This is a genomic window from Halomonas sp. DP5N14-9, assembly GCF_019802175.1.
GTDB classification, from domain to species: domain Bacteria; phylum Pseudomonadota; class Gammaproteobacteria; order Pseudomonadales; family Halomonadaceae; genus Halomonas; species Halomonas litopenaei.
The window spans coordinates 115,344-172,410 of sequence record NZ_JAHVHR010000018.1 but is presented as its reverse complement, the minus strand read 5'-3'; the positions used below and the strand labels follow the sequence as shown (position 1 = coordinate 172,410).

The 57,067-nt window shown below is 64.0% G+C and carries 49 protein-coding genes and 1 tRNA gene (2 of these 50 only partly in view); 22 read left to right on the top strand and 28 right to left on the bottom strand.

Features of this window, described 5'->3' with window-relative positions:
* Nucleotides 1–244 precede the first annotated feature (244 nt).
* On the top strand, nt 245–916 hold the full coding sequence (locus tag KUW00_RS11070; RefSeq protein ID WP_222569076.1) for a TetR/AcrR family transcriptional regulator: 672 nt from the start codon (nt 245–247) through the stop codon (nt 914–916).
* Between the two features lie 22 nt (nt 917–938).
* On the opposite strand, the gene KUW00_RS11065 is transcribed toward KUW00_RS11070, so the two are convergent.
* Nucleotides 939–2,366 carry an NCS2 family permease gene (locus KUW00_RS11065; protein WP_249742876.1) on the bottom strand — a complete coding sequence of 476 codons (1,428 nt, stop codon included), beginning with the start codon at nt 2,364–2,366 and terminating at the stop codon, nt 939–941.
* 294 nt (nt 2,367–2,660) lie between these two features.
* Between KUW00_RS11065 and hrpB the strand changes: the two genes are divergently transcribed.
* From hrpB to KUW00_RS11050, 3 genes are all read left to right on the top strand, one after another.
* Nucleotides 2,661–5,240 carry an ATP-dependent helicase HrpB gene (gene hrpB / locus KUW00_RS11060; protein WP_222569075.1) on the top strand — a complete coding sequence of 860 codons (2,580 nt, stop codon included), beginning with the start codon at nt 2,661–2,663 and terminating at the stop codon, nt 5,238–5,240.
* A 110-nt stretch (nt 5,241–5,350) separates the two neighbouring features.
* Entirely contained in the window at nt 5,351–6,283 is a 933-nt protein-coding gene (locus KUW00_RS11055) for a glutaminase (RefSeq protein WP_222569074.1), read from the top strand.
* A 108-nt stretch (nt 6,284–6,391) separates the two neighbouring features.
* Complete coding sequence (locus tag KUW00_RS11050) at nt 6,392–6,859, top strand: YchJ family protein (protein ID WP_222569073.1); 468 nt, start codon at nt 6,392–6,394, stop codon at nt 6,857–6,859.
* Nucleotides 6,860–7,073: 214 nt separating this feature from the next.
* On the opposite strand, the gene hutU is transcribed toward KUW00_RS11050, so the two are convergent.
* The 3 genes from hutU to hutI form a co-directional block, all read right to left on the bottom strand.
* Nucleotides 7,074–8,765, bottom strand: a complete 1,692-nt coding sequence (gene hutU, locus KUW00_RS11045; RefSeq protein WP_222569072.1) for a urocanate hydratase — start codon at nt 8,763–8,765, stop codon at nt 7,074–7,076.
* A 36-nt stretch (nt 8,766–8,801) separates the two neighbouring features.
* The gene (gene hutG / locus KUW00_RS11040; RefSeq protein ID WP_213228996.1) at nt 8,802–9,785 is read right to left on the bottom strand and encodes a formimidoylglutamase; all 984 of its coding nucleotides are present in this window, start codon (nt 9,783–9,785) and stop codon (nt 8,802–8,804) included.
* A gap of 106 nt (nt 9,786–9,891) precedes the next feature.
* The gene (gene hutI / locus KUW00_RS11035) at nt 9,892–11,103 is read right to left on the bottom strand and encodes an imidazolonepropionase (protein WP_045994313.1); all 1,212 of its coding nucleotides are present in this window, start codon (nt 11,101–11,103) and stop codon (nt 9,892–9,894) included.
* Nucleotides 11,104–11,808: 705 nt separating this feature from the next.
* Here hutI and KUW00_RS11030 point away from each other — a divergent pair.
* Nucleotides 11,809–13,131 carry a YjiH family protein gene (locus tag KUW00_RS11030; RefSeq protein WP_045994312.1) on the top strand — a complete coding sequence of 441 codons (1,323 nt, stop codon included), beginning with the start codon at nt 11,809–11,811 and terminating at the stop codon, nt 13,129–13,131.
* Nucleotides 13,132–13,216: 85 nt separating this feature from the next.
* Here the strand turns inward: KUW00_RS11030 and hutC are convergent, their stop codons facing one another.
* On the bottom strand, nt 13,217–13,924 hold the full coding sequence (gene hutC / locus KUW00_RS11025; protein WP_222516867.1) for a histidine utilization repressor: 708 nt from the start codon (nt 13,922–13,924) through the stop codon (nt 13,217–13,219).
* A gap of 167 nt (nt 13,925–14,091) precedes the next feature.
* Between hutC and KUW00_RS11020 the strand changes: the two genes are divergently transcribed.
* A complete protein-coding gene (locus tag KUW00_RS11020) occupies nt 14,092–14,793 on the top strand; it encodes a DUF938 domain-containing protein (protein ID WP_222569071.1) in 702 nt (233 codons plus the stop codon).
* Nucleotides 14,794–14,829: 36 nt separating this feature from the next.
* On the opposite strand, the gene KUW00_RS11015 is transcribed toward KUW00_RS11020, so the two are convergent.
* The 4 genes from KUW00_RS11015 to KUW00_RS11000 form a co-directional block, all read right to left on the bottom strand.
* Complete coding sequence (locus KUW00_RS11015; protein ID WP_108133750.1) at nt 14,830–15,780, bottom strand: NAD-dependent epimerase/dehydratase family protein; 951 nt, start codon at nt 15,778–15,780, stop codon at nt 14,830–14,832.
* Nucleotides 15,781–15,843: 63 nt separating this feature from the next.
* Complete coding sequence (locus tag KUW00_RS11010; protein WP_045994308.1) at nt 15,844–17,136, bottom strand: TRAP transporter large permease; 1,293 nt, start codon at nt 17,134–17,136, stop codon at nt 15,844–15,846.
* A 6-nt stretch (nt 17,137–17,142) separates the two neighbouring features.
* Nucleotides 17,143–17,655, bottom strand: coding sequence for a TRAP transporter small permease (locus KUW00_RS11005; protein WP_222569070.1), 513 nt, complete (start codon nt 17,653–17,655; stop codon nt 17,143–17,145).
* 141 nt (nt 17,656–17,796) lie between these two features.
* Nucleotides 17,797–18,771: a TRAP transporter substrate-binding protein gene (locus KUW00_RS11000; protein ID WP_222569069.1), complete on the bottom strand. Its 975-nt coding sequence runs from the start codon at nt 18,769–18,771 to the stop codon at nt 17,797–17,799.
* Between the two features lie 167 nt (nt 18,772–18,938).
* On the opposite strand from KUW00_RS11000, the gene KUW00_RS10995 reads away from it, so the two are divergent.
* Entirely contained in the window at nt 18,939–19,979 is a 1,041-nt protein-coding gene (locus tag KUW00_RS10995) for a LacI family DNA-binding transcriptional regulator (RefSeq protein WP_222569068.1), read from the top strand.
* Nucleotides 19,980–20,039: 60 nt separating this feature from the next.
* On the opposite strand, the gene KUW00_RS10990 is transcribed toward KUW00_RS10995, so the two are convergent.
* From KUW00_RS10990 to KUW00_RS10965, 6 genes are all read right to left on the bottom strand, one after another.
* Nucleotides 20,040–20,309: a hypothetical protein gene (locus KUW00_RS10990; protein ID WP_222569102.1), complete on the bottom strand. Its 270-nt coding sequence runs from the start codon at nt 20,307–20,309 to the stop codon at nt 20,040–20,042.
* Between the two features lie 183 nt (nt 20,310–20,492).
* Nucleotides 20,493–21,743 carry a TRAP transporter large permease gene (locus KUW00_RS10985; protein ID WP_231498723.1) on the bottom strand — a complete coding sequence of 417 codons (1,251 nt, stop codon included), beginning with the start codon at nt 21,741–21,743 and terminating at the stop codon, nt 20,493–20,495.
* Nucleotides 21,743–22,243: a TRAP transporter small permease gene (locus KUW00_RS10980; RefSeq protein ID WP_315901127.1), complete on the bottom strand. Its 501-nt coding sequence runs from the start codon at nt 22,241–22,243 to the stop codon at nt 21,743–21,745. Before KUW00_RS10980 ends, KUW00_RS10985 begins: the two co-directional genes overlap by 1 nt.
* Nucleotides 22,244–23,281: a TRAP transporter substrate-binding protein gene (locus KUW00_RS10975; protein WP_108133743.1), complete on the bottom strand. Its 1,038-nt coding sequence runs from the start codon at nt 23,279–23,281 to the stop codon at nt 22,244–22,246.
* Nucleotides 23,282–23,598: 317 nt separating this feature from the next.
* Nucleotides 23,599–23,856 carry a type II toxin-antitoxin system RelB/DinJ family antitoxin gene (locus tag KUW00_RS10970; RefSeq protein WP_045994821.1) on the bottom strand — a complete coding sequence of 86 codons (258 nt, stop codon included), beginning with the start codon at nt 23,854–23,856 and terminating at the stop codon, nt 23,599–23,601.
* Nucleotides 23,857–23,963: 107 nt separating this feature from the next.
* A complete protein-coding gene (locus KUW00_RS10965) occupies nt 23,964–25,583 on the bottom strand; it encodes a glucan biosynthesis protein (RefSeq protein ID WP_222516861.1) in 1,620 nt (539 codons plus the stop codon).
* Nucleotides 25,584–25,851: 268 nt separating this feature from the next.
* Here KUW00_RS10965 and KUW00_RS10960 point away from each other — a divergent pair, with 268 nt between their 5' ends.
* Nucleotides 25,852–26,913 carry an HlyD family secretion protein gene (locus KUW00_RS10960; RefSeq protein ID WP_222516860.1) on the top strand — a complete coding sequence of 354 codons (1,062 nt, stop codon included), beginning with the start codon at nt 25,852–25,854 and terminating at the stop codon, nt 26,911–26,913.
* 58 nt (nt 26,914–26,971) lie between these two features.
* Nucleotides 26,972–28,030 (top strand): DUF2955 domain-containing protein, encoded by a 1,059-nt coding sequence (locus tag KUW00_RS10955; RefSeq protein WP_315901126.1) that lies wholly within the window; start codon nt 26,972–26,974, stop codon nt 28,028–28,030.
* A 210-nt stretch (nt 28,031–28,240) separates the two neighbouring features.
* On the opposite strand, the gene KUW00_RS10950 is transcribed toward KUW00_RS10955, so the two are convergent.
* From KUW00_RS10950 to KUW00_RS10940, 3 genes are all read right to left on the bottom strand, one after another.
* Nucleotides 28,241–29,506, bottom strand: coding sequence for a lactonase family protein (locus KUW00_RS10950; RefSeq protein WP_083970645.1), 1,266 nt, complete (start codon nt 29,504–29,506; stop codon nt 28,241–28,243).
* 450 nt (nt 29,507–29,956) lie between these two features.
* Complete coding sequence (locus tag KUW00_RS10945) at nt 29,957–31,225, bottom strand: Y-family DNA polymerase (RefSeq protein ID WP_108133736.1); 1,269 nt, start codon at nt 31,223–31,225, stop codon at nt 29,957–29,959.
* Nucleotides 31,222–31,671 carry a LexA family protein gene (locus KUW00_RS10940; protein ID WP_045994834.1) on the bottom strand — a complete coding sequence of 150 codons (450 nt, stop codon included), beginning with the start codon at nt 31,669–31,671 and terminating at the stop codon, nt 31,222–31,224. The genes KUW00_RS10945 and KUW00_RS10940 overlap by 4 nt, the downstream gene beginning before the upstream one ends.
* Nucleotides 31,672–32,096: 425 nt before the next feature.
* Between KUW00_RS10940 and KUW00_RS10935 the strand changes: the two genes are divergently transcribed.
* Complete coding sequence (locus KUW00_RS10935; protein ID WP_222569066.1) at nt 32,097–32,987, top strand: AbaSI family restriction endonuclease; 891 nt, start codon at nt 32,097–32,099, stop codon at nt 32,985–32,987.
* A gap of 72 nt (nt 32,988–33,059) precedes the next feature.
* A complete protein-coding gene (locus KUW00_RS10930) occupies nt 33,060–34,157 on the top strand; it encodes an ADP-ribosylglycohydrolase family protein (RefSeq protein ID WP_222569065.1) in 1,098 nt (365 codons plus the stop codon).
* Between the two features lie 268 nt (nt 34,158–34,425).
* On the opposite strand, the gene KUW00_RS10925 is transcribed toward KUW00_RS10930, so the two are convergent.
* From KUW00_RS10925 to KUW00_RS10890, 9 genes are all read right to left on the bottom strand, one after another.
* Nucleotides 34,426–34,725 carry a DUF2442 domain-containing protein gene (locus KUW00_RS10925; RefSeq protein WP_222569064.1) on the bottom strand — a complete coding sequence of 100 codons (300 nt, stop codon included), beginning with the start codon at nt 34,723–34,725 and terminating at the stop codon, nt 34,426–34,428.
* A 178-nt stretch (nt 34,726–34,903) separates the two neighbouring features.
* Nucleotides 34,904–35,899, bottom strand: coding sequence for an ion transporter (locus tag KUW00_RS10920; RefSeq protein ID WP_222569063.1), 996 nt, complete (start codon nt 35,897–35,899; stop codon nt 34,904–34,906).
* A 184-nt stretch (nt 35,900–36,083) separates the two neighbouring features.
* Nucleotides 36,084–38,321: an exodeoxyribonuclease V subunit alpha gene (gene recD, locus KUW00_RS10915; RefSeq protein ID WP_222569062.1), complete on the bottom strand. Its 2,238-nt coding sequence runs from the start codon at nt 38,319–38,321 to the stop codon at nt 36,084–36,086.
* Entirely contained in the window at nt 38,318–42,277 is a 3,960-nt protein-coding gene (recB, locus tag KUW00_RS10910) for an exodeoxyribonuclease V subunit beta (protein WP_222569061.1), read from the bottom strand. The genes recD and recB overlap by 4 nt, the downstream gene beginning before the upstream one ends.
* Nucleotides 42,274–45,996, bottom strand: coding sequence for an exodeoxyribonuclease V subunit gamma (gene recC / locus KUW00_RS10905; RefSeq protein WP_222569060.1), 3,723 nt, complete (start codon nt 45,994–45,996; stop codon nt 42,274–42,276). The genes recB and recC overlap by 4 nt, the downstream gene beginning before the upstream one ends.
* A gap of 272 nt (nt 45,997–46,268) precedes the next feature.
* Nucleotides 46,269–46,403 carry a hypothetical protein gene (locus KUW00_RS22400; protein WP_261392106.1) on the bottom strand — a complete coding sequence of 45 codons (135 nt, stop codon included), beginning with the start codon at nt 46,401–46,403 and terminating at the stop codon, nt 46,269–46,271.
* 210 nt (nt 46,404–46,613) lie between these two features.
* On the bottom strand, nt 46,614–46,835 hold the full coding sequence (locus KUW00_RS10900; RefSeq protein ID WP_124804712.1) for a hypothetical protein: 222 nt from the start codon (nt 46,833–46,835) through the stop codon (nt 46,614–46,616).
* Between the two features lie 220 nt (nt 46,836–47,055).
* The gene (locus KUW00_RS10895) at nt 47,056–47,415 is read right to left on the bottom strand and encodes a hypothetical protein (protein ID WP_108133728.1); all 360 of its coding nucleotides are present in this window, start codon (nt 47,413–47,415) and stop codon (nt 47,056–47,058) included.
* A 580-nt stretch (nt 47,416–47,995) separates the two neighbouring features.
* Nucleotides 47,996–48,072: transfer RNA gene (locus tag KUW00_RS10890), tRNA-Pro, on the bottom strand.
* Nucleotides 48,073–48,277: 205 nt separating this feature from the next.
* Here KUW00_RS10890 and KUW00_RS10885 point away from each other — a divergent pair.
* The 7 genes from KUW00_RS10885 (at nt 48,278) to KUW00_RS10855 (ending at nt 54,210) form a co-directional block, all read left to right on the top strand.
* Nucleotides 48,278–48,631 carry a CidA/LrgA family protein gene (locus KUW00_RS10885; protein WP_045991507.1) on the top strand — a complete coding sequence of 118 codons (354 nt, stop codon included), beginning with the start codon at nt 48,278–48,280 and terminating at the stop codon, nt 48,629–48,631.
* Entirely contained in the window at nt 48,631–49,359 is a 729-nt protein-coding gene (locus tag KUW00_RS10880; protein WP_045991506.1) for an LrgB family protein, read from the top strand. Before KUW00_RS10885 ends, KUW00_RS10880 begins: the two co-directional genes overlap by 1 nt.
* 75 nt (nt 49,360–49,434) lie before the next feature.
* Nucleotides 49,435–49,608: a DUF2970 domain-containing protein gene (locus KUW00_RS10875; RefSeq protein ID WP_083970217.1), complete on the top strand. Its 174-nt coding sequence runs from the start codon at nt 49,435–49,437 to the stop codon at nt 49,606–49,608.
* A gap of 129 nt (nt 49,609–49,737) precedes the next feature.
* A complete protein-coding gene (gene coxB / locus KUW00_RS10870) occupies nt 49,738–50,856 on the top strand; it encodes a cytochrome c oxidase subunit II (protein WP_124804713.1) in 1,119 nt (372 codons plus the stop codon).
* A 211-nt stretch (nt 50,857–51,067) separates the two neighbouring features.
* A complete protein-coding gene (gene ctaD, locus KUW00_RS10865) occupies nt 51,068–52,699 on the top strand; it encodes a cytochrome c oxidase subunit I (RefSeq protein WP_222569059.1) in 1,632 nt (543 codons plus the stop codon).
* Nucleotides 52,700–52,714: 15 nt separating this feature from the next.
* The gene (locus tag KUW00_RS10860) at nt 52,715–53,350 is read left to right on the top strand and encodes a cytochrome c oxidase assembly protein (protein WP_222569058.1); all 636 of its coding nucleotides are present in this window, start codon (nt 52,715–52,717) and stop codon (nt 53,348–53,350) included.
* A complete protein-coding gene (locus KUW00_RS10855) occupies nt 53,347–54,210 on the top strand; it encodes a cytochrome c oxidase subunit 3 (protein ID WP_222569057.1) in 864 nt (287 codons plus the stop codon). Before KUW00_RS10860 ends, KUW00_RS10855 begins: the two co-directional genes overlap by 4 nt.
* Before the next feature lie 21 nt (nt 54,211–54,231).
* Here the strand turns inward: KUW00_RS10855 and KUW00_RS10850 are convergent, their stop codons facing one another.
* Nucleotides 54,232–54,423 carry a DUF2909 family protein gene (locus KUW00_RS10850; protein ID WP_222569056.1) on the bottom strand — a complete coding sequence of 64 codons (192 nt, stop codon included), beginning with the start codon at nt 54,421–54,423 and terminating at the stop codon, nt 54,232–54,234.
* Between KUW00_RS10850 and KUW00_RS10845 the strand changes: the two genes are divergently transcribed.
* On the top strand, nt 54,422–55,177 hold the full coding sequence (locus tag KUW00_RS10845; RefSeq protein ID WP_222569055.1) for an SURF1 family protein: 756 nt from the start codon (nt 54,422–54,424) through the stop codon (nt 55,175–55,177). The genes KUW00_RS10850 and KUW00_RS10845 overlap by 2 nt on opposite strands.
* A gap of 205 nt (nt 55,178–55,382) precedes the next feature.
* Entirely contained in the window at nt 55,383–56,036 is a 654-nt protein-coding gene (locus tag KUW00_RS10840) for a hypothetical protein (protein WP_222569054.1), read from the top strand.
* Nucleotides 56,029–57,067: the 5' portion of a COX15/CtaA family protein gene (locus KUW00_RS10835; RefSeq protein WP_045991501.1), read on the top strand. Its footprint extends 2 nt past the window's final position; the window shows 1,039 of its 1,041 coding nt (coding positions 1–1,039); its start codon is at nt 56,029–56,031; its stop codon straddles the right edge of the window (only 1 of its three bases is visible, at nt 57,067). The genes KUW00_RS10840 and KUW00_RS10835 overlap by 8 nt, the downstream gene beginning before the upstream one ends.
* A protein-coding gene (cyoE, locus tag KUW00_RS10830) for a heme o synthase (protein WP_213229050.1) crosses the window boundary here: on the top strand, nt 57,062–57,067 show its 5' portion. Its footprint extends 912 nt past the window's final position; 6 of the gene's 918 nt are visible here — the first part of the coding sequence; its start codon is at nt 57,062–57,064; its stop codon lies off the right edge, out of view. Before KUW00_RS10835 ends, cyoE begins: the two co-directional genes overlap by 8 nt.

Sequence of the window (57,067 nt, the reverse complement as noted above, 5' to 3'; positions counted from 1 at the left end):
AACTTCATTCTTGACCAATCGGTCAGCTTCTTCAAGTCACGCCGTCGAGTTTTTTTTCGGTGCCCGCCGCGTGTTCCTGTCGGCGACCACGGCAGAGGCCTAAAAAGCTGCCCATCACAGGCGCTGGCGTGCCAGGCTAGCCGCTTAGCCCAATTGCCAGCGCGGTGGGGTTCAGGCACTCTTTTCCTCCTTGCCGACCCACCTGCAACCGGCGGTGGCGGGCGATTCGACGATCGGGATAACCATGGGCTCACAGCTTGATGACACGGCGCTGAAGGCGCCGCTGGAGGCGGAGGCTGGTGCCATTCGCCAGCGTAACGAACGCGACATACTCGACGCCGCCGAGCGAGTGTTTTCGCGTCACGGCTATCGGGGCGCCAGCCTGAAGCTGATTGCCGAGGAAGCCGGGCTGCCCAAGTCCAATGTGCTCTACTACATGGGCAGCAAGAAAGCGCTGTACGTTCGCCTGCTGGAAGGGGTGATGGAGCGCTGGAACATGATGCTCGACGATATCTCGGTGGATGATGATCCCGCCGAGGTGCTCAGTGCCTTTATCCGCTCGAAGATGGAGATGTCTCGCCGCCACCCCGAGGCCTCGCGCCTGTTTGCCGGCGAGATCCTTCAGGGCGCCCCCTTTCTGCAGGACTATCTGCGTGGCGAGTTGCGTGACTGGGTCGAAAGCCGTGCCGAGGTGTTTCGTCAGTGGGCCGAGCGCGGCCTGATGGACCCGGTGGACCCGGTATCACTGATCTTCCTGATCTGGTCGGCGACCCAGCACTATGCAGACTTTCAAAGCCAGGTCGCCGGCATCACCGGCCACGACGACTTCACCGACGAAGATATGCAGCGTGTCACCGATTTTCTGACCCAGGTGGTATTGAAGGGCTGTGGGGTGGTGTCGGCGCCACGGGGCTGAGGCCCGGTGGCGCTTGCTTACGCTATTGCGCCGTCACCAGCATGATCGCGGACAGCACCGCGGACACCCACATGGCGGGTTTGATCTCGGTGAACTTGCCGGTGGCCAGCTTGATCAGCACGAAGCTCATGAAGCCGAAGGCGATGCCCAGGGTGATCGAGTAGGTCAACGGCATCAGGATGATCGCCAGAAAGGCAGGAAAGGCCTCCTCGAAGCGTCCCCAGTCGATCTTGCCCACCGGGGCCATCATGAACAGCCCCACCAGCACCAGCGCCGGCGAGGTGGCGATGCCCGGCACCAGCGACAGCAGCGGCGACAGGAACAGAAACGGCAGGAACAGCAGCGCGATCACCAGCGCGGTCAGGCCGGTGCGCCCGCCCTGGGCGACCCCTGCGCCGGACTCGATAAAGGTCTGGGCGGCGCTGGTGCCCAGCGGAGCGGCGATCATCGAGGCGAAGGCGTCCACCGTCATCGAGCGCTTGAGGTTGCGCGGGTTGCCCTTGGCGTCCTTGAGCCCCGCGGATTCCGACAGCGCCATGAAGCACGACAGCGCATCGAAGAAGTTGGTGAACAGCATCACGAAGATAAAGGGCAGGTAAGCGACCTTGAGAGCCCCCAGCACGTCGACCTGACCCAGCGCCGAGAAGTCTGGCCAGGCGGCCAGTCCCTGCCATGCCACGACCACCTCGTCACCCCACAGACGCCCCATCGGTGCGGCCAGCAGGGTGGTGGTGGCGATGCCGAGGATCAGGGCACCGTTGAAGCCGCGGATGACCAGTACCGCGGTCACGATCAGCCCGATGAAGAAGGTGGCGAGGCTAGCATCCAGGCTGCCCAGGCTGACCAGGGTGGCGGGGCTTGCCACGATGAAACCGGCGTTCTTGAGCCCGATAAAGGTGATGAACAGGCCGATACCGCAGGTGATGGCGTAGCGCAGCGACGGCGGAATGGCGTCGATGATCGCCTCGCGGACGTTAAACATGGCCAGTACGGCGAACATCACACCGGACCAGAACACACACCCGAGTGCGACCTCCCAGGACAGACCTGCGCCCAGTACCAGGGTGTAGGTGAACAGGGCGTTCATGCCCATGCCGGGCGCCACCAGGATGGGGTTGCGCGCGTACAGCGCCATGGCCAGGCTGCTCAGAAAGCTGATGACCACCGTAGCCGACAGCGCCGCCGAGAAGGGAATGCCGGCGTCCGACAATACCGCCGGATTGACCACGATGATGTACATGCCCGCCAGAAAGGTGGCGATCCCGGCCAGCAATTCGGTCTTCAGCGAACTGCCCCGGCGGCTGACGTTGAAGTAGCGATCCAGCCAGGCAAGCCTGCCGACGGCGTCCTGGCTGGTTTGATCCGCAGTGCCGTCGTCGCCGTCAGGGCGACTCGCGCTGGCTGCCGGATGACGGTCGCGCGGTGAAAGCGTGGACGTGGTCTCGCTCATCTCAGGGTCCTCTTGTCGTTGTAGTGGCCGCTGTCGATTGTCTGGGTGATGCCGCGACGGGCGTCGCGCTTAAAAAAACCTGACCTTTCGGTCAGCTTGAAGAGCGTAGACAAAAACGTCACCTACTGGCAACAAAATGTTGTTGCTGGTGTATACAGGTCAGGCCTCGGGCGGGTCGCTGCCGCCGGGCCCTAGGGTGGCGGCGTGCTATCATCGCCGGCGCATTGCTGCCGTGCTTGTGCAGTCCAGTACAGCCCAGTTCAGTCCCGCCCCGCGCCAGGAGCCCCCGAGCCGATGTCTTCACCGCCCAGCCTGCCCATCGACGCCCGACTGCCTCAGCTCACCGCAGCGCTTGAACAGCACAACCGGGCGCTGCTGGTGGCCGAGCCCGGGGCCGGCAAGACCACTCGGGTACCGCTGGCCCTGCTGGACTGTGACTGGTGCGGTGGCGACGATGGTCGCGGGCGTCTGCTGCTGCTGGAGCCTCGTCGGGTGGCGGCGCGTCTGGCGGCGGGCCATATGGCCGAGTTGCTGGGCGAGCGGCCGGGCGAGACGGTGGGATATCGCATGCGTGGCGAGAGCCGGGTCGGCCCGACGACTCGCCTCGAAGTCGTCACCCAGGGCGTGCTGTCGCGCATGCTGCAGCACGACCCCATGCTGGAGGGGGTCACCGGCATCCTCTTCGACGAGTTCCATGAACGCAGTCTGGAGGCCGACCTGGGGCTGGCGCTGGCCCTCGATGTCCAGCAGGGGCTGCGCGAGGACCTGCGCCTGGTGGTGATGTCTGCCACCCTGGACGTGGCCGCCATGCAAGGCGTGCTGGGACAGGACGTGGCGGTGATCGAGTGCCCGGGGCGGCAGTATCCGGTCCAGACGCTGTATCGGCCGCTGTCCCAGCGCGCCTCGGCGGAAGAGCAGCAGGGCCGGGTGGTCATGGAGGCGCTGCAGGCGTCCGATCCTGTGTCCCATGGCGGGGATGACGATGCCAGGGGTGGTGGTGATCCTGTTGGCGACGTGCTGGTGATCCTGCCTGGCGTTGCCGAAATCGAACGTCTCGGGCGCTGGCTGGGCGAGCGGCTGGAGGATATCGCGATACTGCCGCTGCATGGACGCTTGCCGCTCGAGCAGCAGCGCGCTGCCCTTCGTCCTGACCCGAATGGCCGGCGTCGGGTGGTGCTGGCCACCGCCATCGCCGAGTCCAGTGTCACCGTGGATGGCGTGCGCAGCGTGGTCGATGCAGGACTGGAGCGGGTGCCGGTGTTCAGCCCGCGTACCGGGCTTTCGCGTCTCGAGACCCGCCGTGTCAACCGAGCCAGCGCCGATCAGCGGCGTGGGCGGGCAGGGCGCCAGGGGCCTGGACGCTGCTATCGGCTGTGGGCGGAAGAGCAGCCGCTGCCGCCCCACGCCGAGCCGGAGATACACCAGGCAGACCTGTCCGGCCTGGCCTTTGAACTCGCGCGCTGGGGCGTCAAGGACGCGTCCGCGCTTGCCTGGGTGACTTCTCCAGGGACAGCGGCCCTGGACAGCGGGCGTCGGCTGTTGCAGTCCCTCGGGCTGGTCGAGCCTGATGGCGGCTTGAGTTCGCTGGGCCGGGCAGCCGGACGCTGGCCGGTGCATCCCCGGCTCGCCGCCATGCTGGAGCGAGCCAGCCGCGCCGGCGAGGCGTCGCTGGCCCTGGCCTGCGCCCTGTCCGCCTGGCTCGAGGGTCGTCAGGGCGCCTCGCGGGAGCCGGATCTGGAGCGGGTGTTCGTACCGCTGTTGTCGTCGCCGAGGCCAGACCCTGCCTGGCAGCGGGAGGCCCGGCGACTGTGCAAGCGCGCCGGGGTGGCGCTGGACAAGGCCAATGGGGGTGAGTCCCGTGCAAGCGAGCCGGGCGCCTCATTAACCTTGGGCGAGCTTCTGCTCTGCGCCTACCCCGACCGTGTCGCTCAGCACCTTTCGCCCGGACGCTTTCGCCTGCGTGGCGGTGGCCTGGTGACGCTGGCAAGCGATCACCCCCTGGCCCACGCGCCCCTGCTGGTCGCGGTGGACCTGGACGGTCGCCAGCGTGAGGCCCGGCTGTACCGTGGCGTACGGATCGAGGAGGCGGCGCTGCTGGCGCATTTTCCTGAACTTGGCGACTGGACCGAGCGGGTCGCCTGGAACGCATCGGCGGGACGCTTGGAAGGCGAGCGAGTACGCGCCCTCGATGCCGTGGTGCTGGAGCGCAAGCCCCTGGCAGGACCGCCGAGTCGAGAGGCGAGGCATAGGGCGCTGCTCGACGCCCTGGGGCAGCGCGAGGCGCTGCCGCTGGACGAGGCGGCAGAACAGCTCAGAAGACGGGTAGCGCTGTTGCGACGGGCGCATGATCCCCAGTGGCCGGAGCTTGACGACGCCAGCCTGATGGCCGAGCTCGAGGACTGGCTCGGTCCGCATCTGGACGGCCTGTCGCGGCTCGATCAGGTGCTGGCGCTGCCCTGGGAACGGCTGTTGCGCGAACGTCTGCCGTGGCCGTTGGCGGGCAAGCTGGACGAGCTGGCACCGCGACGGCTGGCGCTGCCAAGCGGTGACAGCGCGGCCTTGCGCTATGAGCGTGAGGTCGACGACGGCGACGAGCACGGCACGCGTATCGTGCCGGTGCTGGCCGCCAAATTGCAGGCCCTGTTCGGTTGCGAAGCCACACCCTGTATCGTCGACGGGCGGGTGCCGGTACGCCTGGAATTGCTGTCCCCGGCGCGGCGGCCGCTGGCGACGACCATGGACCTTCGAAGCTTCTGGCACAACGTCTACCCCGAGGTGCGCAAGGAGAACCGCGGCCGCTACCCCAAGCACCCCTGGCCAGAAGATCCGCTTGCCGCCGAGGCGACCATGCGCACCAAGCGGCGCGGGCGCTGAGCGGGACATATCGCCCGGGAGATTGTCCCCGGCCGGGAACCGGCGTTGACAGCCACGAAGGAGGGGGCGACCATCGCCAGCCTTGTCAGGCTCCTGGAAGAATCACGCTCATGGGAAAGACCCTTACGCCGGAACAACTGCAGGCGCTGGTCGAGAGGCTGGATCGCGAGGCTCGTCAGGCTGGCGAGTGGGGCCAGGTGGCAAGCTATATCCCCGAACTTGCCTGTGTTGATCCCCGCCAGTTCGCCATCAGTGTGTGCACCGTGGATGGACATGAGTTTCATGCCGGCGACGCCGCCAAGGCCTTTTCGATCCAGAGCGTGTCGAAGGTCTTCACCCTGGCGCTGGCGCTGGGGCGTCACGGCGATGGCCTGTGGCAGCGGGTCGGGCGCGAGCCATCGGGCCGAGCCTTCAACTCCATCGTCCAGCTGGAGGTGGAAGAGGGCATTCCCCGCAATCCCTTCATCAACGCCGGGGCGATTGTCACCACCGACGCGGTGCTCGGGTGCAATGCGCCGCGCGATACCCTCGGCGAGATTCTGCGCTTTCTGCGCGAGGCCTCCGGCGACGAGGACATCCACATCAACGAGCAGGTGGCGCGCTCCGAGCATGCCACCGGGGATCGCAACTTCTCCCTGGCCTACTTCCTGCGCTCCTGCGGCAACCTGACCAACGACTGTGACCGGGTGCTGGGCACCTACTTCCATCACTGCGCCATCGAGATGTCCACCGCCCAGCTCGCCAGGGCCACACGCTTTCTGTGTGGTGGCTTCGAGGGCCAGCGCATGATCGGGCTCGAGCGGGTGCGGGCGATCAATGCGTTGATGATGACCTGCGGCCACTACGATGGCTCGGGAGACTTCGCCTATCGGGTCGGCTTCCCGGGCAAGAGCGGTGTCGGGGGCGGGATCATGGCGGTGGTGCCCAATGTGGCGTCGATCGCGGTGTGGTCGCCGGGCCTGGATCGCTACGGCAATTCGCTCAAGGGCACCGCCGCCCTGGAGGGGCTGTCCAAGGCCACCGGCTGGTCGGTATTTGCTTGAGGCCGCTACAGGTCGGCAGTCTGTTTAAAGCGTTGCCACCCACGTCGGGCTTTCGTACAGGGCCCGCGCTGTGGCAAAGCGCAAGGTAGATGAGAGGAGAGCCGCACCTTGAACACGACGTCATCCACCCGCTGCCCCTGCGGCAGTGGCCTGGTCCTCGAGCACTGCTGTGGTCTGCTGCACCAGGGCGAGAACGCAGGTTCGCCTGAGGCGCTGATGCGCTCGCGCTTTGCGGCCTTCGCCCTCGGGCTCGAGGACTACCTTCGCCATAGCTGGCACCCGGACAGTTGCCCGGCGCAACTGGGCGGTGACGACGATACCCGCTGGAAGCGTCTCGAGATACTCGATAGCGGTGAAACAGGCGACCAGGGCTGGGTGCAGTTTCGTGCGACCTTTGCCGAGGGTCCGAGAGGGCGGCAGCGCTGGGGCGTGCTGGAAGAGCGCTCGCGCTTTGTGCGCCACCAGGGACGCTGGGTCTATCTGGATGGCGAGGCCAGGGTGTCTCGACTCAAGCCGGGACGCAACGATCCCTGTCCCTGTGGCAGTGCGCGCAAGTTCAAGCAGTGCTGTGCCTGACCCGTCGCCGGCCGCTTCAGGGGCGTCGGCGCACGTTTCAAGTGACATCGAAGTGAACTAGGGTTGTAAACGATAAAGGCCGCCCCGAGGGGCGGCCTTTGTGCAGGCGTCTGCGCTTTATGCATGGCGCTCCCGGGCAGGAGGCGCCCTCAGGGACAAGGCGCCTCGATGCCAGGGTCGGGCGCGCCAGCGGCTGGCCGCGCCCGGGACGGCATCAGTCCTTGAGCATCGGCAGGTCGAGGCCGTTGTCGCGGGCACACTGGCTGGCGATGTCGTAGCCGGCGTCGGCATGGCGCATCACGCCGCTTGCCGGGTCGTTGCGCAGGACGCGGGCCAGGCGGGCATCGGCCTCGTCGGTACCGTCGGCGACGATGACCACACCGGCGTGCTGTGAGAAGCCCATGCCGACACCCCCGCCGTGGTGCAGCGAGACCCAGGTTGCGCCGCCTGCGGTGTTGGCCAGGGCGTTGAGCAGCGGCCAGTCGGACACCGCGTCGCTGCCGTCCAGCATGGACTCGGTCTCGCGGTTGGGGCTGGCCACGGAACCGGAGTCGAGGTGGTCACGGCCGATGACGATGGGCGCCTTGAGTTCGCCGTTCTTGACCATCTCGTTGAAGGCGCGGCCGAGGCGGGCGCGATCCTTCAGACCGACCCAGCAGATACGCGCCGGCAGACCCTGGAAGCTGATGCGCTCCTTGGCCATGTCGAGCCAGTGGTGCAGGTGCTCGTCGTCGGGGATCAGCTCCTTGACCTTGGCGTCGGTCTTGTAGATGTCCTCCGGATCGCCGGACAGCGCCACCCAGCGGAACGGGCCGATGCCCTGGCAGAACAGCGGACGAATGTAGGCCGGGACGAAGCCGGGGAAGTCGAAGGCATTCTCGACGCCTTCTTCCTGGGCCATCTGGCGGATGTTGTTGCCGTAGTCGAAGGTGGGCACGCCCATCTTCTGGAACTCGAGCATGGCGCGCACATGCACCGCCATGGACGCCTTGGCGGCCTTGACCACTGCGTCGGGCTCGCTCGTGGCGCGGGCCACGTACTCGTCCCAGGTCCAGCCAGAGGGCAGGTAGCCGTGCAGCGGATCATGGGCGCTGGTCTGGTCGGTGACCATGTCCGGCTTGACGCCGCGCTTTACCAGTTCCGGCAGGACGTCGGCGGCGTTGGCGCAAAGACCGATGGAGATGGCCTTGCCTTCACTGGTGTAGCGGGCAAGACGCTCGAGCGCGTCGTCCAGGTCGTTGGCCTGCTCGTCCAGATAGCGGGTACGCAGACGGAAGTCGATGCTCGACTGCTGGCACTCGATGTTCAGCGAGCAGGCACCGGCCAGGGTCGCCGCCAGCGGCTGGGCGCCGCCCATGCCGCCGAGGCCGGCGGTCAGTACCCAGCGGCCCTTGAGGTCGCCGTTGAAGTGCTGACGGCCTGCCTCGACGAAGGTCTCGTAGGTGCCCTGGACGATGCCCTGGGAGCCGATGTAGATCCAGGACCCGGCGGTCATCTGGCCGTACATCATCAGTCCTTTCTTGTCGAGCTCGTTGAAGTGCTCCCAGTTGGCCCAGGCCGGCACCAGGTTGGAGTTGGCGATCAGTACCCGCGGCGCGTCCTTGTGGGTCGGGATCACCGCCACCGGCTTGCCGGACTGGATCAGCAGGGTCTGGTCGTCCTCCAGGCGCTTGAGCACCTCGACGATCTTGTCGAAGCATTGCCAGGTGCGGGCAGCGCGACCGATGCCGCCGTACACCACCAGATCCTCGGGACGCTCGGCGACGTCAGGGTGGAGGTTATTCATCAGCATGCGCAGGGCGGCTTCGGTCAGCCAGCTCTTGCACGACAGCTCGGTGCCGGTGGGGGCGGCGATCTTGCGCGAAGGATCGTGACGGTCGTTCAGCGAGGGCGTGATCTGGTTCATGTCGGTACCTGTAGTGAAAGGGAATAAAAGGCTCGGTCAGGCGTTGGACCGGGTCAGTTGATGGACCAGGCGGGCGGCGAGACGCGCCGTGCGTTGGTCGATGTCATACGCCGGGTTGACCTCGGCGATGTCGATCAGGCGGAGCTTGCGCGAGCGACGCAGGAACTCGAGGATCGGCTCGAAGTGGGTCAGGATCACGCCCCGCGAGGCAGGAGCGCTGACGCCAGGGGCATCGCTTGCAGGGAAGACATCCATGTCGATGGTCAGGTAGACGTGATCGCAGTCGGCTACCAGACGCTGCACGTCGCGCTTGATGTACGCGATGCGGCTATCGCGAAACTCGCGATCCTCGACCACCAGCGACTTGAGCCGCTTGGCGGTGTGAAACAGGGCACGGGTGTTGGCCGCCTGGCTGACTCCGAGGCAGGCGTAGCGGAACGGCCAGCGACGCCTGGCGCAGTCGGCGGCGATCTGGGCGAAGGGCGTGCCGGAAGACGTCTGTTCGCTGGGGTCGCGCAGGTCGAAGTGGGCGTCCAGGTTGATGATCGCCACGGTGGGCCTGCGGTGGCCCTTGTCCAGATGCTCGGAGAGGCCGCGCCAGCTGGCGTAGGCGACTTCGTGACCGCCGCCCAGCACCACCGGCTGGTGGCCCTGGTCGAGGATCTCGGTCACCCGCGCGCCCAGCGCCTCCTGGGCATCCTCGAGGCCATTGCCGACGCAGTGCACGTCGCCGGCATCGTAGGCCGGGGCGTCGCGGTGCCAGGCCATGGGGGCGAGGGCACGGCGAATGGCGGCGGGGCCGTCGGCAGCGCCCACCCGCCCCTTGTTGCGAGCGACACCGGCATCACTGGCAAAGCCCGTCACCACGACGCCAGGCTCGGCGCCGGAACGGTAGGCGGCGATGCGCTGGTGCCAGCGCTCGCTGTTGGGCTCGGGGTCGATACGCCCCTGCCAGATACCCATGTCCGCTTCGGTCAGCGGCGCGATGGGAGACGAGGGGGAAGCGAGCTGCTCATCCATGGGTCAATACGCCCTCCAGCAGGCGATGCTTGAGCCGTCCCGGCTGGACGGCATGGTGTCTGGGTCAGCCGCCGGGGTCATGGATGACCAGGGGGAAGATAGCTGCTCATCCATGGGTCAATACGCCCTCCAGCAGGCGATGCTTGAGTCGTCCCGGCTGGACGGCATAGGCCAGTTCGGCCGGGCTATCGATGTTCCAGACGCACAGGTCGGCGGGAGCGCCGACGGCGATACGTCCAAGGTCTGGCTGGCCGATGGCCTGGGCGGCGTGGCGGGTCATGCCGGCCAGTGCCTCCTGGGGCGTCAGGCGCAGCAGGGTGCAGGCCATGTTCAGCATCAGGGTCGGCAGCACGATGGGCGAGGTGCCCGGATTGGCGTCCGAGGCCACCGCCATGGCGACGCCGGCACGACGCATGGCGTCGATCGGTGGGTGCTGCGTTTCACGCAGGGTGTAGAAGGCACCGGGCAGCAGGACGCCGACGGTCCCGGCATCGGCCATCGCCGCGATGCCGTCGTCGTCCAGGTACTCGATATGGTCGGCGGATAACCCTCGGAACTGGGCCACCAGGGCGGCGCCACCGGACAGTGAAAGCTGCTCGGCGTGGGCCTTGACCGGCAGGTCAAGCGCCCTGGCCGCCTCGAACACGCGTCGGGACTGTTCGCTCGAGAAGGCGATGCGCTCGCAGAACACGTCGACCGCATCGACCAGGCCCTCGGCATGGGCCGCCGGCAGGATCTGGTTGCACACCAGCTCGATGTAGCCATCGGCGTCGCCTGCATACTCCGGTGGCAGGGCATGGGCGGCCAGCAGGGTGGTAGTGACGCGAACGGGCAGTTGCTCGCCGAGACGTCGCGCCACCCGCAGCATCTTCAGTTCGTCGGCCAGGGTCAGGCCGTAGCCGGACTTGATTTCGACGCTGGTCACGCCGTCCTCGATCATCGACGTGAGACGCTTTGCAGCGGCGTCGAACAGGGCCGATTCGTCGGCTTCCCGGGTTGCCGTAACGGTGCCCAGGATGCCGCCACCGCGACGTGCGATCTCTTCGTAGGAGGCGCCTTGCAGGCGCAGCTCGAATTCGTCGCTGCGCTGCCCGCCGAAGACCAGGTGGGTATGGCAGTCGATCAGGCCAGGCGTCATGACGCCGCCTTGCCCCATGTCGACGGCGTCGCGATGTTGACTCGGGTCAAGGGTCTGCATGGTGCCCAGGGCGCAGATCCGTCCATCCTCGACCGCTACCCAGTGACGCTCGGGCAGGGTGGTCAGTCCGTCGAAGATCGCCAGATCGCGCCACAGCAGGCGCTTGGATTGCTCGGACATGGGGATGCTCCGTGTCGGGTAATGTATATACAAATAATGCCTTCAAGCCATTTCGTCAAGCCGCCGAGTCGCCAGTGATGCATCGCCCGACCCTTGGGTCGGGCCTGATGGATGGTTGTTGAAACAGCGGCTTGCAGGCGTTTTATGGGCTCGCTTTCAGGTCATGGCGCATCAATAGACCATGGTCGTAGTGCGCGGATAGGCGTGAAATCTCGACGGATTGCTTCGATAAACGTATATACAGGGTCGAGGATTCACCAGGCCTGTCCTCTCTGAAGCATCGCCCCGGGGGAGCGCAGGTCGGCTAGGCCGAGTGCACCCCGTCTTGGCCGCGGGATCGTTACCGGCTTTTCTGAACCCCGAGTCGTCGAGGGACCCGAGAGCGTTTCGAGCACGCGCGGGAGACGTCGGGTGCCCCATGGGATCGCTCGACAGCATCATGTATATACAGAAAAGTGTGGTTCTGGAGTGCTTGCCGGTTCGTCCGATGCCCTGACCGGCGGCCCGTCTGCGACGCTGCAGGAAAGAGGTGTAGCGGAGCGTGATAACGCCGTTTAACGAACGTTTCTGGGGAGAAAATTGCAGTGTATTAGACCATCGTCTAAAGGCGCTGTGGGGGAGTGCTTTGCCACTATAGCGGTTGAAATGTATATACAAACAAGATGACACTTACGAGTTGGTTCACACTTCGACGAGGTTCCCTTCATGGCGACGACTCCTGGTTCCTCGGTAGGCCAGACACCCCTCGGCCTGCTGTTGTTCAAGCTGTTGGTGCCCAGCGCCATCGGCATCTTCATCTTCTTTGTTCCGGTTGCCTGGGAAGGTCGAACCACGATTCCGCTGGATCATCTGGTGACCGCGGCACGGGCCGGGCTCGGTGACTGGGCGAGGTTCTACGCCCTGGCGCTGATCATCGCCGGCGCGGCCTATCCGTTGATCAAGGGAGACTGGCGACGCAGTCTCACCGACAAGATCTTCACCGTGCTCAAGCTTCTGGGGGTGGTGGCGGCGCTGTTGACCATGACCACCGCCGGTCCGGCACTGCTGCATCAGCCGGACATGCTGCCCTTTCTCTACGACAAGCTGGTGATTCCGGTGGGGCTGATCGTGCCGATCGGTGCCATCTTCCTGGCGCTGCTGCTGAGCTATGGGCTACTCGAGCTGATCGGCATCCTGGTTCAGCCCGTCATGCGCCCGCTGTGGCGTACCCCGGGTCGAAGCGCCATCGACGCAGTGGCCTCCTTTGTCGGCAGCTACTCGATCGGACTGTTGATCACCAGCCGTGCTTACGCCGGTGGCCAGTACTCGGCCCGAGAAGCGGCCATCATTGCCACCGGTTTCTCTACCGTCTCCGCGCCGTTCATGATCATCGTCGCCAAGACCCTGGGGCTGATGGACTACTGGAACGCCTACTTCTGGATCACCCTGGTGATCACTTTCGTTGTCTCGGCGGTGACCGCGCGGTTGTGGCCGCTGTCAGGCATGGACAACACCGCGACCGACGGCGAACCTGAAGCGCGGAAGGGGGATCGCCTGGCGCTGGCGTGGCGCACCGGTATCAAGGTGGCCGAGCAGGCGCCGCGGCTGGGATCCAGCGTACGCAAGAATCTGACCGAAGGGCTGGTGATGGCGATCAGCATCCTGCCGTCGATCATGTCGGTGGGGCTGCTGGGACTGCTGGTGGCCAAGTACACGCCGGTGTTCGAGTGGCTGGGCTGGCTGTTCTATCCGGTGGTGGCGATCTTCGGCATCGATAATGCCCAGGAACTGGCCCAGGCCAGCGCAGCGGGCCTGGCCGAGATGTTCCTGCCGGCGCTGCTGCTCGGTGGCGACGCGGGAATCGACTTCGTGGCGCGCTTTGCCGCCGGCGTGGTGTCGGTGTCGTCCATCCTGTTCTTTTCGGCGTCCATTCCCTGCGTGCTGGCCACCCGGATTCCCATCACCATCTGGCAGATGCTGGTGGTGTGGGCGGTGCGGGTGGCACTCACCCTGGTGATGGCGATCCCGGCGGCCATGCTGCTGCAGTAACCTTGTCGATCGCTGTCGCCGTAAGTACGAGGGCCGGACAATCACTGTCCGGCCCTCGTGCATTGGTGGAGGCTGTGTCCGTCGCTCAGTCCTTCCACGCCGAGCGCAGCTTGTAGCGATCTCCCGGGTGGATCAGCACGGCGTAGCTGATGAGCAGGTCATTTGACCAGGTGCGCCGCCGCAACTGCAGGCAAGGGAGGGAGGTGGAGATGGCCAGCTCCTCGGCCTGTTGCGTGTCTGCCGAAACGGCCTCGACCACGTGTTCGATATCGGTGATCGGCCAGGTTTGGATCAGCACCTGATGGGGCGTGGTGAGCGTGAAGTCGGCGTCCAGATAGTCGGGCACGTGGCGGGGATTGACGTAGCGCATCTCGAGCTGGATGGGCTCGTCGTTTTCGTGGTGAACGATGCGGGTATGGAAGACCTTGCTGCCTCGCTTGACCCCCAGTTGCAACGCGATGTCCTCACTGGCATCGATCGCTTCGGCACGCTGCACCCTGGCCCGATAGTGATGGCCGCGACCGCGGACCTCTTCGGCGATATTGTGGACCTCCATCAGCGAGGATTCCGCCTTGCGTTCGGTGACGAAGGTTCCTGCGCCCGGCTGGCGCGTAAGATAGCCGCGCTGAACCAGTTCGCGGATGGCCTTGTTGGCGGTCATGCGACTGACGTTGAAGTCGAGCGCCAGCTGCTCCTCACCCGGGATGCGATGGTCGGTGGGCCATTCCCCCCGCTGGATCTTGGCCAGGATGTGCTGTTGAATCTCGAGGTAGCGAGGCGCGGGTCGAGCCATGGGCCGTCCTTGGTGAAGATGAAGGGTATCTTTTGCTAGTGTACCGGGACGATCATCGCTTGGCATCGTTGCGCAAGCCGTTGATGCCAGACGTTACCATGCTTCCGTTATATTCGTTTGGCCATTGCCGCTCTTGTTACTCCCCTTGTTTACCGTGAGGTTTTCCCATGTCCGACGCGAGACTCTCCAGTCCAGCGGCGCTTCGCAATCGCGAGCCCATCCACGCGGTGCTGCGCCAGTGCCTGGGACGCCATGCCCGCGTGCTGGAGCTCGCCAGCGGCAGTGGTGAGCACGGACTGTATATGACGCAGTGCCAGCCGGGCTGGCGATGGCAGCCGAGTGACGTTTCCGAGGCGGCGCTGGCGTCCATCGCTGCCTGGCGCGCGCTTGCAGCAGCAGACGATGGGCAAGGGGAAGCGGAGGGTGACAGGCAAGGCGAAAGCGAAGCGCAACGGGCAGGGCCTGCTGGGCGAGAGCCGGAGCAAGCGACGCAAGGGTGCGGCAATCTGCTGGCGCCGGTACGCCGCGACGTGCTGGAACCCTGGCCGGATGACACCTTTGACGCCCTGGTGGCGATCAATCTGATCCATATCTCGCCGTGGGAAGTGACGCCTGCGCTGATGGCAAAGGCCCAGGCCCACCTCGAGCCGAGTGGCGTGCTGTTGCTGTACGGCCCTTACCGACGTGGTGGTGAGCATACCGCGCCGTCCAATGCGGCCTTCGACGCCGACCTGAGGCGCCGTGACCCGCGCTGGGGCGTGCGGGACCTGGAGCAGGTGACCGAGGTCGCCGCCGAGCACGGCCTGAGCCGGGAGGCCATCCACGAGCTGCCGGCCAACAATCTGGCGCTGGTGTTCCGTCGGCAGTGATGGCCGGCCTGCCACGGACAGGCCGGCCATGTCGGCTCAAGCGTTCTTCTTGAGCCAGCGATGGTAGTCCTCGAGTCCCTCGCGGATATCGGTAAATCGCGGCTCGAAGCCCAGATCCGTGCGCGCGCGGGTGATGTCCAGGGGGCTGCCACGCACCACGAAGGGGCCAGGCCCCAGACGCATGCCGCTGTCGTGGCCGAGCAGTTCGGTGACGCTGTCGACGATGTCCTGGTGGGCGATCGGCACCCCGCAGGAAATGTTGTAGTGGCGGTGAGGCACGCTGTCGGCATCGAACAGCGCAAGGATACCCCTCGCGGTGTCCTCGACGTGGGTCCAGTCGGTGGTCTGGTCGCGTCCGTTGTCCGGGTGCACATCGCGTAGCCCTTCGAGTGGCCCGAACATCGCCTGGTAGACCGCGTGCATGTGGGACGGGCGCTTGCCGGGGCCATACACGAAGAACAGTCGGGCCTGACGGATATCCATGCCGTAGGTCGCCGTATACTGGTCGCCGTAGAGCTCGCCGGAAATCTTGGTGGCGCCGTAAAGGTCGGTGGCCTTGTAGGGCATGGTCTCGACCTGGGGGCCGGCTGCGTCGCCGTAGACCGCGCCGGAGCTCATGTTGACCACCTTGTCGATGCCCAGCAGCCGGCAGGTCTCGTAGACGTTCAGGGTGCCCATGGCGTTGATCGACAGGTGCTTGAAGGGGCGGGTCTGGAAGCTCGGCCCTGCAATCACCGAGACCCCATGAATGACCCCTTCCAGCTCGTCGCGATAGCGCAGAAAGGTCTCGAACAGGGTGTGGGTGTCGAGCACATCCACCGCTTCGAAGTGGACGTTGTCGCGCACTTCCTCGAGATAGTCGAGGCCCATGCGGTCGACGTGGGGGGCGGCCATATCGCAGATGATGACCTTCTTGCCCTGGCGGGCGAGCAGGGTGGCGACCCAGGAACCGACGTGGCCGAGGCCACCGGTGATCAGTACAGCCATGGCATGACTCCTATTGAGATAAGCCCGCCGGGCAAGGACCTGGAGCCTTGCCCGGTCGCGGCGTCATTTGAGCAAGAGGTTGGGGAGGAACATCACGATGGACGGAAACAGCGTGATCACGATCAGCACCGCCACCAGCGGGATGTAGAACGGCAGGGTGGCCCGCACCAGGGTGTTGAAGGGCAGGTCGGTGATCTTCTGGATGGCGAACAGCACCGTGCCCACCGGTGGCGTGATCAGCCCGATCATCAGGTTGAAGATCATCAGCACGCCGAAGTGCACCGGATCGATGCCGTACTGCACCACCACCGGCACCAGCAGCGGCGTCAGCAGAAACAGCGCCGGCACCGAATCGATGAACAGCCCGATCAGCAGGATGAACAGGCTCAACAGCAGAAGCAGCAGCATGGGGTCGCTGACGGTAGCGAGCAGGAAGTCGGCGACCAGGGCGGTGACCTGATAACGCGCCAGGATCCAGCTATAGAGCGCGCTGCCGGCGATGATCAGCAGCAGCACCGAGGTGTCGATGGCGGTGTCACGCAGGATCTGGACGAACTCGCGCAGGGTGATCGAGCGATAGACGCAGAACGAGATGATCATGCAGTAGAGCAGCGCCACCACCGAGGCCTCGGTGGGGGTGAAAAGCCCCGACAGGATGCCGACCAGGATGATCACCGGGGTCAGCATGGGCAGCAGGCCCCGCGACAGTGCACGGGTGAATTCGGCCATGGTGGCGCGGGCCCGGGTCGGGTAGCCACGACGATGGGAGATCACCGCCACCATCACCATCAGCCCGGCACCCATAAACAGGCCCGGCAGGATGGAGCCGAGAAAGATCGCGGCGATGGAGGCGTTGGCCAGGGCGCCATAGATGACCGCCGGAATGCTGGGCGGGATGATCGGCCCGATAGTGGCGGAACTGGCGGTGACCGCGGCGCTGAAGTCGGTGGGAAAGCCATCGTCTTCCATGGCCTTGATCTCCACCGCGCCAAGCCCGCCAGCATCGGCCACCGCCGAGCCCGACATGCCGGCAAACAGCATGCTGGCCAGCACGTTGACGTGGCCGAGCCCGCCCTTGAGGTGACCCACGGCGCAGCGCGCCACGTCGAACACCCGATCAGAGATGCCGGCGGAGTTCATCAGCCGGCCGATCAGCAGAAAGGCGGGAATCGCCAGCAGGGTGAAGCTGTTGACGCCGTACAGGGTGCGCTGGGCGATCATCTCCAGCGGGATCTCGGCGAAGCCACGGGTATAGGCCAGCACCGCCGCCGATGAGGCGATCATCGCAAAGGCGACTGGCACCCCCAGCATCAGCAGCACGATCAGGCCGACGAACATGATGGCAAAGATTTCCATGGTGTCTTACTCCTTGGATTCGTCAGGCAAGGTGGAAGGCTTGCCGCGCAGACGAACGACGAGGTCCTCCACCAGCAGCAGTGCCATCAGGCCGGCAGCGACCAGCTGCATCAGGTACAGGTAGGAAAAGCTCATGTCGAAGGTGCTGGCGAAGATGCCGGCGGTGCGCTCCATCATGTTGAAGGCGCCCCCCATGATCATCAGAAGCACCAGGATGCTGATGGCGTCGGCGGCGACCGCCGCCCAGCGCTGGGCGCCCGCTGGCAGCAGGTCGGTGACGACGGTGATGCGGATGTGTTCCTGGTAGCGCAGTGCCAGCACCGAACCGAGAAAGATCTCCGCCAGGAACAGGTAGCGGGAAACCTCGTCGGTCCAGGGCACCGCGACACCGAGGGCATAGCGTGCGATTACCTGAATGGCCATGACCAGCAGCATCAGGCCGAAGGCACCGACTACCACGGTGGTCAACAACCACCAGAAAGCACCAAGTGCCCGGGACAGGGTAGGAGATGAGGTCATCGGACACTCCGTTGCCCCCGCCGGGTGGCGGGGACTTGACTCAAGGGAGGGAGGCCTCGGTCAGCGAGGCCCCGTGGGACGGTCAGATACTGTGCCAACCCTCGAGGCGCCAAGGCCTCAAAGGCTCGCGCCGCCTCGGACTTACTGGATCAGTGACAGCACATAGTCACGAACGGCCGGGTCGTAGTCCTGGGCGATCTCTTCCACGGCGGGGCGCGCGGCCTGACGGAAGGCGGCGACATCGGGCTCGACCACCTCCATGCCTTCTTCCTTTAGTTTTTCAAACAGCTCCGCCTGACCATCGCTGACCAGCTGATCACCCCAGGTGGTGGCGTCGTCGATGGCTGACAGGACGATGTCACGGTGTTCGTCGGACAGTTCCTGATAGACGTCTTCGTTCATCAGCCAGTGGAAGAACGAGTAGACGTGTTCGGTGCGGCTGACATAGTCCTGCACCTCGAACAGCTTGCCGGCGTAGATGTTGTCCACCGGGTTTTCCTGCATGTCGATGACGCCGGTCTGCAGCGAGGTGTAGACCTCCGGCCAGGCGATCGGGCTCGGCAGTGCGCCGATCTCGCCCCATACCGCGACCCAGGGCGCGATCTCCGGCACGCGCATGCGCACCTCGCTGACGTCCTCCGGGGTCTTGACCGGGGTCTTTGAGGTCAGGTTGCGGGGGTTGCGTGCCGACAGGCCCACCAGGCGCATGTTGCCCTTGGCGATCAGGCTCTGATTCAGCGCCTCGCCGATCTCGCCTTCGTAGATCTTGCGGGCCTGGTCACTGGAGTCGTAGACGAAGGGCAGGTCGGCGGCGGCAAACTCGGGGGCATACAGGGTCATCGGCATGGAGCCACCGAGGGCGATGGCGTACTCGCCGTAGCTGGCGCCTTCCAGGTGGTCGCGCTCGCCACCGACCTCGGTGCCGAGAAGGGTCACCGTCAGCACGCCATCGGACTCGCTCTCGATGGTGTCCTTGAGGCGCTCGCCGATCTTGAACATGGCGTGGGACGGGTCGGTGTGGATGGCGATGGCCAGGTCTTCGGCGGCGGCGGTGCCGGTGGCGCCGAGCGAGATGGCGGTGACCAGGGCAAGGGGGGTGAGGCTGCGTGCGTTCATTGTCGTTGTCTCCTCGGGGCGTATCGTCCGACGACGCTGTTGCGTCGAGGCGTAGTCGAAAGGTAGCCGACATTGCATGGGTAGCGCTACCATTAAGGTGGTAGCGCTACCCATACTTTGGTCTTGGGTTACACTGTGGCCAAAGGAATCTTCGAGGAAGGACGCCAATGGACAGCCAGGAAATTCGCTCACGCAAGCGCCACCGGGGCAAGGGCCGAGTGACCCTGGCCGACGTGGCCCGCCAGGCGGGGGTCGCGCCGATCACCGTATCGCGGGCGCTGAATACGCCGGGGAGAGTCTCCGCCGAGGTCAAGGAACGCGTCGACGCGGCGGTGGAGGCGCTTGGCTATGTGCCCAACCTGATCGCCGGGGGGCTTGCCGCAGCGGGCACCCGGGTGATCCCGGTGATCGTGCCGTCGCTGGCCATCCTGACCTTTATCGAGGTCATCGACGCCATCCAGAAGCGACTGGAGGCTGCGGGCTATCAGATGCTGTTGGCCACCACCGACTGGGATCTGGACCGCGAGGCCAGTCTGGTCGATACGGTGCTCGGCTATTCGCCGTCCGGGGTGATCCTGACCGGTCTGCGCCACCGGCCCCGGGTGATCTCGCGACTCAGGGACTGGGGACGCCCGGTGGTAGAGATCATGGAAGTGGGCGACGACCCCATCGACATGAACGTGGGGGTGGATGGCGTCGCCCTGGGTCACGCTATGGCGTCCCATCTGCTTGAGCAGGGCTATCGGCGTATCGCCTTCGTCGGCTCTCACCTGGGCCATGACTACCGGGCGGCTCAACGCCTGGAGGGACACCAGCGGGCGCTAGAGGAGGCGGGCGCGGCCTGTGGCGGGGTGCTGGAGTACCACGAGCCGGCGTCCTACGAGGTCGGGGTGCGGGCGCTGGAGGATGTGATGGCGATGACACCGCGACCGGACGCCATCCACTGCTCCAACGATATCGTCGCCAGCGGCGTGCTGCTGGCGGCCAGCCGCCAGGGCATCAGTATTCCCGAGGAGCTGGCGGTCGGAGGCTATCTGGGGTTGCCGCTGGCGGAGCACCTGACGCCGAAGCTGACTACCCTGGCGGTGGCCCGCAGCGAGATGGGCACCCAGGCGGCGGAACTGCTGCTCGAGCGTCTGTCCGGCAAGACCCCGGAACGGCCGATCCGCGATCTGGGATTCACCCTGGTGAAGGGCGGCAGCACCTGAGCGTCAGCAGGTCCTGGCGAGGCCTGTACCACCGGTGAAATGGGGGAGCACATCGGGCCATCATTCTTCCGGGATAACGCCCGGTTCACGATACTTGACGCCTTCGTTCTGGCGCTCCTGTTCGGTCTTGTGCTCATCCACCGGGGGAACGCCCCAGACCGTCTCCTTGTGTCCGTCATCGTAGGTGTAGGTGGTGCAGCCGGCGAGGCTTGCCAGCAGCAGGGCGGCGATCATGGCGGCGATGATAGTGCGGCTCGGCAGGCCGATCCTTGCTTGGTGCAGGAAGGCGCGAAGGCCGGGGCGGGCAACGACAGGCAGGCGAAGGGACATGAAGGCTCCGGATGTCAGGGTACGGTGAAGCTGCAAAGGAGTCGCCGATGAAGCGGTCCATCGCCAGTATGGCGCTGTGGCAGCAAAGAAAAAACCGCGGATCCTGGTGACAGCATCCGCGGCTCGCTGGTTGGCGCTAAATAGGCTTTTTCGCCTCCAGCGTCAGGACGATAGCCACCGGCGTCAGGACGATAGCCACAGGGGCACGTAGACCACCAGCAAAAGCACGCCGATCAGCCCCAGCAGGTAGGGCAGGATGGCACGGGTGATACGCTCGAGCGGCAGTTGGGTCACCGAAGAGGCCACGTACAGGTTGATCGCCACCGGCGGGGTGATCATGCCGATCGCCAGCCCCACCACGATGATCAGGCCAAAGTGCACCGGGTCGATGCCGAGCTGGGTCACCAGCGGCAGCAATACCGGGGTCAGGATGATCAGGGCACTGGCGGTCTCGATGAACACCCCGGTCAGCAGGATCACCGCCACCACCAGCAGCAGGATGACGTAGGGATCGGTGGACAGCGACAGCACCGACTGGGCGATCTGGGCCGGCACCTGGGCGCTGGACAATGTCCAGCTCAGCACCGCCGAGGTGGCGATCACCAGCATGATCACCGAGGTGGTGATCGCCGAGCGAATCATCACGGCGTAGACGTCCCGATAGGTCAGGTCGCGATAGACGAACAGCGATACCAGCAGGGCGTAGACTACCGCCACCACCGCCGCCTCGCTGGGGGTGAACACCCCCGAGAAGATCCCGCCGAGGATGATGACAGGCGTCATCAGCCCCCAGCTTGCTGCACGCAGGGTCCGCCAGATGGTCGCCAGCGACAGCGGGCTGCCGTGGGGGTACTGGCGACGGTGGGCCTGGACCAGGGCGATGGCACCGAGGCCAAGACCCATGGCCAGCCCCGGCAGAAAGCCCGCCAGAAACAGGTCCGACACCGACTCCTGGGCGATGACCGCGTAGATGATCATCGGCACCGAGGGTGGGATCACCACGCCGATGGTGCCACTGGCGGCGATCAGACTGGCGGCGGAGGCCGGGTCATAGCCCTTGCGCTTGAGTTCCGGCACCAGGCTCGAGCCCACCGCAGCGGTGGTGGCCGCACCGGAGCCTGAGATGGCGGCAAAGAACATCCCGGCCAGTACCGACACCAGCGAAAGCCCGCCCTTGAGAAAGCCGAACAGGCTGTCGGCGAAGTCGACCAGCTTGCGGCTGACCGCGCCCTGGGCCATCAGATCACCGGTCAGGATAAACATCGGCACCGCGACCAGGGCGAAGGTGTTGATGCCCTGGAACATCTGCTGGGGCACCACGGCGAGCGGTGTGCCCTGGACCACCAGCGTCGCCAGGGTGCTGGCGCCGATGGTGAAGGCGATGGGCACGCCGATCAGCATCAGCACCACGAAGGAGATGAACAGCAACAGCATCACGCCACCTCCTGCGGGCTCGCCGGTGTCTGGCCGCTGAGTTCTCGCACGATCGCCACCAGGGTGGTGAAGGCCATCAAGGCGCCCGCCAGCGGCATCACCGCGTAGACCCAGGTCATCGACAGGCGCAGTGACGCCGACTTCTGGAAACTCTGCAACTGCATGTAGTTCCAGCCGATGATGATCAGCGCCAGCAGAAAGGCCAGCACCACCAGGTGGGCGATGATCCTGGCGATTCGTCCACCAAGGCTGGGCAGGGCGTCGACCACGAAGGTCACGGCGATATGACGACCGGCGCGGTAGGCCAGGGTAGCGGCCAGGAAGGTGATCCAGACCAGCAGAAAGCGTGCGACCTCTTCGGTCCAGCCCACCGCAGTGAAGGCTACCCGGGAGATGATCTGCAGGGAGATGACGCCGATCAACGCCGCCATGGCGGCGAACACCACCGGGCGTGTCACGGCGTCGAGTCCCCGCTCAAGGCGTTCGAGCAGGGACAGCACTTACTTGGACTCCCCGGCCTTAAGCGCTTCCTGGATACGCGGCAGGTAGTCGCCGAACTGCTCGCCGTAGGTCTCGTAGACCGGAGCGACGGCGTCCTGGAAGGCGGCGATGTCGGGAGACTCCTCGATCTGCATGCCGGCTTCCTTGAGTTCGGCAAGCTGCTGTTCGGCCATGGCGGCGTTCTGCTCACGCTCGTACTCGGCGGCTTCCTGGGCGGCGGCCTCGACGACCTCCTGGGCAGCCTCGGGCAGCTTCTGCCAGGACGGCATGCCCATGACGAAGATCGCTGGGGCGTAGGTGTGACGCGACAGCGTCATGTAGTCCTGGGTCTCGTTGAGCTTGAACGAGTGGATCACGTTGATCGGGTTTTCCTGGCCGTCGATGGTGCCCTGCTGCATGGCGGTCAGCGCCTCGGTCCAGGCCATCGGCACGGCGTTGGCGCCGAGCTCGCGGAAGGTGTCGACGTAGACCGGGTTTTCCATGACCCGGATGCGCAGGCCGTCGATGTCCTCGGGGCTTGCCACCGGGCGTTCGGAGTTGGTCAGGTTGCGGAAACCGCGTTCAGCGTAGGCCAGGCCCTTGAGGTTGACGTCTGCGAGCCTGTCGAGCAGTTCCTGGCCGATGGGGCCGTCGAGTACCGAGTAGGCCTCCTCGGGCGAGGCGAACAGGAACGGCAGTTCGAACACCGCCATGGGCTCGACGAAGTTGGCCACCGGGCCGTTGGTGATCACGCCCATGTCGACGGTGCCGATCTGCATGCCCTCGAGCAGGGTGCGCTCATCACCCAGGGTGGCGTTGGGGAAGATCTCGACGTCGACCTTGCCTTCGGTACGGGCTTCGACCAGTTCCTCGAACTTGGTGGCGGCGATATGGAAGCCGTCCTGCTCGTTGACCACGTGGGCCAGGCGCAGCTTGACCGGGTCCATGTCGGCGAAGTCGTTGGCCTGGGCGGCGGACGTGGCAAGCGCAGTGGACAGAGCGATACCAGCGGCCAGGGTGGTCAGGGCTAGGGGGCGGGGCGCGATGTGGCGTGTCATGGGGGTTCCTTGGTGGTGTTCAGCGAAATGGCGTCTTCTCGGCGGGCCGTCACTTTACGATGGTAGCCGCCTAGCGCCTTGTTTTTGTTGAGAGGTTGGAGTGATCTAGCAGCCACGATCATGCCGGAAGCGGCGCCACGCGGTCAATTCGGCTGGGTTGAGGGGGAAGAGCAAAAGGATCAGAGCAGGGGGATCACCCTGTGTCGTGCTGTCGGGAACCGCCATGTGGGGAAGGGTTTCAGGCTAGCCTACTCGCGGAAGAGATCAGCGTGGCTACACGTCTCGCTTGAACTGGCTTGAGCGAACTGGGGTCAGCATTAGATGCCTAGATCGTCGAACAGCGCATCCGCACTATCGAAGCGCTTGCCCTTTCCGGCTTCCAGCTCTTCCAGCGCCTTGGTCGTGGTGGCGCTTGGTACCTGCACCGCAAACGGCAGGCGCTTTTCGTCGGCGATCCGCAGCATCAGCAGGCGGATGGCGTCGGACACGGTCAGGCCCATGGCATCGAGGGCGGCGGTGGCGCGCTCTTTGGTCTCGCTGTCGATGCGAGCTCGGACCACGGTATCGGTACCCATGAATGTCTCCTTCTCATTGGTAGCCACTGTGTAGCTACATTGTGGCCTGGCCCTGGCAACTTGTCATCAAGGAAGGAGGGCGCCCCGCATCGTCGGTGGGGGGGCGACTACAAGTGATCGGGGTTATGTAGCTCGCGCTCATCGCCGGGCGGCGGCGTCCACTGGTAGATCCAGGTCTCCGACAGCGGCTTGCCTTCGCTATCGCGCAGATACAGACGCAGATTGATCGGCTCGGTGCCCTCGTCCGGTGGTACCACATCGAACATGGCCCGGTAGCCCTGGATGGCGTCCAGCGGTCGGGCCGAGGTGATCTCGACGCGCCCGGCGCTGGTCTCGATGACCGGCTCCACCTCGACCTCGCTTGCGTCATCGAAGGGGAAGGGGCCGCCGCGGAAGTCCAACGCGAAGCGCCAGCTGAAGTACTCGCGACGTTGGCCGACGACGCCACCCAGTCCGGTACGGGTCGCCACGCAGCGCGACAGGCTGGGTTGCTGTCGCGGCAGGTCGTACCAGCTCAGACGATAGGCATAGCGCAGCTCCTGGCCGGCCTCCACCGGGGCCTTGGGTTGCCAGTAGGCCACGATATTGTCGAAGGTCTCGTCCTTGGCAGACAGCTCCACCAGATCCACGCTACCTTCGCCCCAGCCCTCGGTAGGTTCGACCCACACGCTGGGTCGGCGATCGTAGTAGACGCCATCGTCCTGGTAGTGGTCGAAGTCGTGGTCGCGCTGGGCCAGGCCGAAGCCCTGAACATTGGTGGCGGAATAGGCGTTGTAGCGAAGCTGGGGTGGGTTCACCAGCGGGCGCCACAGCCATTCGCCGCTTTCGGTGTGGATCGACAGCCCATCCGAGTCATGGATCTCCGGGCGCCAGTCATAGTTGACGTCACGATCGTTCTCGCCGACCAGGTACATGCTGGTCAGTGGCGCGATGCCCAGACGCTCGATCGTCTTGCGCGGATAGAGGGTGGCGGCCACGTCCATGACCACGCCTTCGACGTCGCGACGAATATCGAAGCGGTAGGCCCCGGTGGTGCTCTCCGACTCGAGCAGGGCGTAGACGATGACCTTGTCTTCACCCTCGGGCTGTTCCAGCCAGAAGCGGGTGAAGTCGGGGAATTCCTCGGGTTCGCTGCCGGCGGTGTCGATGGCCAGGCCCCTGGCCGACATGCCGTACTGCATGCTCTGACTGACCGCACGGAAGTAGCTGGCGCCCAGGAAGGAGGCGATATCGCGCTTGGGGTCCTGATGATGGTGCAGGCGGAAGCCGGCGAAGCCGAGGCGTTCGGACAGCGTATCGGTATCGACCACGCTATCCCCATCGGCGTTGGAAAAGTTGAATAGCGCCGGGTCGTAGGCCAGTTCCTGCGCCTGCCCCTGGCTGACCTGGTAGATCCTGACCGGGGTGGTGAAGCCACGACCCAGGTGAAACAGCTGGGCCGTATAGGGCGCGTCGCTGTTGCTCCACAGGGCGTGGTCGGCACGGTAGCCGATGGCCTGGTAGTCGTCCCAGGAAAGGGACTTGAGCTGGTCGGGCAGTTCGCCTTCGTGATCCTGGTGAGGTTGCCCTGACAGATGGCGGGCGAAGCCTTTCAACCAGGCGTAGTCGAAGGAGACCTTTTCTCCGGTGGTCATGAGCCGCTGGTCCAGCGCGGCCAGCAGCGGGGAGATTGGCAGGGCGTAGGCGCTGAGGGCGGTGGCCGCCTTGAGGAAGTCACGTCGCTGCATTTCCATCATCCTTGTGGGTCGAGCATGTCGGGTGTCGGGCGACTGCCTGGGTAAGCAGTCGCTACGCCTGGTCGAGCACGTCGAAGGGTACGACTGCCCGAATCAGCAAAGGTTCAGGAAATGTGCATGAAGGGTCGCAATATGGTTAACAGGCTAACAAAGTGCTAGTCTACGCGGCCGGTCGACGGGGGACGCCTTCGTCAAATACCGAGCGGCTCCGTCACGTGAGCCCGTCAAGTCAGCCCGTCGTGTAACCAAGAGGAATACCATGACCCCCGACCAGCGCTTCAGGTGGATCGTTCGCCTGGCCTTGGGCATGTTCGTCCTGATGTTTGCCTATTTTGTGGTGGCAGATACCTACATGCCGATGACCCCGGAGGCGCGGGTCATGCGCCCGGTGGTGCGTATCGCCCCGGAAGTCAGCGGCCCCGTCGAGCGGGTCCACGTCAGCAATAACGACCATGTCGAGGCGGGTGATCCGCTGTTTCGTATCGACCCCGCGCCCTTCGAGCTGGCGCTTGAGCAGGCGCGACTGGAACTGGAGGCAGCGCGTCAGCAGAACGAGACTTTGAGCGCCAGCATCGCATCGGCCCGCGCCGCCCTCGAAGCGGCCCGCGCCAGGGCCCAGGAGAGCGCCCAGGAGCGCCGGCGAGGCGAGCGCTTGATTAGCCAGAACAGCATCTCGCGCCAGCGCCTCGATGGCCTGGTAGCCACCGACCGTCAGGCCCAGGCCGAGGTCAAGTCCGCCGAGGCGGAAGTGGCGCGCCTGGAGGCCGAACTGGGTGCCGAGGGGGAGGCCAACTTGCGTTTGCGTCAGGCCCGCAACGCCCTGGAGCAGGCCGAGCTCGATCTCGACCACACCTTGGTGCGGGCCCAGCATTCCGGCACGCTGAGCAACCTGCAACTCGAGGTGGGTGACTACGCCACCCAGGGACAGCCAGCGCTGGCGCTGATCACCGATGAGGTCGAACTGATCGCGGACTTCCGCGAGAAGAGCCTGCGCAAGGTCGCCGCCGGCGACGAGGCCCGTGTGGTCTTCGACGCCATGCCAGGCCAGGTCTTTGCCGCCCGGGTCGAGAAGCGTGACGCAGGGGTCTACGACGGACAGATCAGCGCCGACGGTAACCTGGCCGACATCCCCACCACCGACCGCTGGCTGCGCGACGCCCAGCGCCTTCGCCTGCACCTTTCGCTGGCCGGGGACGCACCGACGAGTCTGCCCACCGGCTCCCGCGCCACGGTGCAGCTGTTTCCTGGGGAGCACCCGCTGGCCCATCCGCTGGGGGCGCTGCAGATTCGGCTGATGTCCTGGCTGCATTATGTTTACTAAGCAGCCACGGGCGTCGTCTACCAAGCAGCCACGGGCCTTGTTTGCCAAGAGGCTACGGGTGTCGTCAGGGCAGCAGCAACCGAAGGCCTCGAAGCTCAGCGACAATGGCCTGCGCCAGTGTCTGCGTATCGCGGTGGGGGCCTGGCTCGGCTTTCTGATCAGCCAGCTGATGCACTGGAACTATGGTGTCTTCTTCACCGTCTTTCCGATGTTTCTGCTGGGGATCATTCCGGTGTTCAACGCCCATGTGGTGCGCCAGTTCCTGGGTAACGCCTGCCTCAATGTGGTCGAGATCAGCCTGGTGGTGGGGTTGACCCAGCATCTGCCGGTGGTGATGACGGGACTGGTGTTCCTGATGTTCCTGGGACGCTTCACCCTGATGGCCAGGGGGCCGTTGTTCGTGTTCGGCGCCAACGGCGTGCTGACCCTGAGCATCATGCTGCATTTCGCCAGTTACCCCGACCTCGACCTGTTCGACCTGCTGGCCAGCAACAGCGTGGCGAGTTTTCTGGCGGTGGCCATCGCAGCCCTGATGCACTGGCTGTTTCCCGATGTCACGCCGCGACAGCCGCCGCCACGTCAGGCCAAGACAGCGGCGCTGAAGCGCCATCAGGCGTTGATCGGGGCGCTGACCGCGACCCTGTCCTTTCTGGTGTTTCAATTGCTCGATCTGCGCGACTCCCTGTCCGCGCAGATGGCGACCATCCTGATCCTGTTTGCCCTCGGCTACCATGGCGCCCGGATGTCGGCCTGGCGTCGTGCCATCGGCACTCTGTTGGGCTGCAACCTGGCACTGGTGCTGCAACTGGTGCTGTTCACCAAGAGCGACCATCTGCTGCTGGTGCTGCTGGCCTACGCCATCGGTCTTTTGCTGTTCGCACGGGAGCACGTCATCGAGAACGCCGGCTCCGGCATCGGCTTCGGCGGGCTGACGACCCTGGGTATCCTGTTTGGCCAGTACCTGAGACCCGATCAGGATCTGGTCGTCGACGCCGTCTATCGGTTCAGCTCGATGTGCGTGGCACTGCTGGCCACCCTGGCGGTGATGGCGGTACTGCATCGGCTGCTGGATCTATGGCCTGCGGTCTCGAGCCGGGAAGCACCGCACACGAGCTGAGTTTTCTTATGCCGCTTGCAACAGAGAAGGGGGCCGTGTCAGCACGGCCCCCTTTTTAGCTACTTTACCTACCCGCCTGATCTGGCGATTTTGGTCAGCTCTCTGGTGAAGCTTTGTGGCATAGCTTTGTGACATAGCTTTGTGACATAGCCTTCTGGCCCAGCCTCGTGGCTCTGGTCGTGGACGCCCGGGCCTTGTCCGAAAAGTCGCCTAGCCGCCCTGGGGCAGCGGGATGGTCACCAGCCCGTAGGAGTGGACTTCGGCGCTGCCGGGATAGGCATCGACCACGCTCAGGCTGCCGTCATCGTGCTGGATCTCGAACACCCAGGTCTTGCCGGTGTTGCCGCTGATGATGTTGACGTAGTTGCCGTCGGCGCTCAGGTCCATGTCGGCGAAATACTCGTTGTAATCCTCGGCGCGGTAGGCGGCTTCTTCCAGCAGAGCGATGCTGCCGTCCTCGGGATCGACGCTGAAGGTCGACAGGCTCGAGGTATGGGAGTTGGTGGTCCAGGCGTACTTGCCGTCTTCCGAGGTGGTGACCCAGCAGGCGGCCTGCTCGCCACCCCAGATGTCGTCGCCGGTCATCACATCCGCCGACACCAGGGTCAGCTTGCCGTTCTCGTCTATGTCGTAGGACGACATGGAGCCGGTCTGGCCCTCGTATTCCTGCAGGAAGGGATACTTGGCCTTCGACTCCTCGGAGGACGGGTGGAACTGGTAGCCCTGGGTGATATAGCGGGTTTCGGTCACCAGCAGGGTGCTGTGGCCGTCCGGGCGAGTGACCAGCTTGGTGCCGATGGGCAGGGCGAAGAAGCGCTCCTCGCTCAGGTGCGGCGACTCAAGGCTCGAGATCGGCTCCTGCGACAGGAGGCCTTCGTCGTCCACCGCATAGACATGCACCATGCCGGTAAGAAAGCCGACAAGCGTCAGGTACTTGCCGTCCTCGGTGAACTCCATGCTGACCGGAGAATCATCCAGCGGCCGAACGGAGTCGGGGATCTCGGTCAGGTTGCCATCGCCATCGATGGTAAAGCCCTTGATCACCCCCGGCTCATCGTTGGCACCATCGGTGCTGGCGACGTAGACGATGTCGCCATGGCCGTCGATGGCCTTGGGTTTGGCGCCGCCGGCATCCACCACATTGTTGAGCGTCAGCGTCAGGTCGTCTTCGACGTGAAGTGACGACAGGGTGCCGTCGCCGACGTTGGCCACCAGTACGTTGCGGTTGTCTGCCGAACGCCACACGCCGTAGGCCGAACCGAGCGGGTCGAGGCCGCCATCCATGCCGTTGCCCGTGCCGCCGGTGGTGTACTCGCCGACTTTCTCCAGGGTGCCATCGTCAAACTGGCGCCAGGCGATCAGCGAGTTCTCGTCGGCGTTGTTGGTGGCGACGTAGACACCACCCGTCACGTCCCTGGCCATGGCAGGCAGGGAAACCGAAAGCAGGACGAGGCCCATCAAGACTGGATTTTTCATAGCGTACCTTGGTCAGTTTTTGCTTTTCTTGTGCCGCGATGCCGGCAGATCCAGGCATTCAGGCTAGTCGTGGTTTACGTAGGTGCTCGCCGGTGAGTCCTTACACCACCCTGGGCAAGGAGACCTAGTCAGCTGGCTCGCGCCATGGCCTCGACGGCGTCGCCGGGATCAGCGTGCACGTCATTCAATTGCCATCGTTGAAGTTGCCGGAGTGAGAGCATCTAGCAGAAACTGTGCTTTAAAGAATCGTTGTTGAGATAAAGCTTAGGCAAGATTGCGCCGCAATGATGCAGGTGACTGTCGTCAAACGCGCGTAAAGGTTTGAGAATTTCTGACTGCTTCCGGCGATAGCCTGTGTGATGGCCTGGCGCACAGATTTTCCGTTCGTCGTGTTGGTATCTTGGGGGAAAAGAGGGTGGCCGCCCGTCAAGGTGTGTGTCATACCGACTGCTACAGCCTGGCAATTGGCAGCTCATCCCAGCGAGTGGTGTAGCGCGAGGTGCGATGTTCGCACTTGAGCTGCCAGGCCGCATCCACGCTGGTCTTGCCAAGGCTCAAGGCGCCGCGACCGTGCTTCTGGTTGATCGCGTCCAGGGTGTCCATCAGGCGCTGATTGCGTTCTTTTTTGCCGTCGTCGACGGCAAACAGATCCTGCTGCAGGCTTGCCTTGTCGGCGATGTCGAGTAGCATCACGCCGGCCTTCATATACTGGTGTCCTGGGCGATAGATACGCGCAAGCGCCCGGGTCGCGGTTGCCACGATCTCGAGGCTGTCGTCGCTGGGACGCGCCAGCGGAACCACCAGCGAAGGGTGGTGCTGGGGCAGATCCTGACGATGCTTGTTGGTTTTCAAGAACACCAGCAGCGCCCGCGCCACGCTGCCCTGACCACGCAGCTTTTCAGCACCGCGGCCGGCATGGGCGCGCACTGCCTGACGCAACTGCGCGAGATCATCGGTGGGCCGACCAAAGGAGCGGCTGGTCATGATCCGTTCGCGCGGGGCGCCGACGTCGTCGAGGCGGATGCAGGATTCGCCGCGAAGTTCGCGTACCGTGCGTTCCAGCACCACGCTGAAATGGCGGCGGATATGCTTGGGGTCGGCTTCACGTAGCTGCCAGGCGGACTCGATGCCGAGCTGCCCAAGCCGGGCGGCGGTGCGCCCGGCGACGCCCCAGACCTCGGTGACCGGCAGGCGTTGCAGCAGCGCCCGGGTTGCCGCCGAATCGGCCTCGAGCACGTGGACGCCGTCTGCGCGGGGATCCTTCTTGGCCTGGTGGTTGGCGATCTTTGCCAGGGTGCGGCTGGTCGCCACGCCGACGCCGACGGGAATGCCGGTGTGGCGCATCACCGTGTGTCGCAAGCGCCGGCAGTGGGCGTCCAGCCCGGCGGGTGCCATGCCCGCGAGGTCGAGAAAGCACTCGTCGATGCTGTATACCTCGACGGCGGGAGCAAACTCCCGCAGCGTATCGACCACCCGACGCGACATGTCGCCGTAGAGCGCATAGTTGCTCGACAGCAGGATGCACTGCCTGCGCAGCGCGCCCTCGATCTTGAAGGCAGGCATGCCCATGGCAACGCCGAGGTCCTTGATCTCCTGGCTGCGGGCGATGACGCAGCCGTCGTTGTTGGACAGCACCCCCACAGGCTTGCCGCGAAGCGAGGGGTCGAAGACCCGCTCACAGCTGACGTAGAAGTTGTTGCAGTCGACCAGCGCGATCACCGCGCGACTCCCGCTGCCAGGGCGTGGATATTGTGGGTGACCACGCCCCATAGGTCGCAGTCGCGACCGTTGAGCGGAATCGGCGCGAAGGCCTCATTGGCCGCCAGCAGGTAGGGTCGATTGCCGATATAGCCAAGCTGCTTGCAGGTCAGCTCACCGTCGACGCTGGCGATCAGCACCGAACCGCTGCACGGCTCCAGCGAGCGATCCACGATCAGCAGATCCCCGTCGAAGATGCCGAGGCCCTTCATCGACTCGCCCTTGGCGCGCAGGTAGAAGGTGGCGCTGGGGTGGGGCACCAGATGCGCCACCAGATCGAGCTGTCCCTCCAGGTAGTCATCGGCCGGTGACGGAAAGCCCGCGCGAACCTCGGTCGCCGCCAGCGGCAAGGCGGTCCTGGGCGCGTGCGGATCGACCCGCCCCAGCACCTCCACCTCAAGACTCATGGCACAGGCTCCCGTCGTTGCCATAGGCGCTACACGAAAGGGTTCGCCAAACAAGTGAATAGTCGTCGCGCATGGGGGCCTCCTGAATCGCAGATACTGTTTGGATATACAGTATCAGGAGGTGCATGGCTGCGCCAGCACAGGAGGGCGGGGGCAAAGTTGGCTTGGTGAGCGAGATGGGGTTGGTTGGATTGGGAGTAGGGAATTGGAAGGTGGATGACGAGGTTGGTGGGGCTGTCGGTAATAGTTGGTACTTTTGCACGAACTTATGGATTGTGGCTTAGACAAGGCAACGGTTGAAGTGCGTTTATATAGGTAAACGGAAATTTAACGTATAGTAAAATAAGTGCTGTTACCCTCTGATGTATGTGATATTTTTATATCTAGAATAATTGTTATGATGATTAAAAGGTTTGGTGGATTTGATGGCAAAAGAACTTTCTAAAGCTGACTACATTCTTAGGAGTCTGCAGAAAATATCTCACAAAAGATGGGAGTTGTACATTGTTTCTCGAATAATTCATAAAATTGATAATGACGTTGAATTCGTATGTCAGCAGCTTGTATATCGGCCAGAGGGCTATCGTGCCTTGACTGATATTTATTTTCCTCAGTTCAATCTGCATCTGGAGATTGATGAAAAGCATCACACAAACCAAATTTCTGAAGATATTGAGAGAAGTGATGATATTGTTTTAGCTACAGGACACGAAATTCATAGGATAAAAACGTATGGCGATGAAGGGATGTTTAAAGACATTTCTATTGTTGCGGAAGAAACTGATAATTTCATCGATAAACTGAACAAAATTAAAGAGATTGGTGTTGACAACGGCACGTTTGTTCCTTGGGACTGGGATTTCGCTTATTCTTCACGGAGATGGATCAATCAAGGATATTTGGACGTTGCCGATAATCCTGTTTTTCGAACGCAGGCAGAAGCCTTGAGATGTTTTGGTTTTAAAGGGAAAGCACTGCAGCGTGGCGCTTGGGGGATACCTGATGGTAGTACCGATGTTGTATGGTTTCCCAGACTTTTTAGACATGGTATGTGGCACAATAAAATAACAAAAGATGGTGAGCGTATTTACGAGTGTGCTGAAAATCTTGACGGGAAAAAATCTATTGAGACTCAGTTGATAGACGCTGAGAGAAATCCGGAAAGAAAAACAATTGTTTTTGCCAAAGCTAAAGACTCCTTGGGAAGAAACCTTCTTCGGTTTGTTGGTACATTTAAATTAAATATTTCAAGATCGACGGAGGATTGTATTGTGTTTGATCGTATAGGTACGAGGGAAAAAGTTCGATTTTTGTGAATAGGTGATTTTTTATTCTAAAATCAACCATTCTGTTTTAGTGTTTTTGATTTTTTTGGTGTGATTGTGGATATGAAAAATAAAACTCATGAAATAAGACAAAAGTTCGTTGGTTGCCTACTAGGAGGCGCTGTCGGTGACGCACTTGGCGCTCCGGTAGAGTTTATGACTCATATTGAGATTGTCTCTAAGTTTGGTGAGTCTGGTATAACTGAGTACGTGCCGTGTTATGGTGGTATAGGTCGAATTACTGATGATACCCAAATGGTATTGTTTACTGCCGAGGGGCTGCTGCGCGGTCATGTACGGGGCGCCAGACGTGGGATATGTCACAGAGCCAGTGTAATCTCCAGTGCTTATGAGCGCTGGCTTTATACACAAGGGTATCGGTCGCGAATGGAAACAGGAGAAGACTGGCTCACTAGTGGTTGGTTAGCCGGACATGCAGAATTGCAAAATCAACGTGCGCCGGGTCGTACTTGTATCTCGGCATTGCGATCGATGGAAAGATATGGCGCTTCAGCTAAGAACAACAGTAAAGGCTGTGGTGGACTCATGCGAGTGGCGCCATGTGGACTTTTCATTTGGCCTTCTACGACTGGCAGCGATGCTTTCCATCTGGGTATGCAAGCCGCGAGTATTACTCATGGTCATCCCAGCGGCTATTTGACCGCTGGAGTGCTGTCGGAATTAATCTTGCATCTTATCAATGGTAAAGGTCTCAGAGATTCACTTGGAAAAGTGAAGGAGACACTTGTGGCTTATGAAGGGCACGAAGAGACGCTTGATGCTCTGGAAAAAGCTGAAGCGTTGGCCGATATTTCGAGTAATCACTTCGAGGCTATTAGTAAGCTGGGGCAAGGGTGGGTAGCAGAAGAGGCACTTTCTATTGCTGTCTATTGCGCCTTTGTTGCCAAAGATCTCCGCCATGGAGTCTGCCTTGCAGTTAATCATGATGGCGACTCTGATTCTACTGGCGCCATTACTGGCAATCTATTGGGCGCCATGATGGGGGGGGCGGCCATCCCGGAGAGTTGGTCGGAACCGCTAGAATTAAGGGACGTGATAGCTGAAATGGCTGAGGATTTAGTGGATAGCAATGAATGGGACTTGGATGATTTTGGTGGCGTCGACAATGATTGGGTGTGGAAAAAATATCCGGGATATTGACAGTTTCGGCAACAAGCGTTCAAGAAACTAGTCCTTTGATTTCTTGGTGATGCCATCTTGCTTGCTGACTCGTCGTGTCGATTGGCTTGCGTCCTAAGGCTGAATTTCGGTCAATAGATGCCTTTTCTACCGAGCACCGACAGGTACTAAATGTTGAATAATGTCCGCGAGTATGCCAGTGACTGCTTAATTGTCGGGTCCCGGATGTTTGTTAATGACCGTTTCACCGAACCGTCCGCGGGCGCCCCCTTTGGCGCCATCCTTTAGCTCAGGAGGGGGAGCCAAACTGGCCTTGCAGGAGGGCGGGGACGTAGAGGTCAGCATCGAGTTGGGGCGAATGAAGGCCAAGCCCGGTGGGAGAAACCTCTATGTCGTTCAGGGCTTCTGGCGTGGCGTCGGTGAGACCTTCCACGAGGTGCGGCGGGATCGCGAGCTCAAGCCCTGAGTTCAGGTGCATGGTGACGCGATGGGTGCGACTGTCGTATCGCGCGGAAACAACGTGGGCGTGACCGCGTGCACAGGCCATGCGGGCCTCTGCCTGCCGGACGTCATCTTCAGTAATGGCCACGTGTCTCTCCCCGTTCGCAGGCGTCTCCCAAGGTCATTCATCGATTGTGCCACTATCGAATTCCACAGCATTAGTGTTGGTTATGCCGTCTAGCTTAGCGACCGCGGTTCCATCGTAAAAACCAGGCGAGACCTGAATGCCCAGTGGGCCACAGGGCTCCCCCTGTGGCCCGCTCCTTTCACGCGTACTTGTCGTGCCAGCGCTTGACCGCGATACGTTCCTTGAGCAGTTCCAGCATGTCGACCAGCACCTGTTCGGTGATCTGTTCGGTCTCGGGGTCGGTACGCAGCCAGGCGTCGAAGCCGCTGTCGGCCATATGTTCGACCAGCGAGGAGAACTCCCTGGACTTGAGACCGTTCAGGGCTTCATCGACCAGGTGGCAGGCGAGGTCGGACATCGATGACTCCAGGCCCTGGGTGAGCTGGGAGCCCATGGGCAGGCGCTTGAGTCGCTGAAGCTCCGGCGTTTCGGCCAGGGTGCGGGCGACCAGGCCGCGCACGTAGGCCAGCGTCGCGAAACGGTTGTGGTGGGCGATGTCGCCGACCATGGTCTCGAGGCGTTGGCTGACTTCCCGCACCAGGGCTTCCTTGCGCGGCGTGACGATCTTCTCGATGGCCGGTGAGGCCAGGCCGTCGCCGCTGGTGAGTTCCTCCTGGACGTTGTCGAGCAGGCGGATGGCGATACGATCGGTGAGTTCCTCCATCAGGATATCGGCGTACTTGGCGACAACCGAGTAGAGATACCAGCGACGCACGTCGATCAGTCCCAGGCGGTGCAGGCGGTGCAGCAGCGAGATAACACGCAGGATACGCAGCACTCGGAAGCCGGCGAGGGGAATACACCCCAGCACGTCGTACCAGTGCACGAAGGGGTAGAAGAACCAGCGGTGGTAGCGGCGTTGGTAGATGGCAACGGCCCAGCCAAGCAGCACATCGAACAGGAAGACGGCGACGAAGGCCAGGTCGATGCTGAAGAAGTTGGCATGGACATGCCGGTCGTAGGCGCCGTGAAGGCTGGGGGCCGCCGCCTCGAAGGCGGCGTTGAGCGGTGGCAGCAGAAACAGGCTGTCGAACAGCAACAACGCCAGGTTGGCGATCACCAGCGCGATGATGAACAGGTCCCACACCAGATGAGCCCGCTCTAGGGCGGGCGAGGTCGTGCGGGTGGCGGGCATGAGTCCTCCTTGGATGCGTGTGACACTCCATTCTCCACCAGCCTAGAGCGTCCTGGCGTTGGTCGCATCCCCACTTCGCCTTGTGCCAAAGCGTCGTTGGCGCTGTGAGGATGCGGCTTTCTGTCGATGGGCAGCATCTCTGGGCTACTGAACCGGAACAATATGCCGAGCGATTTTGCAGGGCCTATGTTTCGGGCGACTGAAACAGCCGACTCTGACGCGCAATCCGTCGTTCGATGGCCTTGGCCAGCACCACGTCGCTTGCGCTGAGCAGGGTGAAGGTCTTCTTGGCGCGGGTGACGGCGGTGTAGACCAGTTCGCGGGTCAGGATCGGCGACAGGGTGTCCGGCATCACCAGGGCGGTATGGACGAACTCCGAGCCCTGGGACTTGTGCACCGTCATGGCGAATACCGTCTCGACCCGCTGCAGCCGGCTGGGCAGCACCCAGCGGATGCCGCCCTGGCCGTCACCGGCAGGAAAGGCCACGCGCAGGGTGGTACCGGCCTCGGGGTTGGCGAACTCCACCGGCACCTTGAGGGCAATGCCGATATCTCCGTTCATCAGCTTGAGCGCGTAGTCGTTGCCGGTGACCAGCACCGGGCGGCCTTCGTACCAGTGGGTGCTGTGATCCGGCTTGTCGATCAGTCCGGCTCGCGCCAGCGCCTGCTCGATGCGCTGATTGAGCGATTCGACCCCGTAGTGGCCGGCGCGCAGCGGCGTCAGCAACTGGAACTGGGTGTGGGCCTCGAGGATGGCAGAGGCCCAGCGGTCCCACTCGGCTCGCTCGGATGACAGCGACGGGCGTGGCCGCAGCAGACCGCTTTGCTCGAGTGCGCCAGCTTCCGGGGTGTCGGGACGCGGGGTGATGGCGCCCAGATAGAAGCGATAGCCCCAGGCCGCGTCCTGGCCTCGGCCATCCAGCGCCAGGGTCATCAGGCGCCGCTCGTTGGCGCGGGGCAGGGCCTGGCGTTGCGCCTGGGGAAAGGCGGTGTCGTCCAGCACCGCGAGCGCCCGCCGGCTGTCGCCGGCGTTGATGGCGCGGGCAAGCTGGCCGATACCGCTGGCGTCATCGAAGCGAAAGGAGTGGCGCAGCATGGCGACGGACTGATCCAGCGCTCGGCCGTCGCCGTCGTGCAGGGCCTCGGGCAACGACAGCCCGGTAGCCGCTTCGAGCCAGTCGCTGACGTCGCGGCGATAGTGGCCCTGTTCGGCCCGGGCGCACAGGTTGCCGAGCACCGCGCCGGCTTCCACCGAGGCGAGCTGGTCCTTGTCGCCGAGCAGCACCAGGCGTGCACGGGGCGGCAGGGCGTCGAGCAGTGCCGCCATCATGTCGATGTCGACCATCGACGCCTCGTCCACCGCCACCATGTCCAGCGGCAGAGGGTTGAGGCGATGATGATGGAAGTGACGGGTATCGGGTCGGGCGCCGAGCAGCCGGTGCAGGGTCGAGACCTCGTGGGGAATCGAGGCGCGCACCTGGGCGGCGTCCGGCAGCGGCAGTTCGTCGAGGGCGGCGATCTGGTCGCGAATGGATTCGCTGAGTCGCGCCGCCGCCTTGCCGGTGGGGGCGGCCAGGCGTATCGCCAGGGGGGCGCCGCGCTCAGCGATGGCCTGGGTCTGCAACAGCGCCAGCAGGCGGATGACGGTGGTGGTCTTGCCGGTGCCGGGGCCGCCGGTGATCACCGCGAAAGGGGCGCGTGCGCCCAGCGCACAGGCGAGCTTCTGGGAGGCGGCCTGGTCGGCACGCGGATCGGACGGGGGAAACAGCGTATCCAGCACCGGACGCAGGCGGGCGGCGTCACCGTCGGCGGTCGGATGATCCTCGGTTGGAGCGTCCTCGGCTGGATGATCCTTGGTTGGAGTGCCGGGCGTCGACAGCCGCGCGGCGATGGCGTTGGCGACCCGCTGTTCGTTGCGCCAGTAGCGGCGTAGATAGAGGCGCTCTGCCTCCAGTACCAGAGGACTGGCGCCTGGGCCTTGCGCCACCGCCGACCAGCGCTGAAGCCGGTTTGCCCAGTCGTCGCCGAGACGGCCGAGCAGGGCCTCCGGCGGGGGCGGGGCGGCGTCGTCACGTGCCACGTCGCGAGCGACGGCGATCAGTGTCTCGGGCTGGCGGCGGGCCGGATTCAGATCCAGCAGCAGATGCCCCTGGCCGGCCTGGTGGCTGACCAGCATGGCCGCCAGCAGGCAGCTGGCGTCGCCGTCCGGGGCGAGCCTGGCCAGCCGATGTGGCAGCGCCGCGTCCAGATCTCGGATCCAGCCGTACTCGGCCCAGGCAAACAGCAGCGACAGCAGCGCCTCGGGGTCGGCCAGTGCCTGCTCCGGGGTGGCAAAGGGCGAGGACGGCAGGGCGGTCGAGGCTGCATCGCCCGGTGTCTCGCCCTTCCCCTCGCGGTGTACCTCAGGGTTAGCCTCGCTCATGCCATTGCCTCCCCGCTGGTGTCATTGCCATGGCCGGTGGCGCTGTCATGGGTTGCTCTCGCGGCGTGGCCCGCCTGTCCGGCCAGGATATCGTCGAGTGCCTCGATAAAGGCTCGGGGCGGCTTGATCGCGGCGACGCCGCGCGAGGGCGCGGTAATACCGCGCAGAAAGACCAGCATGGCCCCTCCAACGTGGCGGTCATAGTCATAGTCCGGCAGGCTCTGGCGCAGGTGGCGATGCAGTGCCACCAGGTAGAGCGCAAGCTGCATGTCGTAGCGCTTGTCGAGCATGGCGGCGCGCATGGCGTCCTGGTGGTAGGCGTCATCGTCCGGACCCAGCCAGTTGGATTTCCAGTCGATGATATAGAAGCGTCCCTGATGCTCGGCCAGGAGGTCGATAAAGCCCTTGAGCAGGCCGTTGAGGCGCTGATAGCCCAGTTGGGGCCTGGGCACTCCGGGAAACAGATGCTGGCGGGTGAGCTTGTCCATGGCCGGGGTGATGGCGTCATGGGTGGCGAACCAGAAGTCGGGCTCGGCGCGGTAGCGCTCAAGGCTCGCCAGCACCGGCCCATCGTCGGCATCCTCGCCGTCGGGGCGCTCTTGTGTGGTCGAGGTCAAGGGCGTGGTCAGCCAGCGATGGATGCCGTCGGTCAGCGCCTGGGTGTGTGCTTCCCAGCCGCGGCGGCGGCAGCGTTGGGCCAGGCGGGCGAGCAGGCCTGCATCATCAAGCGCGCTGTCAAAGCCGTGCTCGGCCAGCGCTTCCAGCACGCCGTGCAGGAAGGTGCCCGGGCCAGGGCCCCGCGGGAAGGCGTGCAGGGTACCGGGCTCGGGGGCGCCGGCTTCTCGCGCCGCGGGCACCAGGCGGGCGTCCAGATGCTCTTCCTCCAGCACTTCGGCCTCGGGTGTCTCGGGGGCGGTGGCTCCCTTCTGTGCAAGCGAGGAGTAACTCGCGATCCACCAGGGGGCAAAGGGGCTGTGGCTGGGCGTGCGCGCGCCCTTGGTGGCGAGCTCGGTGGTGACCGGGTGGTACTGGATCTGGGGGCTATCACTGCTGGCGTCGATGGCGTCCAGGGCGATGGCGTCGAAGCCCCCGCTCATGGCCTCCCAGCGCTCTCGCAGGTTTGTCAGGTCAGGGATCGCCTCGCCGCCGGCCAGCAGATAGCCCAGCGCCGACTTGTGCAGGGTGGCGCTCCTGGCGTTGCCGAGCTTGAGGGGGGCAAGGCCAACGAAGGTGGCGTGGCGCGCTCGGGTCAAGGCGACGTACAGAAGCCGTACCTCCTCGGACAGTCGTTCGTCGTCGGCCAGCTCAAAGCCCTCCTTGGCCATCTCCTTCTTGGCCGCCAGTTCGAGCAGCGGCTGGTCGTCGACGTGGTACAGGGGCGTGCCGGACTGGCCGCTGATCTCCTTGTAGGTGCACAGGAACGGCAGGCACACCAGCGGATACTCGAGCCCCTTGGACTTGAAAATGGTCACCACCTGGATCAGGTCGGCGTCGCTTTCCAGGCGCAGGATCTGCTCGTCGTGGCCAGGGTCGTCGAGGTGTTCGGCGAGCACGCGAATCAGGGCGTGGTCGCCGTCCAGGGTGTCGCTGGCCTGCTGGGCCCATTCGGCCAGATGCAGCAGGTTGGTCAGGCGACGCTGGCCCTGGTGGGCGCCGAGCAGTCGCTCGGGGATCCGGTAGTCGTGCAGCAGTTGGCGCAGCGCCGGCAGTACGCCCCGACGCTGCCAGCGCAGGCGGTAGCCAAGAAAGCGCTCCTGCACCCGCTCCCAGGCGGTCTCGTCGCGTTGCAGCCGGTCGAGCTCGGCTAGTCCCAGGCCCAGGGTGGCGGTGGCCAGGGCCGTGCGCAGGGGCGATACCGACTCCGGGTTGGCCATGGCCTTGAGCCAGTGATGCAGGTCGCGGGCCTCGGCGGTGGCGAAGACGCTGTCCCGATCCGACAGGTAGACGCTGGCCAGGCCGCGCTCGCTCAAGGCGTTGCGGATGGCGCTGGCCTCGCTGCGATCGCGCACCAAGATGGCGATATCGCCGGCCTTCAGCGGAGTGAGCTTGCTGTCACCGGCGTTCCTTGAGGTGGCGAAACCGGCACTTGGAGTGCCGTCGCCAGGACTGGCCTGATTGAGCCAGTCGGCAATGCGGTCGGCGCAGTGGCGGGAGGCCTCGCGCAGGTAGCCTTCCTTGTTGAGACAGCCGTTGTCCTTGTTGCCGTCGGCGATCAGCCAGCCGGTCAGCGCGGCGGCGGGCTTGCCATCCAGGCACAGGGTTTCCTTGCGACCGTTGGCGCCGACCGATTGAAAGGGCAATGGATTGTGGTCGTCGGCGGCGAAGCGGAAGGCGGCGCGGGGGTGGCGCTGCTCGGCGAACGCGAACAGCCGGTTGACCGCTGCCACGGCGGCCTGGCTCGAGCGGAAGTTGGTGTCGAGGCTGTGGTGATGCCCGAGGGTGGCGTGACGGGCGCCCAGGTAGGTGTAGATGTCGCCGCCGCGAAAGCCGTAGATCGCCTGCTTGGGATCACCGATCAGGATCAGCGCCGTGGCGTCATGGTCAGGGGTGCCTGGCTCAGCGGTGGGCGCATCGCCGATACGATAGACCCGCTCGAAGATGCGGTACTGGGCCGGATCGGTATCCTGGAACTCGTCGATCATGGCCACCGGGAACTGCTGGCGAATGCGCCGTGCCAGGGTCTCGCCACCGTCGCCGTCCAGGGCGCCGGCCAGTCCGGTGATCATATCGTTGAAACCCATCTGGGCGTTGGCCTCGAGCTGCTCGGACAGCCGCTGGCTGACCCAGTCGCGGGCATCCGCCAGCACCTGGGGGTAGAGCTCGCGCTGCAGGGTCTCGACCTGCTCGTCGTTGTCGCGACACGCCTCCAGGGCCTCGAACAGGCCAAGCTCGGGCACCTCGGTGCCCTTTTTTACCCGCAGCTTGGAGCGCGCGAGCTTCTGCACGAAGCTTGCCTCGGCAAGGGGCAGCTTGCCGATTGCCCAGTTGTCGAGCTGTTCCAGCCAGCCGTCGAAGGTGTCGTCGTCATCCTTGCCGCGAAAGCTGCCGCCGTGCATCGCCGGGCGCAGCGTGCGCAGGCAGTCGTGCACCGCCTCCTTCTCATCCAGGTAGGCGCGGCGGGCGGCCTCTTCCAGCCTGTCGGCGCTCCCACGGGCGTCGCTGAACTGGGAAAGGTGGGCGCCGAAATCGCCAGCGGCCAACGGCTCGCCGCAGAAGACCAGGCTGGCGTCCTCCCGGCTTAGCAGGTTGCGCAGCGCCTTGTTCAGCCCCTGGGGCGAGCCGAACAGCTCGACCATGGACGCGGCCAGGGGTTCGTCGAGGGGGTAGACGCGAGTGCGCCAGTAGTCGGTAACCGCCTCCTGGGTCATCTCGCCGAGATCCTTGACCACCTCCTGGCGAAACAGCTTGCCGCTGTCGAAGGCGTGCTCCTTGAGCATTCGCTGACACCAGCTGTGGATGGTCGAGATGGCGGCGTCGTCCATCCATTCGGCGGCAAGCATCAGTCGCCGGGCGCAGGCGGGCCAGGCGTCGCGCTCGAAGTCGTCGCGCAGCGCGGCCAATAGCGGGTCGCGTTCGGCGAGGCCGTCGTCCGCGGCCGAGCCGTCGTCCCTGTCGCCGGCGCGAAAGGCCTCGGCGGCCTGGACCAGGCGCGCCCGGATACGATCGCGCAGCTCCTGGCTTGCGGCCTCGGTAAAGGTCACCACCAAGATGTCCGGCGGCACCAGCGGCTGACTGAAGCCATTGTCACGTCGACTCGCCGGGTTGTCGGGCTGGCCGTGGCCCAGCACCAGACGCACGTAGAGCAGCGCGATGGTGAAGGTCTTGCCGGTGCCGGCGCTGGCCTCGATCAACTGGCTGCCCTGCAGCGGCAGCGCCAATGGCAGCGGCGTCTGGCCGGCGTTGTCCGGGGAAGGCGGCTGGTCGTCGGTGGAGAAAAGGTCGGACGGCAGGCTCATGCGGATTCCTTCCCGGTGGTGGCGTTACTCTTGCCCGATGCTTTGTCAGAACCCTTGCGAGCGCTGCGCGCGGTGCTGATCCAGCCATGCAGGTCGGCGTAGAGCTCACGGCAGGCCTCGGCAAAGCCCTCGGCGCCGATCAGCTCGTCGAGGCTTGGAAATTCACGCAGCAGCAGCGGGCTTCGCTCCGGCAGTTTTTCCCAGGCCTGCTCCCAGGCCTTGCGCAATGTAGCTGACGTCTGGGCGTCTGCCGGTGGCCAGGCTGCATCCTCTGCCACGGGGTATTCCTCGAGCAGAGCAAAGGCGATGTCGGGGTGGCAAGGCGTGGCCCCCTGCATGGCGGCAAGCCAGCAGCTCATCAGTGCATCCAGGCGTCTTGCGGCCTGTTCGCGGGGCATGCCGGGGATCTCCAGCACGCCGCTGGGTGATACCAGATGGCTCGGCGAATTCGGGTAGAGGCACTGCAGCGCCAGGTGCGCCGGCCAGTGACGCAGAATCTGGCTCCAGTGAAAATGCTCGCCCTGGTGGATCTGGCTGGTCAACAGCACGATGCGGGCCACCTCACTCGCGCCCGCATCCGCATCCGCATCGCCCTCGTCGCTGGCCCCGGAGGAGGGGGCAGAGTCGGTCGCGTGCAGGTGGGACAGGGCGTCTTCCAGTACCAGGGTCTCATTCGAGTCGGACAAGGGAAGGCGACTGTCGTGGCGAAGCTGCGGTGCCCGCTGCAGCGAGCGCGGGTAGCGCTCTAGCAGTTCGCGGTAGTGGTCGAGAGCGTCGGGGATTCGCTCCAGCAACTGGCGGCGGATCACCGGGCCCACCGGTGGCGGCGGGTAGTGGCCGGCGCGTTGCTGGCGCTGGACCTGGCGTTCGATCAACAGGGCGGGGTCGCAGGCGCGGTCGTGGGCCAGACGCTGGCCTAGCGGCTGCACCAGGGCCTCGCGCTGCTGCCAGCGGGCGAGGCCGGCGAAGGCGAAGGGTTCGTCGTCGTCGCTCAGCGTCTGTTCGTCGCGCATGCTGGTGGACAGGCGCTGCTGGAACAGGGCGCTGACGGGATCGCGCAGCAGGCCGGAAAGCTGCGACAGGCCGATGGCGCCTTCGGGGCGCCAGGGCGGCAGCGCCTCATCGGCTGAGGTGGCCGTCATCGGGTCCGGGTGACGTGAATCACGCTGGTGCAGGGGCTGCCACTCGTCTGCATAGGTATAAAGCGGCGAGTCCGCCAGGAAGTAGCCGGCGCCGAAGGGCTGCAGCGGGTGCTCGGTGGTCAGGGCGGTGAGCAGGCCCTCGGCCATCTGCTGCTCTTCGGCCAGCGAGCGCTCATCGTGGGGCGGTTGGTCGGGAAGGCGCCAGCCCTTGCCAAGGTGGTCGCGCAGCTGGCCGACCAGCACGCTGGGCGGCTTCTCGCCGTTGTCCTGGGGGCTGCGTCCGCACCAGCTGATGGTCAGCCGGTCCCGCGCCGACAGCAGTGCCTCGAGGAACAGGTAGCGGTCGTCGTCACGCCGGGAGCGGTCGCCGGCGCGATAGTGCCCGCGCATGGCCATCAGGTCGAAGTCCATGGCCTCGGCGCGGCGCGGGTAGGCGCCGTCGCTCATGCCCAGCAGCACGACGTGGCGGAAGGGGATCGCGCGCATGGGCATCAGGGTGGCGAAGGTGATGCGGCCCATCATGAAGCTCTGGGACAGCTGGGGCTGGTCGATGCGCGAAAGCCAGCTTTCACGCACCACCGCCAGCGGCAGACGGATGCCGACCTCGGCCGAGTCGACCTCCTCGTGCCAGGTCTCGAGCGCCGCCTGGATGCGTCCGAGCAAGGCCTCTTCGGCACTGGAGCCGGGGGCCAGGGTGCGCTCCAGCATGGTTCCCAGAACCTGGTCCCATTGGCTGGCCGTCTTGGGTTCGATCAGGCTCTGACGAACCTCGTCGAGGGTCATGATCAGCCGGTACAGCGGACCCACCAGGGTGGCGTCGAGGCCGGCGACTTCGTCGTAAGGCACGATGTCGCCCCAGTCCTCGCCGTCGTCGCCGGCCTCGCCCACGGCGTAGCCCATCAGCATGCGCTCGAGGCCGAAGCGCCAGGTGTGCAGCTCGTCGTGTTCCGGCAGGCCGAGTTCGGCTCGCTGGGAAGCATCGAGGCCCCAGCGTACGTTGGCTTCGCGAATCCAGCGTTGCAGGGTGGATAGGTCACCCTCGCCAAGGCCAAAGCGCGTGCGGATGGCCGGGATGTCCAGCAGGTCGAGGATCTCGCTGGCGCGAAAACGCAGACGCGGCAGCGACAGCAGGGTCTCCAGTGCCACCAGCATGGGTTCGCGATGGCGTTCCTGCTGGTCGGCCACGTGGTAGGGCAGGTGGCGCTTCTCGCCCGGGGCGAACTGGCCGAATACCGCGTCGATATAGGGCGCGTAGTCGTTGATGTCCGGCACCATCACCATCACGTCCCTGGGTTCGAGAGTCGCATCCTCGGCGAACGCCTCGAGCAGCTGGTCGTGCAGAACCTCCAGTTCACGCTGAGGGCTGTGGCAGATGTGAAAACGGATCGAGTGGTCGTGCTCGGGATCAAGCGCTGGCCACTCGGCCTGGGTCTCCGCCAGCGGGCGCAGGTTGAGGATGTCGTCCTGCAGCTGGCCCAGCAGGGTGTCGGTGGGCGGCGCGAGGAACAGATCCACCGAGTCGTCGAGCAGGGCGCTCAACGCCTCCACGTCGGTGTGGTCATGTTCGCTGAGCAGCTGCAGGTAGTCGCGGCCCTGCTTGCCCCATGCTGCCAGCAGCGGATGGGCGTGTAGATGCAGCTGTTCGAGCGAGTGGTGAAGCTCCGCCGGCATGCCCTGGCGACGGCGCTGGCGCACGTGGCGGCGCAGTACCTCCTGGGTCTCGATGATCTCGCCCCAGTAGAACTGGCAGGGGTTGAGCAGACACAGCACCACCTCGCTGATGCTGGACAGGGCGGCCAGCACCTCCAGGGTCTGCTGGGGCAGCGACGAAATGCCGAACACCACGATACGCGGCGGTATTTCCGGGGGGCAGGCCGTCTCGCCCTGTTCGACCTCGCGGGTCAGCTGCTCGGCGGCCCGCTTGAAGCGCTGGTGCACGGCGCCGCGGTGACTGTGGCGCTGGTCGGCGGGCAAGGCGTCGCTGATCCTGCGCCACAGGGCCGGCTGCCAGCGCTGGTCATCGGGGACCGCTGCGACGCGGTTACCGGGCAGGGTGAGCACATCGTTCCCGGCCTCCCAGGCGGTGAGCCAGTCGGCGCGATAGACCTGGTACTGATCGAACAGGTCAGCCAGGCGCTCGGCCAGCTGGTAACGCTTGCGCTGCTCATCGTCCTCGCGCAGGTAGCGCGCCAGCGGCTCGAACAGAGGGTCGTCCAGGGCTTCGGGCAGCAGCTTCATCAGGTGCCAGCGCAGGCGACTCTTGTCCCAGGGGGAGGTGGTCGGCACCTGCCCCGAGCCTTCCACCGCCTCGATCACCGCGCGGTAGGCCTGCCACTGAAAGCGCGCGGGCAGGGCAACGTCGGTGCCGAGACAGACGCCGTAGCCCGGTTCGCCCTGGCGCTCGGCGATCGAGGTCTTGAGCCACTGGGCGATACCGTTGCTTTGCACCAGAAAAAGGGTGCGTGCCAGCGGATGCAGCGGGCGTCGTCCCAGCCACTTCAGGGTCAGATCACGCAGATCCTCCATACGGTTGCCCTGCAGGACGATCAAGCCCGAGGCGGCGGTGGTATCGGTCATGGCGAGTTCTCTGTACTGCGTGAAGGCGTGGCAGCCCGAGGCGGTGACGGCGCTAGCTTGAGCAGAACACGCATCGCTATCGTCGGGACGTCTCGGCATAGCCTAATGGATGCGGCGGCGGGGATCACCATCACCGGATGACCACAGTGTCTGGTCGTAGACGGGCGTCATCTATTGGCCAACATCGCAAGGTAGGCCTCGTCTGTGATGAAGCGGCGTTTCGATGGGGGTGAGCAAATGTCGGCCTCGGCCGAGGGGCGCTTTGCCGAGCACTACCGAGATGGCAACAGTTCATCGACCGGGGCGATATAGCGGCAAGCCGGGTCGTAGCGCTTTATCAGGCCATCGGCGGGCAACCGTTCAGTCGGCCAGCGCCAAAGATCGATAGTGAGCAGGTAGCGCTTCATGGATGATTTCCATCAAACAACGCTTCGATGACGTCCTCTTCCAGCGGAGCATCCCAGCCAGCCTCCGCCTCGATACGACCCTTGGTCAGTCCATAGAGCTCATTCAGGCCAAATCCTCGATCTTTCAAGGCTTCAATGCGTGCAACCGGCTTCCCGTTCTTGCAGATCAGTACCTCCTGCCCGCGCTGAGCGGCAGCGATCCCGGAGTCCTTATCGAGAGTCCCGATTTCTGACCACGAACCACAGCCAGATAGCGACACTCAGCGACAGATAGACCACCAGCGGAAGGGCGAGAAACAGCGCCAGCACCTTGATCGAGAAACCTTCCTTGAAAAAGTAGACGATCAGCAGCAGCGGGAAGATGCTGGCAACCAGCAGCGGCCCAGCCTCACGCCGTATCCACTGGACGACCGCGGTGGTCTTGTTGCGCATAAGCGTCCTCTGGTGGTCGTGGTTGGTGTTGCAGGAACAGCCGGAGCACCACTGACGACATCTTCCTGCCGGTGATGTCGGCGACGTTGTGCCAGTGATCTTCGCAGGGACTACAACGAGATGGTGACTCGCCTGGCTGCGCGCCTTCAGGGCGTCGAAGAAAGGCCGTCGGCGCACGTGTAATCCTGCAGGCGCTACCGACGGCCTGCTGCATCGCAGATCAGAGCATCTCTTCGATGTTGTTGATGGTGGGTTCGAGAATCAGCTCGCCTGTGCCCTGTTGCACCACGCGATTGGGTTCGATGAAGCAGGTCACCAGGCACCTGGCGCTTTCACCACCATCAGAGATGGTGAAGGTCTTCTTGGTGGAGACAACCCTGCCCTGCACAAAGACCAGGCTGGTTTTTTCGCCTTCCTCCGCCGTGAAGGGAAGCTCGATCAGATCATCGGTAGCTGGAACTTCCTGCAAGGAGTCGATCTGGTGCTCCGGCATTTCCAGTGGCGTGGGTTTCAGCAACAGTGGCTCTAGGGACTTGGTGTTCAGGGAGTCCGTAAGCTGAAACATCAGTCGGTAGTTCATGTCAGTTCCTGATTGGTGTCGTGAGACGCAGCCACTGCTGTGCGTCGATTTCCTGCCGGCCATTCCTGCTCGCCCTGGCGGCTGCTCGAGACGAGCAGGTCTACCCCGTCTGCTGCCTTGTATCCGTTGGCCGGCAGATGTCGGGTATGGAACGCCAGAGAATTCAACCATTTGTCGAATAAGATCAGGCTAATATATAGCATTGGTAATATCCGATCGCCAGCACTTTACGGTGAGGGTTCGATGCGGCGGCTGGCGGTATAGAGGCACTGAGCGCAGGTCGCGGTAGCACCCTCGGTCCCGCAGGGGCATCGGCTCCAGACAGCGCGATGTAACGGCGCCACGAGGAGGAAAAAGCGAGAAGGGTGAAAGTAGCAAGTGGGCCGAGTGGATAGTGCAGGAGATAGTGCTGTCGATAGCGGAGTAAAAAGCGGAGTGGATAGCGGTGTAAAAAAGCGGAGTGGGGCAGTTCAGGCGGTGCCCATGCTTGTGTGCCCTACGCGACAAGAAGGGGGTGGCGAACACAACGAAAAACGGCCACCGCTCTGATGAGCAAGGTGACCGTCATTCTTGAATTCAGTGGTCGGAGCGACAGGATTCGAACCTGCGACCTTTGCAACCCCATTGCAACGCGCTACCAAGCTGCGCCACGCTCCGACTTGGCCTATGGGTTGTGTGACCGTCTGGCCTGTCCCCCGAAGACGAGGCGTATACTAGCGCGTTCATTTCAAAATGAAAAGCCCCTTTTGCGCTTTTATTTCAATTGGTTGGAAATTGACCAGTCCCGGGCGTCAGCGCTGCCCACTTTGTCCGTGCTCTGACACACTATTGGTAGGCAATGGGACACGAGGAGGACCAGGGAATGCCGCTGATTCTGGGAATGAGTCTACTGCTGGCGTGTCAGTTCGCTGGTGAGTTGATCGCGCGGGGGCTGACGTTACCGATACCCGGGCCGGTGATCGGAATGGTGATTCTGCTGATCGGGCTGTCGATTCGCGGCAAGGTGCCGAAGAGCCTGCGTACGACAGGGGAAGGTCTGCTGCGTTACCTGACGCTTCTGTTTGTGCCTGCGGGTGTCGGGCTAATGGTGCATGGCCGCCTGATCGCCGATGACTGGCTCGCCATCGCGGCGACGCTGGTGCTGTCCACGGCCCTGACCCTGGCGGTCACCGCCTGGGTCATGGCAAGGCTGGCTGCTCGCCGGGGAGGTCAGTAATGGATGTGGCCGAACTCGATGAGCTATGGGTCTATCTGTCTGGCAATCCGCTGTTGTCGCTGCTGGTCACGCTGTTGGCCTTCGCCCTGGCGGTGCGCATCAACAAGTGGCTGGGCGGCACGCCGCTGCTTCACGCGGTAACCCTGAGTATTGCCCTCATCATCTCCTTCCTGCTGGTCACCGGGATCGACTACGCCACCTACTTCGAGGGCGCCCAGTTCATCCACTTTTTGCTGGGGCCCGCCACGGTGGCGCTGGCCATCCCGCTGTATGACCATCGCGAGCGGGTGCGTCAGTTACTGCTGCCGCTGTTGGTAGCTTGCGGCGCGGGTATCGTGACCGCGGTGGCCTCGACCCTTGGCATTGCGCTGTTGTTCGGGGCGGCGCCAGAAACCGTGCTGTCGTTGGCGCCGCGCTCGGTAACGTCGCCCATCGCCATGGGGGTGGCGGAGAAGATAGGCGGTATTCCGTCACTGGCGGCGGGGCTTGTGTTGATTACCGGCTCCATCGGCTGTGCGCTGGGGCCGTTCATCTTTCGTCTACTCGGCATCAAGGACCCGGTGATCCAGGGTTTTACCATGGGGCTCTCCGCCCACGGCTTTGGTACGGCCCAGGCGTTCGCCAAGCTGGGAGCCATGGCCGGCGCCTTCTCTGGCCTTGCCATGGGACTGACGGGCTTGATCACCGCCTTTTTGCTGCCGCTGATTGTGGCGATATTCGGACTCTGACCTTCGTCTAATGCGCAACGCAAATTGTCTCCGGCTGAACTATGGTCAAGCGAAGGGATTGGGCCGGAGGTCAAGATGTGGAAGACCATCAAGTCGGTACTCGCCGCGTTTTTCGGCGTGCAACGCGAGTCCCGGCGTCAGGAAGACTTCACCACCGGCAAGGCGTCCAGCTTTATCGTCGTAGGCATCCTCATGGGGGTGCTGTTTGTCGTGATTCTGATCGTGATCGCCACCCTGGCGGCGGGTTGAGTGACCCGTTGGCAGGGTGGCGTCTTGCGTTGACGGCTCGGCCCGCTACAGGCGGGGCAGTGACCAGGCTCTTCTATACTCGAGCCATTGGCGAGCGAACAAGATAACAACGAGCTCCAGGAGGCATCGATGCGCATGCGGCATGTGTGGATGACTGCGGGAACGCTGTTCGCAGGACTCGGAGGGCACCTCCAGGCGTCCGACTGGAACATGCCGGTCGGGGTGACGGACGTCAGTCGTGAGGTGTATTCGCTGCACATGACGATCTTCTGGATCTGCGTGATCATTGGCGTGGTGGTCTTCGGCGCCATGTTCTACTCGCTGTTCCGCTATCGTCACTCCCAGGGCGCCAAGGCCGCCAAGTTCCATGAGCACACCACCGTCGAGGTGATCTGGACGGCCCTGCCGTTGCTCATTCTGGTCGGCATGGCAGTGCCGGCTACCGCCACGCTCAAGAAGATGTACGACGCCTCCGACGCCGACCTGGATGTGATGGTGACCGGCCAGCAATGGCGCTGGCACTACAGCTACCTGGGTGAAGATGTCGACTTTACCTCCAACCTTGCGACCCCCCGCGAGCAGATCTCCGGCGAGAGCGAGAAGGGGGAAAACTATCTACTCGAAGTCGATGAACCACTGGTGCTGCCGGTGGGCAAGAAGGTACGCCTGCTGCTGACCGCCGACGACGTCATCCACTCATGGTGGGTGCCCGAACTGGCGGTCAAGCAGGACGCGGTGCCAGGCTTCGTCAACGAAAACTGGGTGCGCATCAACGAGCCCGGCATCTATCGCGGCCAGTGCGCGGAACTCTGCGGCAAGGATCACGGTTTCATGCCAGTGGTGGTCGAGGCGGTCGAGCAGGAGCAGTTCGATACCTGGTTGGCCGAGCGCAAGGCCGCCGCTGCCCAGGAGGCCCAGGGGGTGGATCGCGAGTGGTCCATGGACGAACTGATGGAGCGTGGCGAGCAGGTCTACGGCTCCATCTGCGCCTCCTGTCACCAGGCCGATGGTAGTGGCCTGCCGCCTGCCTTCCCGGCGCTGGCGGGCAACCAGGCACTGCTGGACGAGCCGGAGCGCCATCTGGATACCGTCGTCAATGGTGTCTCGGGTACCGCCATGCCGGCCTTCCGCACCACCCTGAATCCGGTGGAGATCGCCGCCGTCATCACCTACGAACGCAACGCCTGGGGTAATGAGACAGGCGAGGTGACCCAGCCGGCCGATATCGCCGACATGCTGTCCGAGTAGCCGGACGAACGGCTGTCGGGATCGCGATTGGAGCAGCCGTTCAGGTGCCGGGAAATGCAAGCACAAGAGATGAACGAGCAAGGGAATAGCGAACAAGGGATGGTCGACGAACGACCAGTCCGAGCAACCGGGGGCTCTCAGGAGTCACGTTGAACGCACCATCGACGCCCGCCAAGAGTCAGGCAGGCGGCCAACAGGGGAGATCTTCGCCATGGCGTCACTGCCTCCCAAGCATCGACTCGAGTCGTCGGCCTCCGAGGCCAGTTCGGCGGGACACGACGAGCATCACTATCGCCCAGGCGGTCTGATGCGCTGGGTACTGACCACCAATCACAAGGAGATCGGTACCCTTTATTTGATCTTCTCCTTGACCATGTTTCTGATCGGTGGGGTCTTCGCGCTGGTGGTGCGGGCCGAATTGTTCCAGCCCGGTCTTCAGCTGGTGCAGCCCGAGTTCTTCAACCAGATGACCACCATGCATGGCCTGATCATGGTGTTCGGCGCGGTGATGCCGGCCTTCGTCGGGCTGGCCAACTGGATGGTGCCGCTGCAGATCGGGGCGCCGGACATGGCGCTGCCGAGGCTCAACAACTTCAGCTTCTGGCTGCTGCCGATCGCCTTTACCCTGATGTTGAGTACGCTATTCATGCCGGGTGGGGCACCGAATTTCGGCTGGACCTTCTATGCGCCGCTGTCCACCACCTACGCGCCGCCGTCCACTACCTTCTTTATATTGTCGCTGCACATCGCCGGTATCAGCTCGATCCTGGGGGCGATCAATATCATCGCCACCATCCTGAACCTGCGCGCGCCGGGCATGCGCCTGATGGACATGACCCTGTTCGTCTGGACCTGGTTGATCACCGCCTTCCTGCTGATCGCGGTAATGCCGGTGCTGGCCGGGGTGGTCACCATGATGCTGATGGACATCAACTTCGGCACCAGCTTCTTCAATGCCGGTGGCGGTGGTGATCCGGTGCTGTTCCAGCATCTGTTCTGGTTCTTCGGGCATCCCGAGGTCTACATCATGATCCTGCCGGCCTTCGGCATCGTTTCGGTGATCATTCCGACGTTCGCCCGCAAGCGGCTGTTCGGCTATGCCTCCATGGTCTACGCCACCGCTTCCATCGCCATCCTGTCGTTTTTGGTGTGGGCGCACCACATGTTTGTGGTGGGGTTACCGTTGGTGGCGGAGCTGTTCTTCATGTACAGCACCATGCTGATCGCAGTGCCGACCGGGGTGAAGGTGTTCAACTGGATCACCACCCTGTTCCGGGGTTCGATCAGCTTCGAGCCGGCGATGCTGTTCGCCATCGCCTTTGTGGTGCTGTTCACCATCGGTGGCTTCTCGGGGCTGATGCTGGCGATCTCGCCGGCGGACTTCCAGTACCACGACACCTACTTCGTGGTGGCGCACTTCCACTACGTGCTGGTGCCCGGCGCGGTGTTCTCGATCATGGCGGCGGTCTACTACTGGCTGCCCAAGTGGACCGGCCACTACCCGCACCTGCGGCTGTCCCAGTGGCACTTCTGGCTATCGATCATCGGGGTCAATCTGACCTTCTTTCCGATGCACTTTTCGGGGCTTGCCGGCATGCCGCGACGGATTCCCGACTACTCGTTGCAGTTTGCCGACTTCAACATGCTCTCCAGTATCGGTGCCTTCATGTTCGGCTTCTCGCAGCTGTTGTTCGTGGTCATCGTGATCATGTGCGTGCGGGGCGGCAAGAAGGCGCCGGGCAAGGCCTGGGATGGCGCCGAGGATCTTGAATGGACGGTGCCGAGCCCGGCGCCTCTGCATACCTTCGAACACCCGCCCCAGTATCGGCCGGTGGAGCACTGAGTCGGGAGTGTCGCCATGACGGACGTCGTCGAGGATCGCAGTCCCCAGGTTCGACGAACCGTGGTGAAGACTCTGGTGGTGCTGGCGGGGATGTTTGGCTTCGCGTTTGCCCTGGTCCCGCTGTATGACGTCTTCTGCCAGGTGACGGGCCTCAACGGCAAGACCTCGACCAGCGCTCAGACGCTGGTGCACGAAGAGGTCGATACCGAACGCACGGTGACGATGCAGTTCGTGACCCGTGGCAGTGCGGGACTGCCGTGGAAGCTTGAGGCCCACAGTCGCCAGATTCGGGTTCACCCAGGGCAGAGCACGGAGGTGTATTTCACCTTTCGCAATCTGGGTGACCAGGCGCTGGTGGCAAGGGCGGTGCCCAGCGTGACCCCATCTCCGGCGTCGCTACATCTGCGCAAGCTGGCCTGTTTCTGTTTCGACAATCAACGGCTGGCGCCGGGGGAGAGCTTCGAGGCGCCACTGGTGTTTCAACTGACCCGCGATCTCCCCGAAGAGATCAAGACGGTGACCCTGGTGTACACGCTCTACCCGCAGGACCAGGGACCGGACGTGGCGGTGGCGACGGTGGCCGACGGCGCACCGGGCAGTGACAAGGGACGCCGACCGGCGTCTGGCGAAGATCCAGGAGGTGAAGCATGAGTGGTGGCAGCTACTACGTACCCGCGACCAGCAAGTGGCCGATCCTCGGTTCCCTGGCCATGGGCGTGATGATGGTCGGCGGGGGCACCTGGCTGGTGCACGGGGCGGCGGGGTCGCCGATCATGCTGGCGGGTCTGGTGGGCATCCTGGCGGTGATGGTGCTGTGGTTCAGGGATGTCATCAAGGAGTCCATGTCAGGGCTCTACGATGCCCAGATGGATCGCTCCTTCCGCTGGGGCATGGGCTGGTTCATCTTCTCGGAGGTGATGTTCTTCGGTGCCTTCTTCGGGGCGCTGTTCTACGTGCGGACCCTGGCGCTGCCGTGGCTCGATGGTGAGGGGGCGAAGGGCGTGACGGCTTTGCTGTGGCCCGACTTCACCGCCAGCTGGCCGCTGGAGAACCCACCGGACAGCGCCATCTCGGGGCCGACCGAGACCCTGAGTCCGTGGCAGCTGCCGCTGGTCAACACCCTGCTGCTGGTGTCCTCGAGCATTACCCTGACGGTCGCCCACGAAGCATTGAAGATGGGCGAGCGTCGTGCCACCCACAACTGGCTGTTCGGCACGGTGCTGCTGGGTACCTGCTTCATCATCATCCAGGGGGTCGAATACTACGAGGCCTACCACCATCTGGGCCTGACCCTGGAGGCGGGCATCTACGGCTCGACCTTCTTCATGCTGACGGGCTTCCATGGCCTTCACGTCATCATCGGCACCATCATCCTGGCCAGCATCCTGATGCGTATCCGCAAGGGCCATTTCAGTGGCGACAACCACTTCGGTTTCGAGGCGGCGGCCTGGTACTGGCACTTTGTCGACGTGGTCTGGCTGGGGCTGTTCATCTTTGTCTACGTGTTCTGAGGCAGGCGGCGTGGGGGCCGCTCAGCCGATCGTACCGGTGGCGAAGCCATAGGCCAGCAACGCCAGCAGCAGGGCGGCCAGGGCTACCCGGATCTTTAGCGAGACCAGCAGGCGGCGTGAGTGGCTGTTGTCCTTGAGCAGGAAGCCGACCCCGGCCGCGAGACTGGCCAGCATGGCCACGAACACGATCAGAATCAGGATCTTGAGCAGCATGGTGAGAGTCCGTTCGAGTGAGGGGAAAAGGCGTGGTCCGGGTCGGCTGGTGGCCTGGTGCCTGCTGTGTGCAGCGCTGATGGCGCTGGGTATCGGCCTTGGACTATGGCAGTGGGAGCGCGCCGCCGGCAAGCGCGACTATCTTGCAAACCTTGCCGAGGCACCGACCTTGAACATGCCAGGGACATTGCCGCCGGACGGCAGCCACCTGTCGCTCGAAGGCGTCTTTCAGGCCGACGAAACCCTCTACCTGGACAATCGGATGCTCGGCAATCGACTCGGGGTGGCGGTGCTCACGCCCTTTGTCGACGTCGAGGGACAGCGGTGGCTGGTGGAGCGCGGCTTTCTCGAGACAGGGGTGTCGCGCCAGGCGCCCCACGCAGCGACGCCGAAGGGGCTGGTGTCGCTGAGCGGTGACTGGCAGGCGGATGGCCGGCGTACGCCGCGGTTCGGTGACAACCTCGAAGGCACGCGACTGCAGCGCATCGAACTCGGAGCCTGGGACGAGGAGTTCAGCTTTGCCGGTTGGCTGCATCAGCGCCAGGGTCCCGGGCATCTGGAGGACTGGTGGACGCCTAACGTCATGCCACCAGAGCGACATCTGGCCTATGCACTGCAGTGGTGGGGGCTTTCGCTGGTGGCGCTGCTGGCGCTGCTGTTTGGAGGTCGACGACTCTATCGCGATCTTTGCGCGGCGGGCGTCACGAGCGCTGAAAGGTCAATTGTTGATATGTCCGCCAGGCAAGAACGCTAAGGCCGAGAGATGGCGAGACTGCGAAAGAAAACCGCGGAAGACAACAACGCCGCGAAAGATAGGAAAGGGTCGAAAGACAAGCGACATCGGCGAGGGCAAGAGGCTAGCGCGAGAGCACGACACTAGCGCGAGAACGACAGATACCCGATAGCCCAGCGGACACGACAGGACCGAACGTGTCGACGCAAGGAGTGGAGGTGCGAGGATGACGACGATGGGGTGGCAGCGGCTGAAGCTGGTCGCACTGATCGCGATCTTTGTGATGCCCATGGCGCTTGCCTGGGGCATGGTCGAGTTCCGTATCGGGATTCCCGACAACCGTACCGCCCACGGGGCGCTTGATGCCGATGTGCCGCCGCTGTCCCGGTGGCCGGCTCTTGAGCGCACAGACATTGCCAGTCGCGATCGTGGAGGGGAGCTCGCGGCGCATGCCTGGACCCTGGCCTACGATTGCGGCGATAGCTGCGCCGAAGACGCGGATCGCTGGTGGCGCCTGCACCGGGCGCTGGGCAAGGACGCCCATCGTCTGAGTCGGTTGCGCGTAGGCGGAGACGCTGCCGCCTTGCCTGGCGAGTCGCTGATGACCTGGACCGAGTCGCCGGAGTGGGCCAGTCAGGGGCAGGCGTGGCTGCTTGACCCCCAGGGGTGGGTGGCGGTCGCCTATCCTGCCGGGGTGGAGACCCGGGCGGTGATGGACGACATCGAGCATCTGTTCAAGCGCAACCCCGAGCCACCGCTTGCTGCCCTGGGCGAAGATCCCGGTGAGGCCGAGGCTACGCAAGGTGCCACCGAACTGGTCAGTCTGCACGACAGCAAAGGTGCCAGCGAAGACGCCCGCCAGGAGGTGCGCCATGAATGATCGACGCCTGGCGACGCTGCGGCTCTTGAGTCTGGTGGGGGCCCTGTTCACCGCTCTGGTCATCATGGCCGGTGCCTTCACCCGGTTGCTGGATGCGGGGCTGGGTTGTCCCGACTGGCCGGGGTGCTATGGGGCGCTGGTCGTGCCCGATGCAAGCAGCGCTCTGCTGCATAGTCCGGATGCACCGCTGGAGGCATCCAAGGCCTGGATGGAAATGATTCATCGCTACCTGGCCGGATGTCTCGGGGTCATGGTGATGGCCCTGCTGGTGCTGGCCTGGCCCAGGCGGCGCAAGCCTGGGTTTCCCTGGCGTCTGATGCTGATGCTGTTCGCCGCCTTGATGGTGCAGGGGGCCTTCGGTGCCTACACCGTGACCCTCAAGCTGTGGCCCCAGGTGGTAACCCTTCACCTGCTGGGAGGTCTCACGGTGATGACGCTGTTCATCTGGCTGCATCTGCGCCTGCGTCGCGTCGCCAGGGGCGAGGCGGCGCTCGCTGCCCGACCACTGGGGGCGCTGATGGGGGTGGCCACCATGCTGCTGGTACTGCAACTGGCGCTGGGGGGCTGGACCTCCAGCAACTACGCGGGCATCGCCTGTCAGGGGTTTCCCACCTGCAATAGCCAGTGGGTGCCCGACACCGACTGGGGTGAGGGCTTCCACCTTACCCAGACGGTGGGGCCCAACTATCTGCACGGGGCCCTGCACGCCGAAGCACGCACGACGATCCATCTGGCCCATCGGCTGGGAGCGCTGGCGTTGACGCTGGCGCTGGCACTGGTGGTGATCCGTCGCTGGCATCGCCGTGAAATGCGGCCCTGGCTGCTGACGCTGGCCGGGGCGACGGCTTTGCAGGTCGCCCTGGGTATCGCCAATGTGCTGCTGTGGCTGCCGCTGGGCCTGGCGCTTCTGCATACTGCCGGCGCGGTACTGCTGGTCTTCAGTTTTACCCTGGTGGCGTGGAAGCAGCGCCATTCAAGACAGGCGGTGAAGGGACGTCAACGTCAGACCAGAGGAGGTTGGCTCCATGCGT

Excerpts from the sequence above, each read along its gene's own strand:
- KUW00_RS11070 (WP_222569076.1), top strand. The coding sequence starts at position 245 with ATGGGCTCACAGCTTGATGACACGGCGCTGAAGGCGCCGCTGGAGGCG.
- KUW00_RS11065 (WP_249742876.1), bottom strand. The coding sequence starts at position 2,366 with ATGAGCGAGACCACGTCCACGCTTTCACCGCGCGACCGTCATCCGGCA.
- hrpB (WP_222569075.1), top strand. The coding sequence starts at position 2,661 with ATGTCTTCACCGCCCAGCCTGCCCATCGACGCCCGACTGCCTCAGCTC.
- KUW00_RS11055 (WP_222569074.1), top strand. The coding sequence starts at position 5,351 with ATGGGAAAGACCCTTACGCCGGAACAACTGCAGGCGCTGGTCGAGAGG.
- hutU (WP_222569072.1), bottom strand. The coding sequence starts at position 8,765 with ATGAACCAGATCACGCCCTCGCTGAACGACCGTCACGATCCTTCGCGC.
- hutG (WP_213228996.1), bottom strand. The coding sequence starts at position 9,785 with ATGGATGAGCAGCTCGCTTCCCCCTCGTCTCCCATCGCGCCGCTGACC.
- hutI (WP_045994313.1), bottom strand. The coding sequence starts at position 11,103 with ATGTCCGAGCAATCCAAGCGCCTGCTGTGGCGCGATCTGGCGATCTTC.
- KUW00_RS11030 (WP_045994312.1), top strand. The coding sequence starts at position 11,809 with ATGGCGACGACTCCTGGTTCCTCGGTAGGCCAGACACCCCTCGGCCTG.
- hutC (WP_222516867.1), bottom strand. The coding sequence starts at position 13,924 with ATGGCTCGACCCGCGCCTCGCTACCTCGAGATTCAACAGCACATCCTG.
- KUW00_RS11020 (WP_222569071.1), top strand. The coding sequence starts at position 14,092 with ATGTCCGACGCGAGACTCTCCAGTCCAGCGGCGCTTCGCAATCGCGAG.
- KUW00_RS11015 (WP_108133750.1), bottom strand. The coding sequence starts at position 15,780 with ATGGCTGTACTGATCACCGGTGGCCTCGGCCACGTCGGTTCCTGGGTC.
- KUW00_RS11010 (WP_045994308.1), bottom strand. The coding sequence starts at position 17,136 with ATGGAAATCTTTGCCATCATGTTCGTCGGCCTGATCGTGCTGCTGATG.
- KUW00_RS11005 (WP_222569070.1), bottom strand. The coding sequence starts at position 17,655 with ATGACCTCATCTCCTACCCTGTCCCGGGCACTTGGTGCTTTCTGGTGG.
- KUW00_RS11000 (WP_222569069.1), bottom strand. The coding sequence starts at position 18,771 with ATGAACGCACGCAGCCTCACCCCCCTTGCCCTGGTCACCGCCATCTCG.
- KUW00_RS10995 (WP_222569068.1), top strand. The coding sequence starts at position 18,939 with ATGGACAGCCAGGAAATTCGCTCACGCAAGCGCCACCGGGGCAAGGGC.
- KUW00_RS10990 (WP_222569102.1), bottom strand. The coding sequence starts at position 20,309 with ATGTCCCTTCGCCTGCCTGTCGTTGCCCGCCCCGGCCTTCGCGCCTTC.
- KUW00_RS10985 (WP_231498723.1), bottom strand. The coding sequence starts at position 21,743 with ATGCTGTTGCTGTTCATCTCCTTCGTGGTGCTGATGCTGATCGGCGTG.
- KUW00_RS10975 (WP_108133743.1), bottom strand. The coding sequence starts at position 23,281 with ATGACACGCCACATCGCGCCCCGCCCCCTAGCCCTGACCACCCTGGCC.
- KUW00_RS10970 (WP_045994821.1), bottom strand. The coding sequence starts at position 23,856 with ATGGGTACCGATACCGTGGTCCGAGCTCGCATCGACAGCGAGACCAAA.
- KUW00_RS10965 (WP_222516861.1), bottom strand. The coding sequence starts at position 25,583 with ATGCAGCGACGTGACTTCCTCAAGGCGGCCACCGCCCTCAGCGCCTAC.
- KUW00_RS10960 (WP_222516860.1), top strand. The coding sequence starts at position 25,852 with ATGACCCCCGACCAGCGCTTCAGGTGGATCGTTCGCCTGGCCTTGGGC.
- KUW00_RS10950 (WP_083970645.1), bottom strand. The coding sequence starts at position 29,506 with ATGAAAAATCCAGTCTTGATGGGCCTCGTCCTGCTTTCGGTTTCCCTG.
- KUW00_RS10940 (WP_045994834.1), bottom strand. The coding sequence starts at position 31,671 with ATGAGTCTTGAGGTGGAGGTGCTGGGGCGGGTCGATCCGCACGCGCCC.
- KUW00_RS10935 (WP_222569066.1), top strand. The coding sequence starts at position 32,097 with ATGGCAAAAGAACTTTCTAAAGCTGACTACATTCTTAGGAGTCTGCAG.
- KUW00_RS10930 (WP_222569065.1), top strand. The coding sequence starts at position 33,060 with ATGAAAAATAAAACTCATGAAATAAGACAAAAGTTCGTTGGTTGCCTA.
- KUW00_RS10920 (WP_222569063.1), bottom strand. The coding sequence starts at position 35,899 with ATGCCCGCCACCCGCACGACCTCGCCCGCCCTAGAGCGGGCTCATCTG.
- recD (WP_222569062.1), bottom strand. The coding sequence starts at position 38,321 with ATGAGCGAGGCTAACCCTGAGGTACACCGCGAGGGGAAGGGCGAGACA.
- recB (WP_222569061.1), bottom strand. The coding sequence starts at position 42,277 with ATGAGCCTGCCGTCCGACCTTTTCTCCACCGACGACCAGCCGCCTTCC.
- recC (WP_222569060.1), bottom strand. The coding sequence starts at position 45,996 with ATGACCGATACCACCGCCGCCTCGGGCTTGATCGTCCTGCAGGGCAAC.
- KUW00_RS22400 (WP_261392106.1), bottom strand. The coding sequence starts at position 46,403 with ATGAAGCGCTACCTGCTCACTATCGATCTTTGGCGCTGGCCGACTGAA.
- KUW00_RS10900 (WP_124804712.1), bottom strand. The coding sequence starts at position 46,835 with ATGCGCAACAAGACCACCGCGGTCGTCCAGTGGATACGGCGTGAGGCT.
- KUW00_RS10895 (WP_108133728.1), bottom strand. The coding sequence starts at position 47,415 with ATGAACTACCGACTGATGTTTCAGCTTACGGACTCCCTGAACACCAAG.
- KUW00_RS10885 (WP_045991507.1), top strand. The coding sequence starts at position 48,278 with ATGCCGCTGATTCTGGGAATGAGTCTACTGCTGGCGTGTCAGTTCGCT.
- KUW00_RS10880 (WP_045991506.1), top strand. The coding sequence starts at position 48,631 with ATGGATGTGGCCGAACTCGATGAGCTATGGGTCTATCTGTCTGGCAAT.
- KUW00_RS10875 (WP_083970217.1), top strand. The coding sequence starts at position 49,435 with ATGTGGAAGACCATCAAGTCGGTACTCGCCGCGTTTTTCGGCGTGCAA.
- coxB (WP_124804713.1), top strand. The coding sequence starts at position 49,738 with ATGCGCATGCGGCATGTGTGGATGACTGCGGGAACGCTGTTCGCAGGA.
- ctaD (WP_222569059.1), top strand. The coding sequence starts at position 51,068 with ATGGCGTCACTGCCTCCCAAGCATCGACTCGAGTCGTCGGCCTCCGAG.
- KUW00_RS10860 (WP_222569058.1), top strand. The coding sequence starts at position 52,715 with ATGACGGACGTCGTCGAGGATCGCAGTCCCCAGGTTCGACGAACCGTG.
- KUW00_RS10855 (WP_222569057.1), top strand. The coding sequence starts at position 53,347 with ATGAGTGGTGGCAGCTACTACGTACCCGCGACCAGCAAGTGGCCGATC.
- KUW00_RS10845 (WP_222569055.1), top strand. The coding sequence starts at position 54,422 with ATGGTGAGAGTCCGTTCGAGTGAGGGGAAAAGGCGTGGTCCGGGTCGG.
- KUW00_RS10850 (WP_222569056.1), bottom strand. The coding sequence starts at position 54,423 with ATGCTGCTCAAGATCCTGATTCTGATCGTGTTCGTGGCCATGCTGGCC.
- KUW00_RS10840 (WP_222569054.1), top strand. The coding sequence starts at position 55,383 with ATGACGACGATGGGGTGGCAGCGGCTGAAGCTGGTCGCACTGATCGCG.